The sequence below is a fragment of the Morganella sp. GD04133 genome (genome assembly GCF_029835375.1).
GTDB classification, from domain to species: Bacteria; Pseudomonadota; Gammaproteobacteria; order Enterobacterales; family Enterobacteriaceae; genus Morganella; species Morganella morganii_B.
The window spans coordinates 57,672-115,342 of record NZ_JAODZS010000011.1; the positions used below are offsets into that span (position 1 = coordinate 57,672).

General features: G+C 50.6%; 56 protein-coding genes and 2 pseudogenes (2 of these 58 cut by a window edge). 29 read left to right on the plus strand and 29 right to left on the minus strand.

The features are described 5' to 3' along the window. Both pip and N7387_RS06925 read left to right on the plus strand, forming a co-directional pair. A protein-coding gene (gene pip / locus N7387_RS06920) for a prolyl aminopeptidase (protein ID WP_279797937.1) crosses the window boundary here: on the plus strand, nt 1-38 show its 3' end. Its footprint begins 937 nt before the window's first position; only the last 38 of its 975 coding nucleotides appear in the window; its start codon lies off the left edge, out of view; the stop codon is at nt 36-38. Then, nucleotides 35-670 (plus strand): LysE family translocator, encoded by a 636-nt coding sequence (locus N7387_RS06925; protein ID WP_279797938.1) that lies wholly within the window; start codon nt 35-37, stop codon nt 668-670. Before pip ends, N7387_RS06925 begins: the two co-directional genes overlap by 4 nt. On the opposite strand, the gene N7387_RS06930 is transcribed toward N7387_RS06925, so the two are convergent. Then, nucleotides 667-1,464: a helix-turn-helix transcriptional regulator gene (locus N7387_RS06930; protein WP_262859134.1), complete on the minus strand. Its 798-nt coding sequence runs from the start codon at nt 1,462-1,464 to the stop codon at nt 667-669. The two genes, N7387_RS06925 and N7387_RS06930, sit on opposite strands and share 4 nt — an antisense overlap. Nucleotides 1,465-1,598: 134 nt before the next feature. On the opposite strand from N7387_RS06930, the gene N7387_RS06935 reads away from it, so the two are divergent. After that, on the plus strand, nt 1,599-3,020 hold the full coding sequence (locus N7387_RS06935; protein WP_279797940.1) for an MFS transporter: 1,422 nt from the start codon (nt 1,599-1,601) through the stop codon (nt 3,018-3,020). A gap of 111 nt (nt 3,021-3,131) precedes the next feature. Further along, on the plus strand, nt 3,132-3,527 hold the full coding sequence (locus N7387_RS06940) for a VOC family protein (protein ID WP_279798010.1): 396 nt from the start codon (nt 3,132-3,134) through the stop codon (nt 3,525-3,527). Here the strand turns inward: N7387_RS06940 and N7387_RS06945 are convergent. Continuing rightward, the gene (locus N7387_RS06945; RefSeq protein WP_279797941.1) at nt 3,480-4,700 is read right to left on the minus strand and encodes an MFS transporter; all 1,221 of its coding nucleotides are present in this window, start codon (nt 4,698-4,700) and stop codon (nt 3,480-3,482) included. The genes N7387_RS06940 and N7387_RS06945 overlap by 48 nt on opposite strands. Nucleotides 4,701-4,772: 72 nt before the next feature. On the opposite strand from N7387_RS06945, the gene N7387_RS06950 reads away from it, so the two are divergent. The 5 genes from N7387_RS06950 (at nt 4,773) to N7387_RS06970 (ending at nt 10,911) form a co-directional block, all read left to right on the plus strand. Beyond that, complete coding sequence (locus N7387_RS06950; RefSeq protein ID WP_262882869.1) at nt 4,773-5,744, plus strand: LysR family transcriptional regulator; 972 nt, start codon at nt 4,773-4,775, stop codon at nt 5,742-5,744. A gap of 3 nt (nt 5,745-5,747) precedes the next feature. Beyond that, the gene (locus N7387_RS06955; RefSeq protein ID WP_279797944.1) at nt 5,748-6,206 is read left to right on the plus strand and encodes a nucleoside deaminase; all 459 of its coding nucleotides are present in this window, start codon (nt 5,748-5,750) and stop codon (nt 6,204-6,206) included. A gap of 256 nt (nt 6,207-6,462) precedes the next feature. After that, nucleotides 6,463-7,611, plus strand: coding sequence for an MFS transporter (locus N7387_RS06960; RefSeq protein ID WP_279797945.1), 1,149 nt, complete (start codon nt 6,463-6,465; stop codon nt 7,609-7,611). Nucleotides 7,612-7,743: 132 nt separating this feature from the next. Beyond that, on the plus strand, nt 7,744-9,903 hold the full coding sequence (locus tag N7387_RS06965; RefSeq protein WP_279797946.1) for a TonB-dependent siderophore receptor: 2,160 nt from the start codon (nt 7,744-7,746) through the stop codon (nt 9,901-9,903). A gap of 15 nt (nt 9,904-9,918) precedes the next feature. Beyond that, on the plus strand, nt 9,919-10,911 hold the full coding sequence (locus tag N7387_RS06970) for an ABC transporter substrate-binding protein (protein WP_279797947.1): 993 nt from the start codon (nt 9,919-9,921) through the stop codon (nt 10,909-10,911). 46 nt (nt 10,912-10,957) lie between these two features. Here N7387_RS06970 and N7387_RS06975 read toward each other — a convergent pair whose 3' ends face one another. After that, nucleotides 10,958-12,175, minus strand: coding sequence for a hypothetical protein (locus N7387_RS06975; protein ID WP_279797948.1), 1,218 nt, complete (start codon nt 12,173-12,175; stop codon nt 10,958-10,960). 428 nt (nt 12,176-12,603) lie between these two features. Here N7387_RS06975 and N7387_RS06980 point away from each other — a divergent pair, with 428 nt between their 5' ends. Further along, nucleotides 12,604-13,194: a phosphatase PAP2 family protein gene (locus N7387_RS06980; protein WP_262859141.1), complete on the plus strand. Its 591-nt coding sequence runs from the start codon at nt 12,604-12,606 to the stop codon at nt 13,192-13,194. 128 nt (nt 13,195-13,322) lie between these two features. On the opposite strand, the gene metC is transcribed toward N7387_RS06980, so the two are convergent. Both metC and N7387_RS06990 read right to left on the minus strand, forming a co-directional pair. After that, on the minus strand, nt 13,323-14,498 hold the full coding sequence (gene metC / locus N7387_RS06985) for a cystathionine beta-lyase (protein WP_279797949.1): 1,176 nt from the start codon (nt 14,496-14,498) through the stop codon (nt 13,323-13,325). A 406-nt stretch (nt 14,499-14,904) separates the two neighbouring features. Next, nucleotides 14,905-15,555, minus strand: coding sequence for a GNAT family N-acetyltransferase (locus N7387_RS06990; RefSeq protein WP_279797950.1), 651 nt, complete (start codon nt 15,553-15,555; stop codon nt 14,905-14,907). 153 nt (nt 15,556-15,708) lie between these two features. Between N7387_RS06990 and N7387_RS06995 the strand changes: the two genes are divergently transcribed. From N7387_RS06995 to N7387_RS07005, 3 genes are all read left to right on the plus strand, one after another. Continuing rightward, a complete protein-coding gene (locus tag N7387_RS06995; RefSeq protein WP_279797951.1) occupies nt 15,709-16,299 on the plus strand; it encodes an NUDIX domain-containing protein in 591 nt (196 codons plus the stop codon). A gap of 2 nt (nt 16,300-16,301) precedes the next feature. Further along, entirely contained in the window at nt 16,302-16,817 is a 516-nt protein-coding gene (locus N7387_RS07000) for a DUF3828 domain-containing protein (protein ID WP_279797952.1), read from the plus strand. A gap of 113 nt (nt 16,818-16,930) precedes the next feature. Beyond that, entirely contained in the window at nt 16,931-17,836 is a 906-nt protein-coding gene (locus tag N7387_RS07005) for a DMT family transporter (protein ID WP_279798012.1), read from the plus strand. A gap of 45 nt (nt 17,837-17,881) precedes the next feature. On the opposite strand, the gene N7387_RS07010 is transcribed toward N7387_RS07005, so the two are convergent. Then, on the minus strand, nt 17,882-18,478 hold the full coding sequence (locus N7387_RS07010) for a TetR/AcrR family transcriptional regulator (protein ID WP_279797953.1): 597 nt from the start codon (nt 18,476-18,478) through the stop codon (nt 17,882-17,884). A 197-nt stretch (nt 18,479-18,675) separates the two neighbouring features. Between N7387_RS07010 and sugE the strand changes: the two genes are divergently transcribed. Next, nucleotides 18,676-18,996 carry a quaternary ammonium compound efflux SMR transporter SugE gene (sugE, locus tag N7387_RS07015; protein WP_004239315.1) on the plus strand — a complete coding sequence of 107 codons (321 nt, stop codon included), beginning with the start codon at nt 18,676-18,678 and terminating at the stop codon, nt 18,994-18,996. 209 nt (nt 18,997-19,205) lie between these two features. Here the strand turns inward: sugE and N7387_RS07020 are convergent, their stop codons facing one another. The 3 genes from N7387_RS07020 to N7387_RS07030 all read right to left on the minus strand — a co-directional run bounded on the left by N7387_RS07020 (nt 19,206) and on the right by N7387_RS07030 (nt 22,069). Then, nucleotides 19,206-19,661 (minus strand): Lrp/AsnC family transcriptional regulator, encoded by a 456-nt coding sequence (locus N7387_RS07020; RefSeq protein WP_004237600.1) that lies wholly within the window; start codon nt 19,659-19,661, stop codon nt 19,206-19,208. A 229-nt stretch (nt 19,662-19,890) separates the two neighbouring features. Next, the gene (locus N7387_RS07025; protein ID WP_279797961.1) at nt 19,891-21,498 is read right to left on the minus strand and encodes an ABC-F family ATPase; all 1,608 of its coding nucleotides are present in this window, start codon (nt 21,496-21,498) and stop codon (nt 19,891-19,893) included. A gap of 118 nt (nt 21,499-21,616) precedes the next feature. Then, a complete protein-coding gene (locus N7387_RS07030) occupies nt 21,617-22,069 on the minus strand; it encodes a hypothetical protein (protein WP_262859148.1) in 453 nt (150 codons plus the stop codon). 117 nt (nt 22,070-22,186) lie between these two features. Between N7387_RS07030 and N7387_RS07035 the strand changes: the two genes are divergently transcribed. From N7387_RS07035 to N7387_RS07050, 4 genes are all read left to right on the plus strand, one after another. Continuing rightward, entirely contained in the window at nt 22,187-22,930 is a 744-nt protein-coding gene (locus tag N7387_RS07035) for a DUF4184 family protein (RefSeq protein ID WP_279797963.1), read from the plus strand. Nucleotides 22,931-22,978: 48 nt separating this feature from the next. After that, entirely contained in the window at nt 22,979-23,443 is a 465-nt protein-coding gene (locus N7387_RS07040) for a YaiI/YqxD family protein (protein WP_262859150.1), read from the plus strand. A 364-nt stretch (nt 23,444-23,807) separates the two neighbouring features. Continuing rightward, nucleotides 23,808-25,232: an FAD-binding oxidoreductase gene (locus N7387_RS07045; RefSeq protein ID WP_279797964.1), complete on the plus strand. Its 1,425-nt coding sequence runs from the start codon at nt 23,808-23,810 to the stop codon at nt 25,230-25,232. Between the two features lie 40 nt (nt 25,233-25,272). Next, entirely contained in the window at nt 25,273-25,761 is a 489-nt protein-coding gene (locus tag N7387_RS07050) for a RidA family protein (protein WP_274369479.1), read from the plus strand. A gap of 119 nt (nt 25,762-25,880) precedes the next feature. Here the strand turns inward: N7387_RS07050 and N7387_RS07055 are convergent, their stop codons facing one another. The 3 genes and pseudogenes from N7387_RS07055 to N7387_RS07065 all read right to left on the minus strand — a co-directional run. Next, nucleotides 25,881-26,180, minus strand: coding sequence for a helix-turn-helix transcriptional regulator (locus N7387_RS07055; protein ID WP_279797965.1), 300 nt, complete (start codon nt 26,178-26,180; stop codon nt 25,881-25,883). A gap of 197 nt (nt 26,181-26,377) precedes the next feature. Then, on the minus strand, nt 26,378-26,791 hold the full coding sequence (locus N7387_RS07060) for a hypothetical protein (protein ID WP_279797966.1): 414 nt from the start codon (nt 26,789-26,791) through the stop codon (nt 26,378-26,380). A gap of 42 nt (nt 26,792-26,833) precedes the next feature. Next, nucleotides 26,834-27,001 (minus strand): annotated as a pseudogene (locus tag N7387_RS07065) (efflux RND transporter permease subunit); the annotation flags it as partial. 325 nt (nt 27,002-27,326) lie between these two features. Between N7387_RS07065 and N7387_RS07070 the strand changes: the two are divergent. Further along, on the plus strand, nt 27,327-27,971 hold the full coding sequence (locus tag N7387_RS07070; protein ID WP_279797967.1) for a LysE family transporter: 645 nt from the start codon (nt 27,327-27,329) through the stop codon (nt 27,969-27,971). Between the two features lie 174 nt (nt 27,972-28,145). On the opposite strand, the gene N7387_RS07075 is transcribed toward N7387_RS07070, so the two are convergent. After that, on the minus strand, nt 28,146-28,289 hold the full coding sequence (locus N7387_RS07075; protein WP_279797968.1) for a Hok/Gef family protein: 144 nt from the start codon (nt 28,287-28,289) through the stop codon (nt 28,146-28,148). Between the two features lie 853 nt (nt 28,290-29,142). On the opposite strand from N7387_RS07075, the gene N7387_RS07080 reads away from it, so the two are divergent. Then, complete coding sequence (locus N7387_RS07080) at nt 29,143-30,096, plus strand: site-specific integrase (RefSeq protein WP_279797969.1); 954 nt, start codon at nt 29,143-29,145, stop codon at nt 30,094-30,096. Nucleotides 30,097-30,290: 194 nt separating this feature from the next. Here the strand turns inward: N7387_RS07080 and N7387_RS07085 are convergent, their stop codons facing one another. From N7387_RS07085 to N7387_RS07095, 3 genes are read right to left on the minus strand one after another with little or no spacing between them, the layout of a single operon-like run. Beyond that, the gene (locus tag N7387_RS07085) at nt 30,291-31,376 is read right to left on the minus strand and encodes a hypothetical protein (RefSeq protein WP_279797970.1); all 1,086 of its coding nucleotides are present in this window, start codon (nt 31,374-31,376) and stop codon (nt 30,291-30,293) included. A gap of 17 nt (nt 31,377-31,393) precedes the next feature. Then, a complete protein-coding gene (locus N7387_RS07090) occupies nt 31,394-32,542 on the minus strand; it encodes an ABC transporter substrate-binding protein (RefSeq protein ID WP_279797972.1) in 1,149 nt (382 codons plus the stop codon). Nucleotides 32,543-32,555: 13 nt separating this feature from the next. Next, a complete protein-coding gene (locus N7387_RS07095) occupies nt 32,556-34,697 on the minus strand; it encodes a TonB-dependent siderophore receptor (RefSeq protein WP_279797973.1) in 2,142 nt (713 codons plus the stop codon). A 162-nt stretch (nt 34,698-34,859) separates the two neighbouring features. Between N7387_RS07095 and N7387_RS07100 the strand changes: the two genes are divergently transcribed. Next, the gene (locus N7387_RS07100; RefSeq protein ID WP_279797974.1) at nt 34,860-35,465 is read left to right on the plus strand and encodes a rhomboid family intramembrane serine protease; all 606 of its coding nucleotides are present in this window, start codon (nt 34,860-34,862) and stop codon (nt 35,463-35,465) included. A gap of 37 nt (nt 35,466-35,502) precedes the next feature. On the opposite strand, the gene N7387_RS07105 is transcribed toward N7387_RS07100, so the two are convergent. Then, nucleotides 35,503-35,964 (minus strand): DUF1456 family protein, encoded by a 462-nt coding sequence (locus N7387_RS07105; protein ID WP_004237586.1) that lies wholly within the window; start codon nt 35,962-35,964, stop codon nt 35,503-35,505. Nucleotides 35,965-36,104: 140 nt separating this feature from the next. Between N7387_RS07105 and N7387_RS07110 the strand changes: the two genes are divergently transcribed. The 6 genes from N7387_RS07110 to N7387_RS07135 all read left to right on the plus strand — a co-directional run bounded on the left by N7387_RS07110 (nt 36,105) and on the right by N7387_RS07135 (nt 42,707). Continuing rightward, nucleotides 36,105-37,502, plus strand: coding sequence for an amidohydrolase (locus tag N7387_RS07110; protein ID WP_279797977.1), 1,398 nt, complete (start codon nt 36,105-36,107; stop codon nt 37,500-37,502). Continuing rightward, on the plus strand, nt 37,499-38,329 hold the full coding sequence (locus N7387_RS07115; protein ID WP_279797978.1) for an HAD family hydrolase: 831 nt from the start codon (nt 37,499-37,501) through the stop codon (nt 38,327-38,329). The genes N7387_RS07110 and N7387_RS07115 overlap by 4 nt, the downstream gene beginning before the upstream one ends. A gap of 152 nt (nt 38,330-38,481) precedes the next feature. Next, nucleotides 38,482-39,411 carry a Dyp-type peroxidase gene (locus tag N7387_RS07120; protein WP_004237582.1) on the plus strand — a complete coding sequence of 310 codons (930 nt, stop codon included), beginning with the start codon at nt 38,482-38,484 and terminating at the stop codon, nt 39,409-39,411. A gap of 132 nt (nt 39,412-39,543) precedes the next feature. Continuing rightward, entirely contained in the window at nt 39,544-40,896 is a 1,353-nt protein-coding gene (gene yegD, locus N7387_RS07125; RefSeq protein ID WP_279797980.1) for a molecular chaperone, read from the plus strand. 37 nt (nt 40,897-40,933) lie between these two features. After that, nucleotides 40,934-41,530 (plus strand): TetR/AcrR family transcriptional regulator, encoded by a 597-nt coding sequence (locus N7387_RS07130; protein ID WP_046892117.1) that lies wholly within the window; start codon nt 40,934-40,936, stop codon nt 41,528-41,530. Nucleotides 41,531-41,606: 76 nt separating this feature from the next. Beyond that, entirely contained in the window at nt 41,607-42,707 is a 1,101-nt protein-coding gene (locus N7387_RS07135) for an alkene reductase (RefSeq protein ID WP_279798013.1), read from the plus strand. 42 nt (nt 42,708-42,749) lie between these two features. Here N7387_RS07135 and N7387_RS07140 read toward each other — a convergent pair whose 3' ends face one another. The 11 genes and pseudogenes from N7387_RS07140 to N7387_RS07190 all read right to left on the minus strand — a co-directional run bounded on the left by N7387_RS07140 (nt 42,750) and on the right by N7387_RS07190 (nt 54,581). Then, nucleotides 42,750-43,496, minus strand: a complete 747-nt coding sequence (locus N7387_RS07140) for an ABC transporter ATP-binding protein (protein ID WP_279797981.1) — start codon at nt 43,494-43,496, stop codon at nt 42,750-42,752. After that, nucleotides 43,493-44,476, minus strand: a complete 984-nt coding sequence (locus tag N7387_RS07145; RefSeq protein ID WP_279797983.1) for an iron ABC transporter permease — start codon at nt 44,474-44,476, stop codon at nt 43,493-43,495. The genes N7387_RS07140 and N7387_RS07145 overlap by 4 nt, the downstream gene beginning before the upstream one ends. After that, entirely contained in the window at nt 44,473-45,384 is a 912-nt protein-coding gene (locus N7387_RS07150) for an ABC transporter substrate-binding protein (RefSeq protein ID WP_279797988.1), read from the minus strand. The genes N7387_RS07145 and N7387_RS07150 overlap by 4 nt, the downstream gene beginning before the upstream one ends. A 9-nt stretch (nt 45,385-45,393) precedes the next feature. After that, nucleotides 45,394-46,233 (minus strand): annotated as a pseudogene (locus tag N7387_RS07155) (TonB-dependent receptor); the annotation flags it as partial. A gap of 12 nt (nt 46,234-46,245) precedes the next feature. After that, entirely contained in the window at nt 46,246-47,544 is a 1,299-nt protein-coding gene (locus tag N7387_RS07160) for a TonB-dependent receptor plug domain-containing protein (RefSeq protein ID WP_279797989.1), read from the minus strand. Between the two features lie 306 nt (nt 47,545-47,850). After that, complete coding sequence (locus N7387_RS07165) at nt 47,851-48,627, minus strand: SIS domain-containing protein (RefSeq protein WP_279797990.1); 777 nt, start codon at nt 48,625-48,627, stop codon at nt 47,851-47,853. Nucleotides 48,628-48,629: 2 nt separating this feature from the next. Further along, entirely contained in the window at nt 48,630-49,778 is a 1,149-nt protein-coding gene (locus N7387_RS07170) for an amidohydrolase family protein (protein ID WP_279797992.1), read from the minus strand. Then, a complete protein-coding gene (locus N7387_RS07175) occupies nt 49,772-50,548 on the minus strand; it encodes a glucosamine-6-phosphate deaminase (RefSeq protein ID WP_279797993.1) in 777 nt (258 codons plus the stop codon). Before N7387_RS07175 ends, N7387_RS07170 begins: the two co-directional genes overlap by 7 nt. Beyond that, the gene (locus N7387_RS07180; RefSeq protein ID WP_279797994.1) at nt 50,541-51,824 is read right to left on the minus strand and encodes a hypothetical protein; all 1,284 of its coding nucleotides are present in this window, start codon (nt 51,822-51,824) and stop codon (nt 50,541-50,543) included. The genes N7387_RS07175 and N7387_RS07180 overlap by 8 nt, the downstream gene beginning before the upstream one ends. Next, on the minus strand, nt 51,821-53,089 hold the full coding sequence (locus N7387_RS07185) for an AGE family epimerase/isomerase (protein WP_279797995.1): 1,269 nt from the start codon (nt 53,087-53,089) through the stop codon (nt 51,821-51,823). Before N7387_RS07185 ends, N7387_RS07180 begins: the two co-directional genes overlap by 4 nt. Nucleotide 53,090: 1 nt before the next feature. Continuing rightward, on the minus strand, nt 53,091-54,581 hold the full coding sequence (locus N7387_RS07190) for a Na+:solute symporter (RefSeq protein WP_279797996.1): 1,491 nt from the start codon (nt 54,579-54,581) through the stop codon (nt 53,091-53,093). Between the two features lie 333 nt (nt 54,582-54,914). On the opposite strand from N7387_RS07190, the gene N7387_RS07195 reads away from it, so the two are divergent. Further along, nucleotides 54,915-56,066 carry an ROK family protein gene (locus N7387_RS07195; protein WP_279797997.1) on the plus strand — a complete coding sequence of 384 codons (1,152 nt, stop codon included), beginning with the start codon at nt 54,915-54,917 and terminating at the stop codon, nt 56,064-56,066. Here the strand turns inward: N7387_RS07195 and N7387_RS07200 are convergent, their stop codons facing one another. Further along, entirely contained in the window at nt 56,067-56,591 is a 525-nt protein-coding gene (locus N7387_RS07200; protein WP_262882835.1) for a beta/gamma crystallin family protein, read from the minus strand. Nucleotides 56,592-56,766: 175 nt separating this feature from the next. Between N7387_RS07200 and N7387_RS07205 the strand changes: the two genes are divergently transcribed. Next, nucleotides 56,767-57,671, plus strand: the 5' portion of a protein-coding gene (locus N7387_RS07205; RefSeq protein ID WP_279797998.1) for a YeeE/YedE family protein. The gene runs 88 nt beyond the window's last position; only the first 905 of its 993 coding nucleotides appear in the window; the start codon lies at nt 56,767-56,769; its stop codon lies off the right edge, out of view.

The window sequence follows — 57,671 nt, forward strand, 5'->3', positions numbered from 1 at the left end:
TGCGGGCCACAGACTATTTTGCCGGTCAGGAGCCATGACCGGCAATTTGCAGGGTATTTTGGGGCTGGTGATCACCAGCTCCGTGCTGATTGCCATTCCGGGGCCGAGTATTCTGTTCCTGGTCGGTCAGGCGTTATCTGCCGGGAAGAAAAATGCCCTGAAAGGCGTGGCCGGAAATGCCATCGGTATGTACAGCATTGCGGTATTACTTTCTTTCGGCATTGGCGCGGTACTGATGTCTTCTCCGCAGATCCTGATGATTATTCGTCTGACCGGGGCATTTGTCCTGTTGCTGATTGGCTGGCAGTATGTCCGGGCATCCCGTATCAGTATGGCGATAGATGTACCGGCGAATAAAGGCAGTCAGTCATTTTTTGCCGGTATTATTGTTGGTGCCGCGAACCCGAAATCCGTGATTATGTTCGGTACGATTGTCCCCGGATTTACCGGTGAAATTCCGCCGGAGATGTCTGCGACCACTGTGTTACTGCTGATGTCGCTGATCCCGATAGTGCTGGGTATTGTTATCGATATTATCTGGGTTTATGCCGCACATGCCGTTAAATCCGCGTCATTTTTCCGGGGAAACAGTCTGCGCTGGTTTAATCTGTGCGGCGGTATCCTGATGATCCTTATGGCATTACTGCTGGCAGTGGCATCGGTGATTTAATCCTCACCGGTAACCGGGGTGTACACCAGTAGCCGGTTGGCTTTATCAATATCAAATGTCAGGGACGCATACTCGTAGGTTTCCCGTCTGCCGTTAAACTCAATTTCACGGATACCGTTACAGGGCTGATAGATTTCGTGTTTATTCCACAAGGTGTCAAAAGCTGCAGACTCCTGACATAACGCTGTGATCATCCGCTGAATATTGGGGTCATGTTTTGTTCTGGCATAATCCCGGCGGAAACTGGCCAGAAGACGCTGAGCATCGGTTTCCCAGTCAATAAAGCGGGTTTGATAGCGGGGATCGGTAAACAGTAAATACAGAAAGTTACACATCCCGGGCTGTGCCTCAGAGAAGTGCAGATAGCGATCCGCTTTTTCATTATACGCCAGCACATCCCAGTGCAGATTCAGCACATAGCAGAGATAATTATCCGGAAAATCATCCAGCATCCGGGTGATAACCGGCGGCACATGATGTTCCGTATCACCGGACGCTTCGGGTGCCCGCTGATGGGCCAGCAGGTACAGGTGCTGGCGTTCTGCCTCATTCAGACGCAGTGTCCGCGCAAGGTTGTCCAGAAAGCGGGTGGATACGCCGATTTCACGTCCCTGTTCCAGCCAGGTGTACCAGGTCAGACCCACACCGGCGAGTGCGGCGACTTCCTCACGGCGCAGACCGGGAGTACGGCGGCGTGAAGTAGGTGGCAGGCCCACACATTCCGGAGTCAGACTTTCGCGTTTTGTCCGTAAAAAATCAGCCAGCTCCGGCCGTGTGCGCGGATTTTCACTCATGTTCAGATGCCTTATGTTATGTTGCCTTTAGTGCCTGTTATTATTAGTAATAGTATAAACGGTTAAATTGTAACAGGATAACGGCATGATTATAGTCTCATTCCTGCTTTTAAAAATGGCAAAATGAGAAAAACATGAATCAGCAACAACGTATCGCACTGTTTGTATTAGTCCTCGCCGGGTTTGTCACCATTTTTGATCTGTTTGTCGTCAATGTGGCGATAGTCAGTATCGAACGCGGCTTACAGGCCAATTTTACTGAACTGACACTGATTATTGCCGGGTATGAATTGGCATTCGGCCTTCTGCTGATCACCGGCGGACGACTGGGCGATATTTACGGACGCCGCCGGTTATATCAGGCCGGAATGGCCTTTTTTACACTCGCGTCACTGTTGTGTGCTGCTGCACCAACAGCCTTATTACTGGTGATTGCCCGTTTTATCCAGGGGCTGGCAGCCGCATTGCTGTTCCCGCAGGTGTATGCGGGGATCCGCCTGAATTTCGATGAAACACAGGCAAGAAAAGCCTTCGGCTGGCTGGGTATGACACTGGGGCTGGCTGCGATTGCCGGTCAGGCACTGGGTGGGTGGCTTATTACCCTGAATCTGTTTGATATGAGCTGGCGGCTGATTTTTCTGGTTAATCTCCCTGTTGGTCTTCTGGCGCTGGTGTTGTCCCGCCATTTGCAGGAGGGATGCGCTGCTGACGGACTCACTACGGACTGGCCGGGCGTGCTGTTATCCGCCTCAGGTATCACCGCATTTCTGTTACCGCTTCTGATGTTACCAGTGTGGGGTCTGACACTTTTCAGTACCGGATTGCTGCTTACGGGTATCGTTCTGTTGCTCTGTTTTGTCCGTTATGAGCAATATTTATCACGCACCGGGCAAACGCCGCTGTTTGATATTGCTGTACTGAATAACCGGCAATTTGTCACCGGCACAGGTGTTGTACTGTGTGTTTATGCCACGTCATCGGCATTTCCGCTGATACTCTCTCTGCTGCTGCAAAACGGTATGGGTGCCACACCGCTGGAAGCAGGGCTGATTTTTGTGCCGTCCAGTATCGGTTTTGTGATTGCCTCCTTTATCACGCCGCGGTTGACTATCCGCCGGGGCGAACCGGTAATTTATTACGGTGCATTAGGGTATACCGTCAGTTATCTGGCATTAATCGCCGGGCTGAATTTCCTGCCGCAAAGCACCGCAAATACGATACTCAGCCTGTTTCTGTTTTTTGTCGGGTTCACACAAGGCATGATTATGACCCCGATGCTGAATATTGTGCTGTCCCGGGTTACACGGGCTCAGGCCGGGATGGCATCCGGACTGACGGCCACATTACAACAGATTGGTGCGGCAACAGGGGCAACCGCCGTATCTGTTATTTTACAGTTTTCACTCCGGCACAGCGGAGACACCGTGTTGTTATCTGCTCCCGCTGCGCTTTACAGTGTCAGTCTCGGGTTTAATGTGCTGATGGCACTGTGTGCCGCATATCTGATTTACCGGCTGACACACGCCCGGCAACCGGAAACACCATCCTGCCTGTAATTCATCATTACGGATGTATTAAAAAAAGAAAATACTCAAAATTGTGTATTTTCAGCCAATGTGATACCACGTAAGGTATGAACAACCGCAAATACAGGGAGTTGTCTGATGATTACAATTTCACACCTTGACCATCTGGTGCTGACCGTCGCCGATATAGAAAAAACCTGTGATTTTTACCGCCGTGTACTGGGATTTTCGGTCATTACATTTCGCGGGGATCGCAAGGCTTTGGTATTTGGCCGTCAGAAAATTAATTTGCATCAGGCAGGAAATGAATTTCTGCCGAATGCGGATAAACCGGTGCCCGGTTCAGCAGATCTCTGCTTTCTCACCGGGACCCCGGTTGAACAGACGCTGGCGCATCTGGCAAAAGAAAAAATTGTTACGGAAGAGGGGCCGGTGGAACGCACCGGTGCAACCGGCCCGATAATATCGGTCTATTTCCGTGACCCCGATTTAAACCTGATCGAGATTGGCCTGCCGGTCACATCCCGGGCGGTATAAACGGAGAACAAAACCGGAAATCAGTATCAGCACCATTGCAGTACAGATGAGAGCTGCAATGACATTTCCCTGTAAGGAGAACGCGGATACCATTATGCCCCCGGCAGCAGAACCGGCAGCAATACCGGTGTTAAAAAAGGCGATATAAAGTGATCCGGTGACTTCAATCGCTTGTGCACTGTAGCGGATCATCCAGTTCATCAGCGTCACAGATACACCGCCGTATGCCATTCCCCAGAGCGTGAGAATGATGATGTGTGATACAGGAACGGCAGGCAGCAGGAGTAACCCGGCCAGGCTCAGGGCAATACCACCGGTAATATAGAATACGGCACGGAACAGATGACGACCGGACAATAACCCCAGCACGAAATTACCGGCAATACCGGCAATACCGTACAGTGCCAGTAACCCGCTGAGTTCATGTGCCTGCAATTGCGGGTTCTGTTGCAGAAGCGGACGGACAAAGGTAAATGCCATAAAGTGGGCTGTCACCAGCAGCAATGTGATCAGCAACCCCGTACGGATCACCGGGCGGCGGAGTTGGGTCAGAAAATCGCGGACAACCGGTGCCTGAATCGATGGCAGAGAGGGAAGATTCAGCATCAGCAGCAACACTGCCAGGGAAAACAGGCTCATGATACCAAATACGCCACGCCAGCCGACCCATTCACCGAGGATCACCCCGGCGGGAATTCCCAGCACGGATGCGGCGGCAACACCGGCAAATATCAGAGAAGTGGCAAGTGCCACATGCCGGGAATCGACCAGCCTGACAGCTATTCCGCCGGCGATTGCCCAGATCCCGCCGATACTCAGCCCGATAATAATCCTGGCCGCGACCAGAACAGAGAAGTGGGTGGCTGTTGCCGCACAGATATTGGCCACCATTAATAACAGCATCAGTATCATCAGCAGATAACGACGGTTCAGGCGGCCGGTGAACAAAATAATCAGGGGGGAACAAAGCGCCGCCACCAGGGCTGGTATGGTTAGCATCAGGCTGACATACGCCTGCGGCACCCGGAATTCAGCGGCAACCGGCGTCAGTAACCCGACCGGCAGCATCTCAGTGGTGACCACAGCAAAGGTTGCGAGGGTCAGCGCAACAACAGAAAGCCACCCCCGGCGGGCAGGCGGCAATGAAAGTGATAAACAATGACTGTCTGACATACATTCCTCATGGTAATAACATTACTTGAGAAGAGAGTCTATCTGCGCCAGTATGGCAGATAAATATCACCTTTGGCCAAACACCGGGGACAAATCGTGGCAGATAAAAATGGTTTACTGCTGGATAACTTATTCGATGTGCTGGTTTTTGTGCGGGTCAGTGAAACCGGTAATTTCACATCGGCCGCTGAAAAATTACAGATTTCACGTTCCGCTGCCGGAAAGTGTCTTCAGCGCCTGGAAAACCGTGTCAGCACCCGTCTGCTTCACCGGACCACACGGCGGTTGCGTCTCACGGAGGAAGGTGAGCGCTTTTACCAGCATGCCAAACGGATATTATCCGAGGTGGATGATGCGGAAAATGCATTGTATGAAGGCAGACAAAAACCTTCCGGTACATTGCGGGTTGCTGTCCCTGTGGTTTTTGGCCGCAATTATGTGATGCCGGTAATACAACAGTATGCCGCACAATGGCCCGGTGTTGATATTGATGTCAGTTTTTCGGATGATTACTGTGATCTGGTTCAGGAAGGAATTGATGTGGCAGTGCGTATCGGTGGTAATGATGACAGCCGCCTGGTGCGCAAAGTTCTGGCACCTCATCGTCTGGTGACCTGTGCGTCACCGGGTTATCTGGCACTGCACGGTATACCGGAAACACCGGAACAGTTAGCAGCACATGAATGTCTTATCTTCCGCCACCGGGGACGGCATGTTCCCTGGCAGTTTATGCGGGATAAAAACGTTCAGTTGCATCCGGTCAGTGGCCGGTTCAGTCTGGGTGATACCGGCGCGGTGCTTGATGCTGCACTGGCTGATGGGGGGATCTGTCAGCTCGGTGCTTTTCTGGCCGGTCCTCAGATAGCGAAAGGGGTATTACAGCCGATACTGACTGTATTTACACCGCCGGGCGAACCCGTGTGTGCGGTATATCCGTCAAAACAATTTCTGGCACCGAAAGTCCGCGAATTTCTCAATACACTGGAAACACAATGGCAGGGGAAAGCCGTATGGGAATCCCCGCTAATCACCCATAAGGAATAACTGATGACAGATAGTGAATTTCTGGCTCAGGCGATAGCACTGGCCCGCCGGAATGTCGAAAAGGGCGGTCGCCCGTTTGGTGCCGTTGTGGTCAGCAACGGGGAAATTGTCGGTGAAGGGGTTAATCAGATGCTTGAACTGCATGATCCGACCGCCCATGCGGAGTTGCTGGCTCTGCGCCATGCCGGTAATCACCTTCAGCAGACCCGGCTGGAAAATTGCGTGGTGTATGCCAGCGGGCAACCTTGTCCGATGTGTCTTGCCGCAATGCGGATGGCGGGGGTGACCCGTGCCGTCTATGCGTATTCCAATGCGGATGCGGAACCTTACGGTTTATCAACAGCACCCATCGCACTGGCATTACGGGCAGACCCGCATGAACAACCCGGTTTTTCGTTTACGCAGCAAAAACCGGAAGATCAACCGTCTCTTTATGAGTTCTGGCAGCAACAACAAATCTAATCATTTCCCCCGGACGCCGCCGGGTTTCCGGCGGCAGATATTCCTGATATCATATTCACCGGTATCTTCTGCCGCTTTGCGTTTTCCTTCCTTCATTTGCGTCTGTTTTACATCCTCTTATTTATCCTCCGGAACATACTGCGTTCTATCAGCAGTACATCCTCTGTCTGCCTGTCATTTTGCCTGTTTTATCTTTCCCTGATATGTGAATTCAATCCATAACCCGTTTATTTTCATTCCGTTATACAGGATTTTTATGATTTCACCTTATACATTGCCGGTACTGGCATTCACGGTATTTTTTACCGGCATCACTGAATTTATGGTTTCACCGATGCTCACGCCGCTGGCGGCTGCATTTGATGTAACACCCGCACAAGCCTCATGGCTGATTGCGGTGTATACCTTATCGTATGCACTCGCCGCACCGGTGCTGGGACGGCTGTCCGATCGTATCGGCTGTTACCGGATGTTGCGTGCCGCATTATTACTGTTTGTGGCGGATGGTATCGCACTGGCACTGGCACCGTGTTTCAGTGTGGCTGTGGGCTTGCGTATTCTGGGCGGACTGGCGTCTGCCGCGCTGATCCCATCCATTTTTGCGCTGATTGCGGAACAATTTCCGTATGACAGACAGGCTTCTGCTATGGGGTTGGTGATGACAGGTATGACCGCCGGTATAATTTCCGGCCCGGTGATTGCCGGATGGCTTACGATCCGTTACGGCTGGTATGCGCCTTTTCTGCTGACCGCTGCCGGAAGCCTGATCATGTGGATTATCTGCTGCTTTTTGTTTCGCGGTATCAGCAGCGTTTCCGTTCAACCGGCAGCCCCGTTAACCGGAAAAGGCTATTCACCGGCATTATTGGGGTTGATCGCAGCAAAAGGTCTGTGGAACGGTATTGCGGTGGTTATGTTTGTTCTGAGCGGTGAATTATTGCGTCACCGGTTCGGGCTGAATACCGGAACGATAGGGCTTATCAGTGCAATATTTGGCGGCGGATTACTGACCGGGAATCTTTTGATGCCGCTGTACCGGCGTTTAAGCGGTACAGATACCCGGTTGCTGCTCATCAGCCTGATAGTGATGAGTGTGATGATTGCCGGTTTTATCAGCGGAACAGGCGGGCTTCCCGGGATGATGTTGTGGATGTTATTGCAGGGATGCGCCCTGGGGATTGCCGCTCCCGTCAGTACAGCCATCATTGCTGAGCATGCCGGAACATGTAAAGGAGAGGCACTGGCATTGTCAGAAAGCATGAATAATCTGAGTATCTTTATTTTATTGCCGGTGGCAGCGGCACAGCAGGATAGTCAGATATTATTACCCGCAGTTATCGCGCTATTGTGTTGCGCTACGGTACTGACGGGGTACATTCTCAGCCCGATATATTGCAAAAAGTAATAATAACGAGAGAAATTATCTCTTCCGGAAGTCATTGATACCGATCACGTTTATCTGAAGCGAAAATCAATATCATTTGCGCTGTATATATAAATATATAACGATAACAGTAAAACGATAACGGATGGTTCTATGACGACTCACTATATTTCGCGGGCACTGCTGCCTGCGCTGATTTCTGTTGCTTTTTTTCCGGCGCAGCAGGCACTGGCAGATACCATAATTGTTACGGATAAGCCTTCTCATATCACCCCGCAAACACAGACCGGTGCCGGTTTTGTGGCGACCGATATTGATATGGGGCCGCTCGGTACCCGCCAGTGGCTGGATATTCCCTACAGCAGTAATACCGTCAGTGAAGCGATGATCCGCAATCAGCAAAGTAAAAGTGTCAGTGAAATGCTGAAATATCTGCCGTCTTCCCAGATGCAGGCACGCGGCGGCATGGATGTGGGTCGTCCGCAGAGCCGGGGAATGCAGGGCAGCGTAGTGGAAAACAGCAGGCTGAACGGCCTGAATATTGTCTCCACCACCGCGTTTCCGGTGGAAATGCTGGAGCGGCTGGATGCCGTGAACAGCCTGACCGGCGCAATATACGGCCCGGCCAGCCCTTCCGGTCAGTTTAATTTTATCTCCAAACGGCCGACACAGGATCCGCTGCATCGTGTCACGGTAGGGTATCAGAACCGTAATGCTTACAGTGCGCATCTGGATCTCGGCGGACAGCTGAATGAAGAGAAGACTTTCGGCTACCGTCTGAATTTACTGGATGAAGAGGGGGAAGGTTATGTCCGGAACAGTAAAATCCGCCGTCAGCTGGCTGCGGTTGCTCTGGACTGGCAGATCCGGCCGGGAACACAGATACAGCTGGATGCCAGTCACTATCATTTTGTAACCAAAGGATTTCCCGGCAGCTTTGGTTACGGCCCGGATATTGATTTACCGAATGCACCGGACAGTTCTAACCCTGATCTTGCACTTAACACCGCCGGTAATGACCTGACGACAGATTCTGTCAGTACCCGTTTCACCCATTATATGAATGATGACTGGTCACTGAGCGGCGGTATCGGTTATCAGCAGGCTGATCGGGCAATGCGCTCCGTTTCGTCGCAAATTCTGGACAGTAAAGGGACTATCAGCCGCTCGATCACGGATTCTCCGGCAGCCGGCCGTTTCCGCGTGCTGAGCAATAATCTCGCTCTGAACGGCCAGTTTGATACCGGTTCGGTAAACCATGATGTGGCACTCGCCACCACCGGTTATACCTGGTCAATTTACAGTGCCAAAGAGCGGGGTAAAACCTTTCAGCTCGGCAATACCAATATGTATGACCCGTCTTCTATGACCGAACCTTCCGATGGCCGTATCAGAACCGGCGGGGAGCGCTACAAAGCCAGTGAAAACCAGCAGCAGAGCATTATCATTGGTGACACCGTCACTTTTAACCCGCAATGGTCTGCCATGGTGTATGTCAGTCAGAGTTGGATAACGACCCGTAACTTTGATAAGCAGGGACACAAAACTGACCGTGATCAGCAGACCGGCACCAGCCCGAATATGGCGCTGATGTACAAAATTACCCCGGATGTGATGACTTATATCAGTTATGCCGATTCTCTCCAGCCGGGTGATACCGCGCCGGATGATGATAAAGTCAAGAACCGGGGTGAAACACTCAGTCCGTACCGCAGTACACAATATGAATGGGGTATTAAAGCCAATACCGGCAATATGAACCTGAGTGCCGCAGTTTTCCGCCTGAAACGACCGTTTGCTTATACTGATAGCGACCAGATCTTTAAAAAACAGGGCGAACAGGTGAATGACGGGCTGGAACTGACCGCCACCGGTAATGTCTGGCAGGGGCTGAATATCTACAGCGGTGTTACGTTCCTGAAAGCAGAGCTGACGGATACGGGTAATAACGAAACTGAGGATAAACGGGTTGTCGGGGTGCCGAAAGTACAGGCAAACCTGCTGATGGAATACAGCCTGCCGTCTGTTCCGCAGTGGGTATACAGTGCCAACATTCATTACACCGGCAAACGGGCGGCAAATGATACCAACACCAGTTGGGCGGACAGCTATACCACGCTGGATCTCGGTGCCCGTTATACCACTCAGATAGAAAATGTGCCGGTCACACTGCGGATCTCTGCGGATAACGTTACTAACGAGCATTACTGGGCATCTATCTTCCCCGGCAACAGTAACGGTAAAAATGGCGGTGCCAATGCCTTTACCGGTGCAGGCCGTGAATTCCGGGCCACCGTATCATTTGATTTTTAACACGGAGACAGCGTGATGAGGCACTATTTATCAGCGTTATGCCTGTTATTTGTCAGTACCTGCGTCTTCAGTACCCCGGCGGAAACCCCGCCGGAACCGGCATTGCGGATAGCAACACCGTGGCCGGCGCAGAATGCAATTATTATGATGCTGGGTTACGGCAGTAATATTACCGGAACCTCGCGGGTTGCCAAACAGATCCCGCTGTTCCGTCAGATGCTGCCGCAGATTGATAATGTGCCGGTCATCGGCACCACCGGCGGTAATGAGCTGAATATTGAACAAATTCTGAGTCTGCGGACAGATATTTTATTTATTCATGACGGGATCCGCGTTCCGCAGCAGGAGGTACTGGCACAGGCCGGTGTCCGCGTGCTGGCTTTTAAAGCCAACAGTATGGATGCCCTGCGGGAGCGGGTAAAACTGACCGGCGAAGCGCTCGGTCCGGATGCGGCAGTGAAGGCGGCGCAATATGAGCGCTATTTCCGGGACAATATCCGCCGGGTGCAGGAACGGCTGAAAAACGTTCCGGCCTCTGCCCGTCTGCGGGTGTATCACAGCATGGGAAATCCGCTGTATACCTCCGGACGACCGTCTCTCAATCAGGACTGGATGGATCTGGGCGGCGCGGTCAATGTGGCGGAGAACTGGTTCCCTGCACACAGCAGTGCTAACGGAGAGGTATCATCAGAGCAGATTATCGCGGCTGATCCGCAGGTGATTATTGCAATGAACCGGCGGGATGCGGAATTTATTCAGCAGTCACCGCAATGGCAGTCAATTGATGCCGTGCGTAACAGGCGGGTATATACCAATCCGCGTGGTATGTTCTGGTGGTGCCGCGAAACGTCAGAGGAGGCATTGCAGTTTCTCTGGCTGGCCACAGTGCTGTACCCGGATGCCTTTGCGGATATTGATATGAGAAATGAAACAGCCGCGTTTTATCAGACGTTTTATGGCATTACGCTGACGCAGCAGCAGATCACGGACATTCTGCAACCGGCGTGATCCGGATATCCCGTCACCGGTTTTCCGGTGACGGTAATATCACCTTTTATACCTTCACAAATTCAATATGCTGCAGCAATCCGCCGCCGGACAATGAGCGGTCTTCATGGAATGTCAGCACAATATCGCCTTCCTCAAGATTTACCTGTGTCTCGCGGTAAATGACCGGACCGTAGTTTGAGCCGGATTTATACGGTGTCAGCACCGTTTTGGTTAAATCTGTCAGATGGGCATCGGTGATGACTTTTCCGGCCTGTTCAATCTTCAGCTGGGTTTCATAATCAAAACTGAGGGAGTTGGTCATATAGGCATAATACAGCCGGAGATGATACTGACCGGCACTTCTGACCGGCAGAGTGACCGGATCTCCGCCTCTCTCATAACTGCGGGGTTCGGTCGCGGATAAGTAATTATAACTGCCGTTGGCGGAAGAATTACCGGCGGTCAGGAACAGATTGCCGAGATAAACCGTATGGTTTTCAGCATTAACCGGATTGGCGGCAATATCAGTACGTTCAAGGCAGACCCTGGTGGATTTTTGCTGCGCGCCGTAAGTCAGATGATCCTGAATATTGGTGTACCCGGATGTCCAGTAAATAACGGAGCGTTTGGCCTGGCTTTCCGGATCATAAAAATCATCATTTTCCGTGTAATTATTAATTTCTGCGGTCAGCACGTCTTTAAACATAATATCCGCCTGTTCCGTCAGGGCTTTGCTGTACTTTTCCAGTACATCAGAGGCATATCCCCAGCTTTTGCCGAATACCAGGGTATCGCGCAGTGTAAAGAAATAGAGCAGGCAGGACAGGGCACACACGCCGCACAGCCGGACAATACCCCGGCTTTTTGCGGTATTAATGCTGAGAATACATAACCGGCGCATATCCGCGACAGCAATTTCATTGCGCACCACAATCAGCTGGCGCGCCTCTTCTGTCGGTGAACTCTGCCAGGAACTGATAGCATCCTGCAGGCTTTCGGCATCTTTGCGGACGGCCTGATATTCTGATTCCAGCCATTCAGAGGTATTTTTCATCAATGTTTCCTGAATAATACCAATGACATCCACTTCTTTTGGCTCTGTCATTTTTTTATAGACCAGTTTCAGCACCATGCTGAGAATGGTGGTGGCAATTCCCTGCGGTGAAGTGGCCGGTACAGCGTAAGATGCGGGCGGGATCATATTCAGTGCCAGCAACGTCAGCATATGTAACGGTGTCTGGGTGTTTTCTGCGGCAAGGTGAAGGGCAGAAGTCTGAGTCATAATGTTTCTCCGGCAGATAATAAACAGATAAGGGAAAATCAGTTTATTGCTGCTTATCTGCCGGTGACAGATGCATTTTTATCAGGTTTATAAGCAACGTTATTACGGGGATTACAGGAATCAGCAGCAGAGAGAATTGTGGCTTTGTAACGAACGGCAGGGAGCCGGTCACGGTCTGATAAAATTACACCGAAACCTGAAAAAATTATAAAATATTATCCGTCAAATCAACAGAAGGGTGCTATTTAACTGAAAATTTAGGAATTTTCCTTATTACGATAAGTTGCTGTAGTGTATTGATATTATTAATATTTTACAATCCAACATAAAATGACACGATAGTATTTCGTGCATCGGTATGCTAAAACACTGTGTGCTGAAAATCAGAAAAGCAGTTTAATTGATTTTTTTTAAAAGGAAATTTTCAGATGATGTTTATCGACAGGGTTATTCACCTGGTGCTCAGTGGTATTATTATCGTAGGTGTCTATCAGTTTTATTTCTTTACGCAGCGTCATATGGTCAGGCCGGTTAAAACATTTAACTCTGCACTGGATGAAAAAATTCCTTTCTGGCCCTGGTGGTCCTGGATCTACAGCTTTCTTTATTATCCGGCGATTCTCTATCTGAACTGGATTATTCAGGATTCACGTCAGTTTATCATCATCGTATTCAGCTATGTTATCCTGTTACTGATGCAGATGTTTTTCTTTGTGGTGTATCCGGTTGCCACGCCGCCGCACTGGCGTGAAATGAATACCGGAAAGAAAGCGTCCGAAAAATTCCTGCTGTTTGTGCAGAAATTCGACGATACATCCAACTGCTTCCCGAGCATGCATGTCTCTGTTGCCACATTAACTGCGCTGCTGGCTTATGCCTCACTCGGACCATGGGTATTCATGTTCCCGCTGTTAATCGCCTTATCCTGCATGTTCACCAAACAGCATTACATTATTGATTTACCGGCAGGTGCCGTACTCGGTTGGCTGGCTTATCAATGTTATGTCGTATTAATATAATACCCTCATGACGTAATTGCCGCATTCAGTGCGGCATTTTTTTGTCCGTATTCCGGTCAGAAAAAACCCCGGTAATGGGGTATCCAACTATCGGGGGTCACTCCGGATTCAGGTTTTCCGGCAGAGTATCAATGCGCCATACGTGCAAATCCGTCAGCCAGGTCACGCTTCAGATCATCAATATCTTCCAGCCCGATTTGCAGGCGCAGTGTCCGTCCGCCCGGATTCCACTGTGTGACGGTGCGGTATTCCGTGCAATCAAACGGCGTGATCAGGCTTTCAAAACCGCCCCAGGAGTAGCCCATGCTGAAGATGGAAAGCCCGTCCAGCAGCCTGCCGACATCATCCTGTGTAAATTTCGGGTCAAGCACTATTGAGAACAGGCCGGACGATCCGGTGAAGTCTCGTTTCCAGATCTCGTGCCCCGGGCAGTCCTCAAACGCCGGATGCAGCACCCGGATCACTTCCGGGCGAGATTTCAGCCAGTGTGCAATATCCAGTGCCCGTGACTGTGCTTCTTTCAGGCGGATTGACAGGGTACGCAGTCCGCGCAGCGCCAGGAAGCAATCTTCCGCACCCGGCAGCATTGCCATCAGGTCATAGGTTTGCCGCAGTTTCGGCCACCATTCGGCGTTGGCGGAGACCATCCCCATCAGCAGATCGGAATGACCGCCCAGATATTTGGTACCGGCCTCAAGGGAGAGGTCGCAGCCCATATCATGCGCCCGGAAAAACAGCGGAGTTGCCCAGGTATTATCAATAATCGTCGCGATATTGTATTTTTTAGCCACCGCCGTGATGGCCGGTACATCCTGAACCTCAAAGCTTTGCGATCCCGGGGACTCCAGGAAAATCGTGCTGGTGTTGCGTTTTATCAGAGATTCAATGTCACTGCCGATCATCGGGTCGTAATAGGTGATGGTGATCCCCATTTTTTCCAGCAGACCACGGCAAAAATTGCGGGTCGGACGATAAACACTGTCCGGCATCAGCAGGTTATCGCCGCTTTTCAGTGTGGTCAGCAGCGCCAGCACAATGGCGCCCAGCCCGGACGGTGACAGCACGGTTCCTTCGGCGCCCGCAAGGGCGCTCCAGGATTGCTCAAGATGTTTAATGGTCGGCGTACCGGCTGTGCCGTAGTTAAACTCAGCCCGGTTATTGAGCAGGGCATCCATGGTCGGGAAAACCACGGTAGATCCCCGGTAAACCGGGGCATTAACAAAACCGGATTGTGACGCAGGGTCGCGTCCCAGCTGTGTTATCTGTGTATCAATATGAAAATCTGAAACGGTTTTTTTAGTCATAACATCCTCACGCGTAATACGTCATTATTTATTTACGGCGTTATTCGGAAAACTTAAAAATAGGGGATACCGGACCCGATCACCATTCCGATACATAATACAACCCGTGCGGTATCATAAATGCTGCCTTGCATAGTTAATTCCTCAACGTTATAGATTTAATTATTGAAAAATTCAGGAACAACGCGAATATATTTATGCTGCATGCGTACAGTGTTATAAAACCATTATTATAGTAAGGGGTAACACTCTGGCTGAACAGGGCGCGGCTATACTAATAAATATGTGTTTAAAGCAAAAATTGACAGCACCGCTATTTTTCGTCCCCTTGCCAGAAAATCCGCACCTTTATTGATTTTCTGGCGGATAAGCTGCCGCTTGATCCGCCGTGGGACAGCCGGATGCATCAGGACAGAGCAGGGAGTTCCCCGGCATAAACATAATAGGTTTCAGTCACGTCATGACCGCCCCAGTCATAGGTTTGTGCGGCGATACGCTGTAATCCTTTGTGCTCATAAAAACCGAAATCGGAATCACTGTCTGTCCAGAGAAAATAACGGGCAGATTGTTTTTCCCGCAGATACGCCATCGCCCGCTGCCAGAGCTGGTTACCGATACCGAGCCCCCGGAAGCGCGCATCAATCATAAATAAATTCAGTGAGGCATCGAAATTCCCGTCACAGGAAGCCAGCAAATTTCCGTTGATAACCAGCGTATTCAGATACATATCAAACAGCGTTTCTTCCTGCGGGTCACGGGCGATAATATTTTTCAGGGCAGAATACTGACGGGTTTTGGCGCGGACTTTCTCCTGCAGATCGGCAGATGCTGTGACCGCCATAATACCGGCGATGGTATCGCCATCCCGCACCACAAAAATCCGTGATGAGCTCAGAATGACATCATCCAGCAAAAATTCCGCCATCGGCAGAACTTTCTCTTTCGGGATCCAGCTGCGGTAATCCCAGGTGGTAATAATTAATTCATTAATTTGTGCGATATCTGCATCAGATATTGTGTGTAATTCGCTGTAACTCAGTGCCTGAGTGTCACTCATGCAACCCGCCTTGTTTGTGGATTATCTGCGGCAGATTATATCGTCAGCATTAATATGCCTGCAAATAATGCTGCCGGTTTTGCCATTGCCGGAGACGGATAAAGCGATTAAAGTATTCTGTAAACCCGCAATTTCGCTGACATCCGGTGAACGATGACTTCCGAACAGAGCACAGTCCGTATTATTGATACCATCACGCTTTCCGATAACTGGTATATCCTCAAAAAATATGTCGTTGATTATCTGCGCCGCGACGGCACCCGTCAGCGTCTGGAACGGGAAGTCTATGACCGTGGTAACGGTGCGGTTATTCTGCTGTATAACCGTCAGAAAAACAGCGTCATTCTTATCCGTCAATTCCGTCTGCCGGTATATGTCAACGGTCATGACGGCTTTCTGATTGAAGCGGCCGCAGGTTTGCTGGAAGAGCGGGATCCGGTATCCCGCATCAAAGCGGAAGCAGAGGAAGAGACCGGTTTTCGCATTACCGATGTTGAAAACGTGTTTGAAGCCTTTATGAGCCCGGGATCAGTCACCGAGAAACTCTACTTTTTTATTGCCGAATACGAAGACAATAACCGGCAGACCGCCGGTGGTGGTCTGCCGGAAGAGGGCGAAGATGTGGAAGTACTGGAAATGCCGTTCCCGCAAGCCCTTGCCGCGATCCACAGCGGTCAAATTGTTGACGGTAAAACGATTATGCTGTTACAACACCTGGCGTTGTCGGGGAGAATGGGAAAATAATAATGAAAACAAAAAAATACCTCCCGCTGGTTTTGTCCCTGCTATTACCGTTGTCAGCTGTTGCCGCACAATTATCACCGGAAAATGTGGTATTGGATTTCTACCGCCTCAATTTGCAGGATCCGCCTTCTGATGGTTATACAAAAAGCCAGGATTTGTATGTCAGCCCGGCGTTGCAGGAAAGCATCAACGAATCCCTCAGTTGTAATTTTGATGGTCCGGACACCGACCAGGCGTTTTGTGACCAGCCGCGTCCCTGCAAAGAAACCGCGCATAGCTATATCTGTTTGTGGGGAGAACACTGGGTGGAAAATGATGTCAATTATTACACCAAGTCACAGGATTACCCTGATTCGTGGATAACAGAGCGGGCGGCACATACTGAATCACAAACTGCGGATGCGGCTACGGTGCGCATCACACTGGGTAAAGATCCGGAGCCGTTGCGGTCATTCCGGGTAAAACTGATTCAGCAAAACGGACAGTGGAAAATTGATAGTATTGTGATGCTTGAGTGAGACGCATGAGGTCATGCGGGCATCCGGTATATTATTTCGGTTATGATACTATAAAAACAGGAGCCGCACGCGGAGTACAGACGGGTACTGCCGTGAAGTGGTCACAGGATATTATGGCTTTACGGGAAAAAGACAATGCCATCGCCATTGCCGGCCTGGTCATTTTAACACTGATCTGGAGTTACAGCTGGATCGCCATGAAGCAGGTCACGCACTATATTGGTGCGTTTGACTTTACGGCGATGCGCTGTGTATTCAGCGCCATTATGCTATTACTGGTGCTGTATATCCGCGAACGCGCGATGGGGCGGAAAATCCGCTTTACACCATTCCGTTACACACTGGGGATAGCGGTTCTTCAGACCTGCGGTATGGTCGGGCTGGCACAATGGGCGCTGGTCAGCGGCGGTGCGGGAAAGGTGGCGATCCTCAGTTATACCATGCCGTTCTGGGTGGTGATTATGGCGGCAATGCTGTTAGGTGAACGGATGCGCCGCCTCCAGTATGCGGCTATTTCAGTTGCCGGTGCCGGGTTATTGTGTGTGATCCAGCCCTGGACCCTCGATTTTACCTCCATGAAAAGTGCTTTTCTGGCCGTGTCATCCGGGATCAGCTGGGGGGCGAGCGCGATTGTGGCGAAGAAACTCTACAGCCGCTATCCGCAGGTGGATTTACTCTCTCTCACCACCTGGCAGATGGTGTATGCCGCAATAATTATGACCGTCGTGGCATTGCTGGTGCCGCAGCGTGCAATTGACTGGCAGCCGTATGTTTTCTGGGCGCTGAGTTACAGTGCTATTCTGGCGACCGCCGTTGCCTGGAGTTTATGGCTGTTTGTGCTGAAAAAGTTACCGGCGGGTATTGCCAGCCTGAGCACACTGGCGGTGCCGGTCTGTGGTGTACTGTTTTCATGGTGGTTGCTGGGTGAGGAGCCGGGCAGTACAGAAACGGCCGGGATCGTGATGATTGTGCTGGCACTGGCGGTGATCAGTATCAAACGGACGAAAAAAACTGCCTGACATTTAGCGCACACTTCAGTTATCCGTCAGAAGAAGAACTGGTCATCAGCGGCCGGTGAACTGCTTAAGCTGGTCGGTCAGCAGCGTTTTGACCAGCCAGATGGCTTCTTCGCTGACTCTTGCTTTCAGTGCCGGGTCCGCAAACATCATCAGGCACAGTGACTCGGTTGCACCGAAAATCATCACGGATGTCCATTCCGGGATCCGGAAATTCTCCGGCAGCCAGCGCTGTAATGCACGTTGCAGGATCTGGCAGAAAAAATCCTGCACTTCGCGGCTGATCCCCGCATATTCAGGATAGGCTTTCAGTGCCGCCACGGTAGCATTGAAGGCTTCACCATCCTCTGCCATCACATCAAAATAAGTTGTGATAAAAACGGAAATGGCCTGATCGAGATCCGCTATCGGCTGCTCCATTCCGGCATTCATCCGTTCGGTCAGAACATCATCACTGTATTTGAACAATGCATGCAGCAGGGACTTGCGGTTGCCGAAATGTTTGTAGGTCACCGGCTTGGTCACGCCCGCCTTTTCCGCAAGGGTAATGAGGGTCAGGGCATCGGTGCCTTCCGCCAGGATAATACTGTTGGCGACATTGAGCAGCTGTATCTGGCGCTCGTCGCGCTGTAAACGTCCGGACAAATCTGCCTCCTCATTGATATTAACGTCGTTCTGTCTGCCGGAAAGTGTATCACAGAGTTCCCGGCTGCGGTCAGCTGACAGAAAAGATCGAAAAAAGGTCGGAAAGGTATTTACAAGTTACCAAAGGTAACATATAACTATACCAAAGGTAACTTACAACCGTTTCACCTGCAACCAGTAATCAGTGAGGATGTACCATGCCGTGGATTTTATTAATTACTGCCGGATTATTTGAAGTCGTCTGGGCATTTACCATGAAACAATCAGAAGGTTTCACCAAAGTGGGGCCGTCAGTGATCACCATTATTGCCATGCTGATAAGCTTCGGGCTGCTGGCAATGGCTATGCGGGCACTGCCGCTGGGGACGGCTTACACCATCTGGACCGGGATCGGCGCTATCGGTGCCTTTATCGTCGGGATTGTGGTGCTGGGCGAACCGGCAAACATGATGCGGATTATCGCCGGGGTATTAATTATCTCCGGGCTGGTGATGATGAAATTAGCCAGCCCGGCATAAAAAATTCAGTACTGTGTTTCCTGCCGGCAGATATTGCCGGCTGAGATTGCAGACAAAGCAGGATAAAACGTGGTTTTTCCTGCTTTGTGTTATCAGCCGAAAATCAATAAATTGATTTTCCTGGTTTATTTTTACAACCTCTGTCGGACGTCGCCAACCCCTGCGGGTTTGTCAACGGCCAGAGCCGGTCAGTGATGACCGGCTATTTATTACAGCAGGGGCAGTTCACGCGCCGGGATCACGTCTTTCATCACCAGGGTGGAAGTCAGGCGCTGAACCCCCGGCATGGCAGCCAGGCGGCTGTCATATAATTTCTGAAAGGCATCGATATCTTTGACCACAACCGTCAGCATATAGTCCGGATCGCCAAACAGCCGTTTGGCTTCGATAATCTGCGGGATATCCGCCACTGCTGTCTCAAATTTGCTCATACTTTCCTGGTTGCCGTCTTTCATCGTGACAAACACCAGTGCGGAGAAATTCAGCCCCAGCACGCGCGGATCAAGCTGTGCGCGGTAATCGCAGATAGCCCCGGATTGTTCCAGCGCTTTCAGCCGCCGGTGGCAGGGGGATAAACTCAGACCCACGCGATCTGCCAGTTCAGTGACAGTTAATCGCCCGTCGAGTTGTAATTCAGAAAGAATCTTCCTGTCAAAGCTGTCCATTGATGATTTTCTCCCTAAAATAAGGTAAATCAGGGTCTGATTAGCAAGCACATTCTACCCGAATACAGATATTCTTCCTATCAGTTTCCGGTACAGGACAGAGGTATGCGGGAACTGGTTTCTGAAAAATGTCAGATATGCCGGCAACCGCCCCCGCCGGGTCTGACGAAAACAAAAAGCCCCGTTTCATGGCTCTGAAACGGGGCTTTTCTTATTGGCAGAACGGGGATCAGTTGTTTTCTGATTCAATACCACGGCTGCGCAGGTATTCATCGTAACTGCCGGTAAAGTCAGTGACTTTCTCCGGTGTGATTTCGATGATGCGGGTCGCCAGGGAGCTGACGAACTCACGGTCATGGGAAACAAAGACTAACGTTCCCTGATATAACTCCAGTGCCATATTCAGGGATTCAATGGATTCCATGTCGAGGTGGTTGGTCGGCTCATCCATAATCAGAATGTTGGGTTTGGTCATCATTAACTTACCAAATAACATCCGGCCTTTTTCCCCCCCGGATAACACCTGTACGGATTTTTTAATGTCATCCTGGGAGAACAGCAGGCGGCCCAGCACACTGCGGACAGACTGCTCATCATCACCCGGCTGCATCCACAGACTCATCCAGTCAAAAACGGTCATATCAACGTCAAAATCGGTGGCGTGATCCTGCGCGTAATAACCGATATTGGCGTTTTCAGACCATTTATAACGGCCGGTATCCGGTGTCAGTTCGCCGACCAGGGTTTTCAGGAAGGTGGATTTACCCACACCGTTCATACCCAGTACCGCCACTTTTTCGCCCACTTCCATCATCATATTGACGTTTTTGAACAGCGGGGCGTTACCGTCGTAACCTTTGGACAGGTTTTCCATTTCCAGCGCATTGCGGAATAATTTTTTATCCTGCTCAAAGCGGATAAACGGGTTCTGACGGCTGGAGGCTTTAATCTCGGTCAGCTGAATTTTTTCAATCTGTTTGGCGCGGGAAGTCGCCTGGCGGGATTTGGAGGCATTTGCGCTGAAACGGCTGACAAATGACTGCAATTCACTGATTTGTGCTTTCTTCTTCGCGTTATCCGCTAACAGACGTTCACGCGCCTGGGTAGCGGCAAACATATATTCATCGTAGTTGCCCGGATGCACATTCAGACTGCCGTAGTCCAGATCAGCCATGTGCGTACACACCATATTCAGGAAGTGACGGTCATGGGAAATGATGATCATGGTGCTGTTGCGCGCATTCAGCGTCTGCTCCAGCCAGCGGATGGTGTCGATATCCAGGTTGTTGGTCGGTTCGTCAAGCAGCAGAATATCCGGATCCGCAAACAGGGCCTGCGCCAGCAGCACACGCAGTTTCCAGCCGGGAGCCACTTCACTCATCGGGCCGTTATGCTGTTCCAGCGGGATCCCCACACCCAGCAGTAATTCACCGGCGCGGGATTCCACGGTGTAGCCGTCCATTTCAGCAAACTGCACTTCGAGATCCGCCACGCGCATGCCGTCTTCTTCGCTCATTTCCGGCAGGTTGTAGATGCGGTCACGCTCCTGTTTGACTTCCCACAGTTCGGTGTGACCCATAATGACGGTGTCGAGAACAGAAAATTCTTCATAGGCGAACTGATCCTGTTTCAGTTTACCCAAACGTTCGTTCGGGTCGAGAAACACGTTGCCGCTGCTCGGTGCCAGATCACCGCCGAGAATTTTCATAAAGGTGGATTTACCGCTGCCGTTTGCGCCGATCAGGCCATAGCGGTTACCGCCGCCGAATTTGACAGAGATATTTTCAAACAGCGGCTTGGCGCCGAACTGCATCGTAATATTGTTGCTGATTAACAAGACGAATACTCATAAGTTAAAGGAGAAAAATAAACGGCGGGCATTATGCCACAGATGAGCGGCGAGGCACAGATGTATAAAAAAAGGGCGGTGACCCGGCAGGCCACCGCAGCACATATTATTGTGAGTTCGGATCCATAGCATAGATTTCACCGGATTCATCTTCCGGCAGGCCGTAATTCAGAACATCATAGATCCCCAAATCGGTTTTACAGACCTTTTTATTGATGACTTTATCGCCTTTGTAGACTGCCAGACCGGTAAATTCCCAACCGCGGCCCATTCCGCTGTATACCACATAGTTAAACGGACCATTTTCAAAGCGGATATACGCCGAACCACCGCCGATAAACATGGTTTGTCCGACATAAACACCATTTTTCGCATTACCTTTCACCGGCAGAGTGATCTCCGGTTTTGCCAGCGTCCCGTAGCGGTACACCGGTGTTTTGCCTTTTTCCACCACCACACTGACGTATTTATTATTTTCCAGCTGGCAGGTAAACTCCTGAGCCAGTGCCGGGGCTGACAGCAGCCCGGTGACGACCATCCCGATAAGATACTTTTTCATTTTTCTGCCTTTACAGGTTATTGTCCGGAGTCCGGTGTGTCATTACTGTTTATGACCGGCTATTTATTACCATAAAAATGAATTTATTTCCGGTTTTCCGGAACAGGATAAGCAGATATGCCATGGACTTTTGCACATCCGGCGGTTGTTTTTCCGCTGAAACACTCCCGTTTCGGGCGGTGGCTGAATCTGCCCGCATTGATTACGGGCAGTGTATCACCGGATTTGCTGTATTCTTTCGGGATGTACCGCGCAGCAGATAAGGCGCATCATTTTACCGGCTGGTTTTATACCGGATTACCGGTCTGTCTGGCAGTTTTGTTCATTTTTCACTGTTTATCCGCGCCGCTGAAAACCGTGTTGCCGTTTCCGGTGACAGACCCGCTGACCCGTTCCCTGCGGAAAAATACCATTATTGTGTTGTCTCTGTTTATTGGTGCGGCGACACATATTATCTGGGATGCATTTACCCATGAAACCGGCACGATGGTGCGGGCGCTGTCCGTTTTGCAGGTACCGTTGTTGCACGGTATGACGGACGGGCAGGAGATTGCGGTCTATAAAGTGTTGCAGCATCTGGGATCGCTGTTGGGCAGCGGTTATCTCTGCCTGAAATTCGCACAGTATCAGCGGGCACTGCCGGAGGCAGAAAAACGCGGGAATCTTATCCGGCTTATCCGTCTGATTGCGCTGGCTGTTCTGGCGGCGTTGTGTACTGCACCGCTGGCCTGTCGTCTGGCACAGACAACCGCCGGTGTTCATATAAATCGTTTTGTCTTTTATGAATTGTCGCTTTCTGTCTCCTTTTTTGCCGCTTTTGTTGTTTTGGCGGCACTTTTTCAGGTTATCAGAAAGCATTAATACGTTATGATCGCGGATTCAATTTTGCAGCACTGAGGAAAATAAACCGTGGCGATTTGGGTGGATGCGGACGCCTGTCCGAAAGTTATCAAAGAGATCCTTTACCGGGCAGCAGATCGGGAAAAAACAGACGTTACCTTTGTGGCTAATCAGCGGCTGGTGGTTCCGCCGTCACCGTTTTTAAAAACATTGCAGGTCTCTGCCGGGTTTGATGTCGCCGATAATGAAATTGTCCGTCGTGTACAGAAAGATGACCTTGTTGTCACCGCTGATATTCCGCTGGCTGCCGAAGTGCTGGAGAAGGGCGCGGTGGCACTGAACCCGCGCGGCGAACGTTACACCCCGGCGACGATTCGTGAACGCCTGACCATGCGTGATTTTATGGATACTATGCGGGCTTCCGGTATTCAGACCGGCGGTCCGGCGGCGCTGAATCAGCGGGATCGCCAGCTGTTTGCCAATGAACTGGATAAATGGTTTTTACAGCGCAAAAAACGCACACCATCCGCCTGAACGCCTCTCTGTTATTAATATCTTCATAAAGCGCGGGTTGCTGCTGTGGCATCCGGCGTTTTATTTACCCCTCATTGTAACAGTTTCTTAATCAACCCCGGATTACAGCCTTATTCACTATAATAACGATGGTTTACAATATTTACAGCTGGTTACACTACAGAATATCCGGTCTGCATTCTGCACATCACCTCGTTAAATCCGACACTTTGTATCGGGTATTCCTGATAAAGCTTATCTTAAGTCCCGTTATTATTAACATAACACTATATTCATTAACATTATAATGATAATTGTTATAATTAGCGTGCTATTTAATTAAAAAAATGCCACACAAATATTACAGATAATGATGAGGCTTTAGATGAAAATCTCACGCAGAAAGTTAATTTTAGGGGTTGGTGCTGCCGGCGTTCTGGCGGGTGGTGCTTCAGTATTAGTGCCTATGGTTCGCCGCGACGGCAAATTTGTTGAATCGACTTCACGCGCAAAACATGTTGACGGCACCGAAGGTGCATTACCGAAAGAGTCCGATGCCGTGATTATCGGCGGCGGTATGATGGGGATCATGACAGCGATTAACCTGGCGGAAAGAGGCATGAGCGTCACCGTCCTGGAAAAAGGGGAAATCGCAGGTGAGCAGGCAGGACGGGCTTACAGTCAGATCATCAGCTACAAAACATCCAAAGAAATCTTCCCGCTGCACCATTACGGTAAAATGTTATGGCGCGGTATGAACGAGAAAATCGGGGCAGATACCAGCTACCGCACTCAGGGCCGTGTTGAGGTACCGTCAGGCGCGGAAGATCTCGCAAACTCACAGGCCTGGGTTGAAAATGCCAAAGAGTGGGCGGCAGATTTTGAAGCGCCGCTCAATACTCGCTTTATTCAGGGTGACGAACTGAAAAAACGCCTGGTTGATGCCAAAACTGACTGGCCGATTGCCGGTTTTGAAGAAGATTCAGGCAGTGTTGACCCGGAAACAGGTGTACCGGTGCTGGCGCAGTATGCCAAATCCCTGGGCGTGAAAATTTACACCAACTGCGCGGTACGCGGTATTGAAACCGCCGGCGGTAAAGTCTCTGATGTGGTCACCGAGAAGGGCGCTATCAAAACCGCTCATGTGGTACTGACCGGCGGTATCTGGTCACGTTTGTTTATGGGTAATCTGGGCATTGATATCCCGACGCTCAACGTTTATCTGTCACAACAGCGTGTTTCCGGCGTTCCGGGGGCACCGCGCGGTAACGTGCATCTGCCGAGCGGCATTCACTTCCGCAAACAGGCGGACGGCACTTATGCCGTGGCACCACGTATCTTCACCAGTTCCGTGGTGAAAGACAGCTTCCTGCTGGGGCCGAAATTCCTGCATCTGCTGGGCGGTGGTGAACTGCCGCTGGAATTCTCTATCGGTGAAGATCTGTTTAACTCCTTCAAAATGGCGACATCCTGGAACCTGGATGAAGTCACGCCGTTCGAGACTTACCGCATCGCGACCGCCACACAGAATACCGAACACCTGGATGCGGTATTTGCCCGCATGAAAGCGGAATTCCCGGTATTTGAACAATCGAAAGTCGTTGAACGCTGGGGCGCGGTCGTCGCACCAACCTACGACGAACTGCCGATTATTTCTGAAGTGAAAGAGTATCCGGGTCTGGTGATCAACACCGCGACTGTCTGGGGTATGACAGAAGGTCCGGCATCCGGTGAGATCACCGCGGACATCGTGACTGGTAAAAAACCGGTTATTGACCCGGCTCCGTTTAGTCTTTCACGTTTTAGTTAATTTTCTGATTACTTACGTTGATACTATTAAGAGGCTTAATATGCGTTATAAAAGTTTACTGTTAGCTCTTCCGCTGGTCTGGGGCGTGGCTCATGCGTCAGAAGGTGTTGTTCATCATAAACTGAACGGTATGCCTATCTCTGAATCTGTGGAAATCAGCAGCAGCAAAGATATTATTTTCCTCAGCGGCAAAGTACCGACCAAAATGTCCAAAGACGCGCCGGAAGGTGTTCTGGCGTCATACGGTAATACTGAAGCACAGACCATCAATATCATGGAACAGATCAAAGCTCACCTGGCTGAGCTGGGCCTGGAAATGAAAGACGTGGTGAAAATGCAGGTCTTCCTGGTCGGTGGTGAAGAGACTAACGGTACGATGGATTTCGCTGGCTTTATGGCCGGTTATTCCAAATACTACAATGATAAAGATTCCGGTAATAAATTACCGGCGCGTACCACTGTTCAGGTTTCAAAATTAGCAAACCCGGCATGGCGTGTAGAGATCGAAGTGACCGCTGTCCGTCCGTAATCGTATCCGTGTGTTAACAGCGGGTTTGCCTCCGGAAGGAGCAAACCCGTTTTTTATTGAGGAATAAAGATATATAACAGGCCTTCGGATGATGGTTTTTTATGTCAGAGAGCCGGAAGTCAGACACGAAAAATCCGGTTATCACCGGTTGGCAGTTCAATCGTCAGACGGAGTGTTCCGCCCATGGCCTCAATATAGCGTTTCAGAGTTGCCAGTTTGACGTCATTACCGCGCTGCTCAATCTGAGTGACAGCAGGTTGTGATATACCAAGAGTAGTTGCCAGCATTTTCTGAGAGATATGAAGTTCTTCTCTGAGAAGTTGCAGCCCGGTTTCAAGAACCAGCTCATCAGTCAGTCGTTTTATCCGCTCACGGCTCTCCGGTGGTTGAGCGGCTATTACTTCCTGTAATGTTTTCATCGGTTTATTCCTTTGCTGTTGCAAGATATGAGGAAAATAAGACTGTCCACACAACTCACCATCCATAAGTTATGACTTATATAAGTTAATAAGCCCGGGCTTATATGTCAATGCTGTATTTTGATACAACATTTCTGAATAAGCCCGCATGAAAGATAAAAATGAGGACAGTAACTATATGACTTATAATGGTTAATTCAATACCCTGTCTCCGCCTCAATGTCCAGCACTGTGCCGTCTTGCTTTTCAGTGAAAAGATACCGGTATTCTTCAATGGCAACGCGGTGAGTGACAATCATTTCCAGTTTGTCCGGTGACAGCCAGTGGTAACGGATCTCTGCGTCCGCCGTCTGGTAGGTCATGTCTTTCCCGGGCAGGGATTTTTTCAGATCTTCAGGCTGATAAAAATCGTTCCGGTAACGGGAATAGACTCCGCGGATATTTTGTTTAATAAAGAAACAGCGGTATGTATTCAGACCGTCATAAACTTCGCCTTCATTAAGCTGGCGGCATGACGCATACAGATTATCTTGTGTTTTCTCCGCATAACCGGCGGAGGCGGGCAGCAATAAAAACAGTGCAAAAACAGAGAACAGCCGGTGTGTCATCATGATATTTCTCTCCCTGAATAACCGGCTGATCGTAACACAGGTTTACCATTCCTTCACATCCGGGTCGGCTTTGGTGACGGAGGTCAGTTTTGCCAGACGCGATAACAATGCTTTTTTCAGTTCATCGATAAAGGTGTACATCACCGGTACAAAAAACAGGCTGAGAACCGTGGATCTTATCAGCCCGCCGATAACCGCGACCGCCATCGGAGCGCGGAACCCTCCATATCACCGCACTCCGGTTGTGACGCTGTCACAGGAAGATTTTGATATTCCGGCAGAGTAATGACCGGTGCAGATCGGACTGTTTGCGGATGCGTTACACTGACCCGCTCATCATCCGCCCGGCTGGCAGGTGATACAGAAGATAAAAAGAGTGTGGCCACTATCAAAACGCGGTTTTTCATCATGGTACAATTTCCGTCCGGAAGCATTGCCCGCTAAAATAAGCTAAATAGTCTGGTTTTCCGTAAACACGCGTTAAGCCGCGATTTTTCGTTAAGCTGAATTACGTTTTACAGGGGAGAAACCCGTTATGGATCCGCTGCACAGCATTGCCGTCACGCTTTTTCTGTTTGTCCTGACCTTTTTCAATCCCGGAGCAAATCTGTTTATTGTGGTGCAGACCACATTGAGTTCCGGACAAAAAGCCGGGTTGACCTGCGGTTACGGCGTGGTGCTGGGTAATGCGATTTACTCGGGGCTGGGATTATTCGGGCTGGTCACGCTGATGCATGAGTTCGGGGCTTTTTTTTCGCTGATTAAAGCAGCGGGCGGCGCTTATCTGTTGTGGTATGCGGTAACGGTTTTCCGTAACCGGACGCAGCTGAATCTCAATACCGACAGTACATTACCGGCACAGCATGCGCTGCGTTATTTCCGGCGCGGGCTGATTTCTGATCTCTCTAATCCGCAGACCATCCTTTTTTTTATCAGTATTTTCTCGGTCACACTGACACCGCAAACGCCGTTGTGGGCAAAAATCACCCTGTGGTTTGGTATTATCACGGTATCACTTATCTGGCGTATTATTCTCTGCCGCACATTTTCCCTGATCTCCGTGCGCCGCACCTATTCCCGCATTCATCGTGTGGTCGGTAAAGTGGTGGGCGTGTTACTCGGCGCACTCGCGGCCCGTCTGATCTATCAGGGGGCTGCGGAGTTGTTCCAACAAAATTGATATCTGTATTGGCGATTATAAAAGATGACCCTGATTCACCCTTTATGGTGTACTTACATCCTCATATGTGTGTTTTGACATATCCTATTAGCTGAACGGTAATAGAAAAGGGTGCTTGCATCACCTGGCCCGTCAAAAAGAGAAAATGTGGGGGTTACCCTCCACAAAGCCACACTATCTATCACACGATAGTGTAGCCTGAACTACTGTACCCCCATTGCTAAAATTTAGTGAACATAAACGATCACGCATTAACAACGAAAAGCACAGAACTGTGATACACACAGCAATCAGCCCCATAAGGGCAAATTTGCTCATTCCTCTTGACTCCTTGGGTAAAAGGAGACATCATCTAATTGATGGTTAGTAGACTGCCTCGGATTGAGATTAACATCGCAATTCGGGGCTTTCGTCTTTCTGGTTCAAGGCTATGCCTGAACCGAAATGATTCAAGCACCCGAGCCAATACTAGCAGCTTATTATTAAGATACATACTGTTAATTCATAATGGAAACATCATATCTTAACTCTGTTGCTAACTTTTTCTGAGATAAAAACATCACAATGTAAAATGTTCAATGCAAATTACGAACAAATCCATAAAGATTATCTAAATACACATCACAAACATTATTAAAAAATAATCAATAAAGCAATCAATTACTCCGTAACTAACTGATTACTAGTTGCTATTTTCATTTTCCGCCTTGGTTATTTTCTTGTGGAATAAAAAGCGATAATTAAAAGATTATTTTATAACTTAACTAAAGTCACTTTAATAAATAATTTTAAAAAATTAATTTACTCATTGGGTTTGTTAAATATATCGTTCACTATTTCGTAATGGTTATTATCTATTTAAAATCAGACTTAGTTATGCAGGCTAATAGCTTTACAAGAACAACGTATTTCCAAAATGTATAAATCATTCCTACTTTTACCGCGTATCAAGCTGAAATAATTTTGCAACAAAAAAGCCGGATCTATCATGAGTATAAATACGCGCACAAGTGTTTTCTGATGATAAATACCTGTGCTACCCTTTACTCGGTTAAATATACATTTAATGTAGTAACTTAAAATCTTTTCCGGTTTGTGGGAATGTATACAGTCCGAGGCACCAGAATCGACCTTAAATTTTTTTAGAATTTTTGCCGTAATGGAGGCTCTGATGGGGGAGTTAGTTTCGCGTGACACCGTAATAAGTGTTCCCGATGTCAATAACATCACGAAAAATACCAGTAATCCAGCCACGAGCTACTTGTTAAGATTGCGATCCAAACAAAGCCAAAAAACAATGCGTTCATGCCTGAGCTCGGTGGTGAAAATGTTTCGTGCTGTGGACCCGTTTACTTTTGATTGGTCTGTCATGGATCGGGATTCAGTCCAGTTGGTGCTTCAGAAGTTAATACTGGAGAAAAAGACTCCTAATAGTATCAACCTGATCCTGAGTGCGATTAAAGGGGTGGCTGAAGAAGCCAGAGCATCACGAGTCATAGACAGTGATACCTATCAGGATATTAGAAGCATACGGCGTATTCGGGGCAATCGGGTTGGTCGGGGGCGCTCACTGAATCGTAGCGAAATAATTGCTATTTATCAGTACCTTGATAGCCTAAACACCGCAGCCTCTATACGTGATGCGGCGATAGTTTCGATAATGCTGGGCTGTGGTTTACGGCGTGCAGAAGTGACTTTATTAGATATTGAAGATATTAATTTCGATAATTATGCCGTGAAAATCATGGGGAAGGGGAATAAAGAAAGAACCAATTTTATGCCAAATGACACTCTGCGGCGTACCCGCTTATGGATAGAAACCGTCAGAGGTGATCATGCTGGTGCAGTTTTCACCCGTATACGTAAAAATGAAGATGTGACATGCGATAGAATAACCACTGATGGTTTGCGCTATATTATTGAAAAATTGGTAAAAGATTCAAATTCAGCGTCATTTACACCCCACGACTGCCGCCGAACCTATGGAACGAAACTATTAGAGCTCGGCGAGGACCTGTTAACTGTCAGGGAAGCTATGGGGCACAGTAGTGTTGCTACTACACAGCGATATGATAAACGAGGTGTAACACGCTTAGAAGCTGCTGCACGTAATCTTCAATACTGAACGATGATTCTCTATGGCAACTCGAGTTGTACAACATGTGATATTAAACGTTTTAGAAAAATACAAAGAGCAAATAATCCATATATCCGCTGATGAAAAACCGCGTTAAAGGAAACAATGACTGCTTCTGGTACATCAGCTCATTTTGCCGCTTTATTTCAGGCGCGTTACTGGCTGCCGGAGCCTGGTTTTAATCAGCCGCGCGGCGCTATCCACGCTGTGCGCGCGCCGACAGTGGCACTGCGGTGCAGTGCGGTGTGGCTCAGACAAAAAGCACTGACCCCGGCAAATTCCTGCGAATACCAGGCACCGCCACGCATCAGTGCCCGCTCCCCGTAATTACGCAGGTAAATCTGGTCAGTCTGCGGTTTTTCTCCGTACGGCGCGAGTCCGTTCAGTTGTAACAGATGCGGTACCGGCAGATTACCGGCTGTTTTCATGCTGAAGAACGGGCCGTCGAGCAGTCCCGGCGGATAGCTGTTGTCAGCCGGGGAGCCGTTATAATGTGTCATATTTTCTGACAGCACTGGTGTGCCGCCGTTGCCGGTCAGACAGGCAGACGGCGAATCATATTTTGCCGTCCTGGGGCTGCCGGGCTCACAATATTTCCCGCTCTGCATATTGACTGCCTGCCATAACAGCGGCGCATCTGCCGGCAATTCACTGATATCATTATCACGGATAAGCTGAATCTCACCTGCTATCAGCCGGACGCCGGTCTGCCATTCCCACAGATTTCCGCACAGGTCGCTGATCCCGGTCAATTGCTGATTATGATACCAGTCCGGATGGGGTGAACCGGTCAGTGTGTTGGCTTCCCCGCAGAGGTCACCGGCGGGTTTGCCGTCAATCCGTACCGCGCTTTGCTCCGGATGACGCAGGCTGCGGCCATAATCGGTATTACCGTCCGGAATAACATTCTGCTGATCAATACAATGCATCAGTGCCGCCCATTCCGCATTACTGCTGAGATGAAATCCCGTTCCGGTCTGCTGCGCCAGTTGCCGGAATGTCGCCAGATCCAGGTGACAGGCCGGTGCTTTTCCCGGCTGACTGATAAGCTCGTCGTCATGCAGGCTGCCCGGGTAGCAGGCATAGAAAAAGGCATCAATTATCCGTCCGTTCACACGAAATGCCGGATGCAGAGCAGGAAGATCATCACGACAAATCTGATACATAAAATTCGGCTGACCTTTGGCGGAATAAATCACGGTCCGCCGTCCCTGACTCTCTTTCTCTGTTTTGACCCGCAGTGCATCGGGTGAAAAAATTGTTGTCATCAATATTATCCTTATCGTTATGATTCCGGGCGCAGTGATACCCAGTAACCCGGCTGCCACGGCACCGGCAGAAACTGCTGATAAAATTTACGGAATACCGCGTCAGCATCAATATCCGCAAACAGTGCCGGATGCAGCCAGGCGGCGAATTTCAGGACTGCGATAAAGCCGAAAGGGCTGTCATAGAAAGCGTGCCAGATGGCATAACACGCCCGTTGTTGTACGGCGGCGAGGGTTTTAAAGGCGGGGCGTTTCATCAGAACAGCCAGCTGTTTTTCCGCCACTGCAAGATCAGCCCCCGGGCCGAGCCCCACCCAGTCACCGCCGGGGTTATAGCTCTGCCATTGCCCGCCGGTGACAATCACTTTCTCCGGCCGGGTATGGATGATGGTTTCCTGATTCAGCGTCCCGTAGGTGCCGTCAATATAATCCGCACCAATATTCTTACCGCCCGCACAGGTCAGAAATTCCGCGAAATTGCCGTTACCGTAGGCATAACAGCACTCCGCACTGAATCCGGCGGCGCGTTCCAGCAGAACCGGTACCGGGCGGTAAGGTGCGGCAGCCAGCCGCGATGTCACGAGAGCAAGATGTGAGTGAATAAAGGCGATCATCTCAGCGGATCTGTCCGGCACACCAAGAACAGTACCCATAATGGCGATACTGCGCGGCGTGTTTTTCAGCGGACTGATACTCATATCCAGTACAACAATCTGTATCCCGGCGCGTTCCAGTAATGCGCTGATCCCGCCGGTTTCCATGGCGGAAAATGTACCGGTGGTGACAAAAATAATATCAGGGTGCAGATCAACAATGGTTTCTGTGTTTGCCTGTGCTCCGGTCAGTGGTGCAAGGTGAGGCAGGGCAGTCAGTGCCGGAAACGCCCGGCAGTATTGCTGATAGCTCAGTCCGTCCGCATGGCGGAATGCTGCCGGGATCGCCGTCAGTTTTTCTGTCAGCTGTTTTCCGGTCAGTGAGGCGTACAGAAACATCAGGGAGGCATCTGCCACATAGATCCGCTGTGGTGTGATCCGGCAGTTAATCTGTCGTCCGCGTATATCGGTAATGAACGGCTGTTCCGGTGCGGCGGATAGTCCGCCCGGCAGTGCAGCCAGTGCGGAAAACAGCAGGCTGTGTTTCAGCAGATTTCGTTTCAGATGATCCATAGTGTCACCGCTCTCAGAAGAAATAATTGAGGGTGGCGACAACGGTGCGGTCATTGCCGATACTGCAATAAGTGGAACTGGTACAGCCCGCCACATAAGACGTATTGGCGATATTGCTGATGGTGACACCCAGCTCCATCCCACTCAGTTCCGGTGTCAGCGCGTCCATCTGATAACGCAGGCTGAGATCCCCCAGCCAGACAGCAGGCACAGTAAAGCTGTTGGTGTTATCCCCCTGCGTCGCACCGAGATAGCGGACACCGGCACCGATCAGCGCGCCGTCAAGATAACGTCCGTGAAAGCGGTAATCCGCCCAGAGTGAGCCGCTGTGACGCGGCACCTGAACTGGGCGTTTATTCAGTACGGATTTGTCATCCGATTCGGTGATCACATTATCGGTAAAAGCATAACCCAGCATAACATTAAGTGACGGTGTCACGGACATGTGACTCTCAAACTCCAGCCCGCGGGAGCGGACTTTGCCGGTCTGGTTATAGTAATCCGGGTTTTTCGGGTTATGGGTGGTGACATTTTTCTGTGTCAGCTCATACACCGCGAGGCTTGCCATAATATCGCCGTTATCACTCAGGTATTTTACCCCGGCTTCTTTCTGGTCAGATTCTGTCGGCACAAATGCCTTGCCGTCTGCGTCTGTTCCCAATACCGGATCAAAGCTGTCGGAGAGACTTATCCAGGGAGAAAAACCGTTGCCGAACGTGTAGGTCAGCCCGGCACGGTGACTATAAGCCGAAGTATCATTTTTCTCTGTTGTTCCGCTGAAGTTGTTAGTGGTTTTCAGTGAAGAATCATCATAACGACCGCTTAAAATCAGGCTCCATTGCTGCCAGCGCAGATGATCCTGTACATAAACACCATAGCGCCGGTAAGTCTGTCCGGTGGAGGTGGATGAGGTCATGTGCGGCGTAAACTGCGGGCGGTAGTGAGAACCGTACGGATCAAATGTTACCGTTTGTGAGCCTGACCAGTCCTTATCCAGCTTGCCGGTCTGAAGATCGAAACCGGTCAGAATTTCATGGGATACCGGGCCGGTGAGGGTTTTGTAAATCAGCTGATTATCCGCCGCCAGGGTTCTGGCCCGGGACGGGGAATCCTGATATACCGCGGTCAGCAAACGTCCGTCCTGCACAAATCCGCGCGTAAAATCACGGCGGATATGGGTTTTCACATCCGCATAGCGGAGGTTCTGCTTCAGTGTCAGTGAATCCGATACCTGCCAGCTGATCAGTGAAGTGACAGATTGCTGTGTCCGGGCCGATTTTTCATGATCCGGATTACTGTAGTTGCGGTGCCTGTCCGGAGAGCCATAAGGCGACGGCAACAGGCCGAGGGCAGCGGCGGGAAGGGTGTTGTAGTAACCGACATAAGGATCATGCTGATAGACACCGGCCCCTGTCCAGCTCAGGTTATTCAGAGGCTGCCAGGTGACGGACGGTGCTATCAGGTAACGGGACTGTTTAGTATTTTCAATCTGTGAACCGGATGATGCCGCCGAGCCGGTCATCCGGTAAAGCCAGGTTTCATCCTCATTCAGTGCGCCGGTGCTGTCAAAACGCAGTGCATTGTTATCATAATTCCCGCTCTGAAACTGAATCTGATGGGATTCTTCCGCCCGGGGCAGCCGCGACTGCATGTTGATCACACCACCGGCACCACCCTGACCATACAGGGCAGACGACGGGCCGTGAACCACCTCTACGCTATCCAGCACCCAGGAATCAACCTGTGCGCCCCAGATCCCGCTGTTACCCGCGACCCGCAGGCCGTCGAGATAATAATCCGCATCAAACCCGCGCATTTTGGAAAAATCAATACCGTTGCCGAAGGCACCGTATTTTTCACTGGTTACCCCGGCACTGTAGCGCAGTGCTTTGCTGAGCGATTCACCTGGCAGGGTATCGAGCTGATCACGGCGGATCACTGAGACAAATTGCGGCGTTTCCACCAGCGAGGCAGTGCCTTTTGTTGCCGAGGACTGGCGCAGGGCACCATAGCCGCGCGGTTCATAATGAACATCATCCGCAGCGGTGACATACACCACATCCTCCTGTTCCGCTGAAGCAAGCGGGGCAGACAGCAAAGAGGCAGAAAAAACAGATGTCATAACGACAGGGTAAGAGCGTAGTAATCGGTGCATGAGGATTGTCTCAGTTGATCAGAACAGCGGCAGCATATACGTTGACTGACCGACAGTCAATAATGATGGTAATTATTTTCATTTGCATTTGAAAAATCAGGATTGAAGGGACACAGAATTTCGCTATAGTGGGGCGGGCTCCATCACCCAACGGATCGGGAAATGACAAAAAATACACTGAATAACACAGAACTGCCCGCACAGGGCGGTATAAAAATCTATCTGAGAAACGGGCTGTATTTTGTGCTGTTTTTAATGGCAGTACAGTTACTGACCACACTGACCGGCGGGAGATTAACCGCATTGGGCATTGAGCCGCGTACGGTTAACGGACTGTTCGGTATTTTCCTTGCACCTTTTATTCACAGCAGTTGGGGGCATTTATTCAGTAATCTGCCGCCGCTGTTAATTCTCAGTGTGCTACTGATGATCCCGTCGGTGAAACATTATATTAAGGCATCCCTGTTTATTATTATTGTCGGCGGGTTGCTGGTCTGGCTATTCGGGCGGACGGCGGTGCATGTCGGGGCGAGCGGCTGGATCTTCGGCTTGTGGGCATTACTGATTTATCAGGGAATTTTTCGCCGTAAACCACTGGATATTATTATCGGCATTCTGGTGCTGATTTATTACGGCGGCATGATCAGCGGACTGTTTCCGGGACAGCAATTCGTCTCTGTTGAGTCCCATCTGAGCGGCGCAGTGGCAGGGGTTTTATTTGGCTGGCTGCAATACCGCAAACGGAAACAGAACAACAAACCGGCATAACACTCTGCCGGGTGTTATCACCCGGCATCATTATCTGTCAGCCCCGGATGCGGGATGTCAGACCTTTCAGGAAATAACGCAGCAGCTGATCACCGCAGTCGCGGTAATTTTTATGATCCGGATTGCGGAACAGGGCGCTGATTTCCGGTTTTGACACCCGGAAGTCGGCACGCTGAAAAATATCAGCCATATCTGTATCCTTCAGTTCAAACGCAACGCGCAATTTTTTCAGGATAATATTGTTGGTCAGACGGGCATCCACCGCCGGTACCGGACGGCTCTCATCTTTGCCGCGGCGGAAAATAATCAGTCCGTTGAGAAAATGACCGGTCACATTATCATCACAAAGCTGATAATCCGCTTCGTCTTCTTTTTTCAGCCAGTCGCTCATCTGCGCTTTGGTGACAGTTAATCCGGCAAGTCCGGTGATTTCGGCCATTTTTGCGTCACTCAGATCCAGCATGTAGCGGACACTGCGCAGAACATAGTTATTCAGCATAAACAGGGGTTATCCATGGAGGGAGTTATAAACCCTGCAATACTAGTGATTATCCGTCCGCATTTCAATGAAATCCGCTGGTTGGAAGTGGATTAATGGCGGTGATATAGTAGGTTTTTCCGTTCAGTCATGAGGTTACTATGTCATTGTCCCGCGCATTTGCCACCACACTGCTTGCCGCTGCCTGCTCCGCTTATGCTGCCGACCCGGCAGATCTGATGATAACAGACGGCACTGTGCTGACCATGAACCCGGACAATACGGTGTTTGAGCACGGTACCGTGGTGGTCAGTGACGGCAAAATTGTCGCCGTCGGCGGCCCTGAGCTGACAGCGAAATATCAGGCAAAAAAAGTGCTGGATGTAAACGGTGATATTGTGATGCCGGGGCTGATAAACACCCACACTCATGGCTCGATGACGGTTTTCCGCTCTCTCGGGGATGATGTGCCGGATCGCCTGCACCGCTATATTTTCCCGCTGGAAAATAAACTGGTTTCCCGCGATATGGTGCGCACCGGCGCCAATCTGGCCAATATCGAAATGATTAAAGGCGGTGTGACTACCTATGCCGATATGTATTATTTCGAAGATGAAGTTGCGAAGACCGTGGATAAGGCGGGTTTACGCGCCGTGCTGGGGGAAACCATTATTAATTTCCCGGTTGCGGATGCACAGACCCCGGAAGAAGGGATCGCGTATGCGGTGCGCTTTATCAATGAATACAAAGATCATCCGCGCATCACACCGGCATTTGCCCCGCATGGCCCGTATACCAATACCACTGAAAACTTACAGAAAATCGCGGCATTGTCTGAAGAACTGAATGTGCCGGTGATGATCCATCTGGCAGAAACTGACCGCGAAAAAGACGAGATCGCCAAACGCACCGGCGGGAAAAGCCCGGTGCAGTATATGGCGGATATCGGCGTGCTGAATAACCGCCTGTTGGCGGCACATGTGATTATGGCCGATGATAATGACCTGAATCTGCTGAAGAAATATGATGTCGGGGTGGCACACAATATCAGTGCCAACACCAAATCCGCCAAAGGCGTGGCACCGGTCACGCAAATGCTGGAAAAAGGGATCCGCACCGGGCTCGGTACCGATGGCCCGATGTCCTCCAATACACTGACCACCATGAATGAACTCAATCTGGTCGGTAAAATCCATAAACTGGAAACCAAAAACCGGGCAGCCATGCCGCCGCTGACCGTGGTTGAAATGGCGACCATGGGATCGGCCCGTGCGCTGCATATGGAAGATAAAATCGGCTCGCTGGAAACCGGAAAACGGGCAGATATCATTGTGGTGGATACCAAAGCGCCGAATATGGTACCGGTGTACAGTCCGTATGCCGCCCTGGTTTATGGTGCAAACGGTGCCAATGTCCGTCATACCATTGTGGACGGTGTGATCCTGATGGAAGACCGGCAGTTACTGACCGTCAATGAAAATGAAATTATTCAGGATGCACAGCGTTTTGCGGAGAAAGTCCGTGAAACTGTGCGCGCTTCAGGGGAAGAGGTGAAATGACAAAAAAACTTAAATGTGCGCTGATTTATGACTTTGACGGCACACTGGCAGAAGGTGATTGTCCGGAGCACGGACTGATGCCTGCACTGGGGATCACTGATACTCAGGCATTCTGGCGGGAAGTGAAGCGGTTTGCCAAAGCCGATGACGGTGACGAAATTCTGTCCTATATGGGGTTACTGGCTGCGAAAGCCAATATCCGGCAGTCATCTGAATTGAGTGTTGAGAATCTGAAGAAACACGGAAAAACCATTCCGCTGTTTCCCGGCGTCACCGAATGGTTTAACCGTATCAATGCCTGGGCGCATGAACAGGGACTTGACCCGGAACACTACATTTTATCCAGCGGGCTGGACGGCATGATCCGCGGCACCGCTATCGGCCATGAATTCCGCGATATTTTTGCCTGTAAATATCACTATTCCGCTGACGGAAAAACAGCGTTATGGCCGGCACAGGCCATCAATTACACCACCAAAACCCAGTTTTTATTCCGGATAAACAAAGGAATACATAACTCCTGGGATAACGTTGCGGTGAATCAGTTTATCGAGCAGGAAGAGCGTGCAGTGCAGTTCCGCCATATGATCTATTTCGGGGATGGTGATACCGATATCCCGGCCATGAAAATGGTGCGCTATCAGGGCGGTTTCTCGCTGGCGGTATTTGATCAGAAGAAATGGGGCAACCCGGAAACTCAGAACAAGGTCGGCAAGCTGATTGCGGAAGAGCGGGCAAATTATGTAGTACCCGCAAACTACGAAGAAGGCAGCCAGCTGGATGTGACCGTGAAAGGGCTGTTACAGTTGTTCAGCCGTAAGCGCTGAGATCTGCAAACCCGCACTAATGACACTGTCACATATAATGCGGGTGTTACATGTCCGTTCAGAATATTTTTGCCCGGTCACCGTCCGCAACCAGTCAATTGGTGTACCATAACGACAGAAACTATTCAGAATAAGAAATGCATGGAGAAAGTATGAAATACCAAAATGTGACTGACACGCCCGGTGAGAATTCCTATTTCCTCGTTTTTAATCTGACAGATACCCCGCAAACGCGGGAGACGGTTGTTACGCTGTGTAATAACCTGTCCGGTATTCTGCGCAGCATCCGTAACCGCTTTCCGAAACTGGAGGTCAGTTGTGTGATGGGCTTCGGGGCGGATGCGTGGCAAAAACTGTTTCCGGATGCGGGTAAACCCCGTGAACTGAATACCTTTGAAGCAATTAAAGGGCCACGTTTTACCGCCGTATCCACCCCCGGTGATATCTTCTTTCATATCCGCGCCCTGAATGTGTCCGCCTGTTACGAGCTGGGTTCCATCATCAGCCGTGCTCTGAGCGGTGCAGTGACCTGTGAGGATGAAGTTCACGGCTTCCGTTATATGGACGGACGCGCGATTATCGGCTTTGTCGATGGAACAGAAAATCCGGAATTTGAGGATGAGCGCAAAGAGTATGCGGTTATCGGCGACGAAGATCCGGGATTTGCCGGCGGCAGCTATGCCTTTGTGCAGAAATACATTCACGATATGGATGCCTGGCAGAGCCTGAGCACCGAAGATCAGGAAAAAGTCATCGGCCGTCATAAATTCAATGATGTCGAACTGACCGATGAGCAGAAAATCCCGGGATCCCACAATGTGGTGACCAATATTCAGGACGAAGAGGGTAATGACCTGAAAATTGTCCGCGCCAATATGCCGTTCTCCAATCCGGCCAAAAATGAGCACGGTACCTATTTTATCGGCTACGCCCGTTATTTCTCCACCACCCGCAGAATGCTGGAAAATATGTTCGCGGGGAAAGAAACCGGTGCCACCGATGAATTACTGAAATTCAGTACCGCCGTGACCGGTACTCTGTTCTTTATTCCGTCCCCGGCCATGCTGGATGATGTTGAATAACTGACCGGATCCGGGAGATAACGCCCGGATCTGCTTTCCCGCCTGTTGTTTCCGCGTTTTTTATTGGTATTTCCCCGTTGTCTGCGGTAAAGTTTCCGGCTTTTTTCCGGCATGGCAAACAGCGGAGGCATTATGTTTATTGGTTTTGATTACGGAACATCCAACTGCTCAGTGGCAGTAATGAAAAAGGGCACTCCGGTGTTATTACCGCTGGAGGGGGATAATGTCTATATTCCGTCCACCTTGTGTGCACCGACACGCGAATCCGTATCTGAACACCTGTTCCGTCACCGTAATATTGCGCCGTCAGATAATACCGGCGAACAACTATTACGCCGTTCTGTTGCCTTTAACCGTGAGGAAGGGATTGAACTGGTGCCGGAAGATATTCTGTTCGGTCAGTCGGCGCTGGAACTGTATCTCAGTGATCCGCGTGATGTCTATTACGTCAAATCCCCGAAATCCTTTCTCGGTGCATCCGGGCTGCACGATGTGCAAATCAGCTTCTTTGAGGATCTGGTCTGCGCCATGATGGCGAATATCAAATCTCAGGCTGAAGTTTCCACACAGGAAATGATCACCGAAACCGTGATCGGCAGACCGGTCAACTTCCACGGTTTGGGCGGTGAAAACGCGAATAAGCAGGCGGAAGCCATTCTTCTGCGCGCCGCAAAACGGGCCGGTTTTCAGAACGTGACCTTTCAGTTTGAACCGGTGGCTGCCGGGCTGGAATATGAATCCGTGCTGAATAATGATCAGACGGTGCTGGTGGTCGATATCGGCGGCGGTACCACCGACTGTTCACTTATCCGCATGGGACCGGGTTACCGGGGACAGGCAGATCGCACTGACAGTCTGCTGGCGCACAGCGGACAGCGGGTCGGCGGAAACGACCTTGATATCTATCTGGCTTTTAAACAGCTGATGCCGCTGTTCGGAATGAACAGCCGCGCGGCTTCCGGCATCGAAATGCCGCTGATGCAATTCTGGAACCCGATCGCCATTAATAATGTCGAAGCACAAAAAGAGTTCTATTCGCGTCAGAATCTCACACTGTTACAGCAGCTGAAACGGGATGCGGCAGAACCGGCAAAACTACAGCGTTTGCTGGACGTATATAACCAAAGCCTGGGTTACAGCATTGTCCGCCGGGCGGAAGAGGCAAAAATCGCACTTTCCGCCTCACCGGCGTATCGTGCGGCAATCCGCCTGCTCAGCGAAACGCTGGAAACGGAGATCAGCGCGGCGGAGATGGAAGAATCGATTTCCTCCCCGAAAGATAAAATGATTTCCTTGGTGAATGATGCAGTGCAGCAGGGCGGCACAACACCGGATGCTATCTTCATCACCGGCGGCTCAGGGCGTTCACCGGTATTATGCCGTGCCATTGAAGCTCAGCTGCCGGGAATACCGGTGGTCAGAGGAAACGATTTCGGCTCAGTAACTGCCGGTCTGGCGCGCTGGGGCGAAATTTGTTTTAAATAAACTTGCAACAGACCGGTCGGTCTATTAGAGTATCGCCATGAACAAACATACTGAACACGATACCCGCGAACATCTTCTGGCCACCGGCGAACGCCTGTGTCTTCAGCACGGCTTTACCGGCATGGGGCTCAGCGAACTGCTGAAAACAGCCGGGGTGCCAAAGGGATCGTTTTATCATTACTTCCGCTCCAAGGAGTTATTCGGCGTTGTCATGCTGGAACGCTATTATGAAGATTACCTGGAGCGCCTGACCGGGCATTTTGAGCACGGAGCAGGGAATTACCGCGATCGGTTTCTCGCGTATTATGGTGATATTCTGAAAAATGCCTGTCAGCACAGCCATATTCAGGGCTGTCTGACGGTTAAATTATCTGCTGAAGTGTGTGATTTATCGGAAGATATGAATGCTGCAATGGATAAAGGCGTCAGTAAAGTGATCGCGCTGCTGGCGCAGAGTCTGGAAAACGGAAAGAAAGAGAAATCACTGACGTTTGAGAGGGATGCACAGCACACCGCACAGGTACTTTATTCGTTATGGCTGGGGGCAAATCTGCAGGCAAAAATTTCCCGCAGTACCGCGCCGCTGGAAAGTGCGCTGGCCCATGTTGAAACACTGATTACCGCGCCTGAGTAATTTTCCCGCAGGCGTTTTTATTTACCTGAAAACTAGTCGACTGGTCTAATCCGGAGTTGCTATGTCACAACAACCATTGTCACAGAAAAAACTGTTTACCCCGCTGAAAGTGGGTGCCTTTACCGCACTGAACCGTGTCTTTATGGCACCGTTGACCCGGCTGCGCAGTATCGAACCCGGCGATATCCCGACCCCGCTGATGGGAGAATATTACCGTCAGCGCGCCGGGGCCGGGCTGATCATCTCGGAAGCCACTCAAATTTCGGCACAGGCCAAAGGCTATGCCGGTGCGCCGGGGCTGCACAGTCCGGAACAGATTGCGGCCTGGAAAAAAATCACAGCCGGTGTGCATGACGCAGGCGGACACATTGCTGTCCAGTTGTGGCATACAGGGCGGATTTCCCATAACAGCATTCAGCCGGGGCAACAGGCACCGGTGGCACCGTCTGCGATCAGTGCCGGAACCCGCACGTCACTGCGTGATGAGAATGGTCACGCTATCCGCGTTGATACTTCCATGCCGCGTGCGCTGGAAACCAGTGAAATCCCGGGCATTGTAAATGATTTCCGTCAGGCGGTCGCCAATGCGCGTGAGGCAGGGTTTGATATGGCAGAGCTGCATTCCGCTCACGGTTATCTGCTGCATCAGTTCTTATCGCCGGATGCCAACCACCGCACCGATCAGTACGGCGGCAGCCGCGAAAACCGTGCTCGTCTGGTACTGGAAGTTGTGGATGCCGTCTGTGCGGAGTGGGGACCGGAACGCATCGGGATCCGTGTATCACCAATCGGTTCATTCCAGAATATGAGCAACGGCCCGGATGAAGAGGCGGATGCGCTGTATCTGATTGAAGAACTGAATAAACGTAATATCGCCTATCTGCATATGTCTGAGCCGGATTGGGCAGGCGGTCAGCCGTACAGCGACGATTTCCGTCGTAAGGTGCGTTCTCTGTTCCGTGGTGTGATTATCGGTGCCGGTGCGTATACCCCGGAAAAAGCCGAAGATCTGATTGAAAAAGGGCTGATTGATGCGGTGGCATTTGGCCGTGATTATATCGCCAACCCGGATCTGGCGGCACGTCTGGCGAAAAAAGCGCCGCTGAACCCGCAGCGTCCGGAATCCTTCTACGGCGGTGGTGCCGAAGGGTATACCGATTATCCGTTTATGGCATAACAGACATTAATCCGGCGGCAGAAAACAGCCGCCGGGTTATTTTTACGGACGGATAATCGTATGTGCATACACTGTGCTGTAGCCATCCATCTCTATTTTGCGGAATTCCACATCAAAAACCGCATTTAATAAAGAGGATCCCAGCAGTGCCGCGGATGAGCCGAAATAACGTAATTTCCCCTGTGATAACACAATAACCGATTCAAAATAGCGGAATACCATATCCAGTTCGTGCAGACACACTACCACCAGTTTTTCTTTTCCCTGTGCCGTTAAATCCTCAATCAGCTGCATCCGGTGTTTTATATCCAGTGCTGCACTCGGTTCATCGGCAAATATCACCGGCGGATCACACATCAGCGCCATTGCGGTAAGAACACGGCTTTTTTCCCCGCCCGATAATATATGCCAGTGTTTATCCAGTAACGGCTGTAATTCATATTTCCGGCAGGCAGATGCTTTTGCGGCTTTCGGGTCAGCTGCCCGTTCTGCGGCCAGCGAAATTAATTCCTCTGTGCGCTGATCCCAGCAGGGATTAAAACTCTGTGGAATAAGACCGATTTTCTGCATCCGCGCCGCGCCTTTATAACGGCTGACATTTTTTCCGTCCAGAGTAACGGCACTGAATACCTCCCGGTCAAGCCCGGATAAGGCTTTTATCAGCGTGGATTTACCGGAGCCGTTCGGGCCGATAAGGGCAATGCTGCCTCTGGCGGGTAAATGCAGGGAATCAACCGTCAGTATTGTTTTATCCTGTTTACGGACGTTCAGGTTATTCACTGTGATCATGATTTTCTCACCCGTTTCGCCAGCAGATAAATAAAGAAAGGGCCGCCGATAAAGGCGGTGATCAGCCCGAGCGGTATTTCCCCCGGCGGCAGCAGGCTGCGCGATAATGCATCGGAGAACATCACCAGTGCAGCACCAATAACAGCGGAGGCGGGCAGAACATATTTATGACGGGCACCAACCTGCCAGCGGGCAATATGCGGGGCAATCAATCCGATAAACCCGACAACGCCGCCGAGTGAAACGGCAATTGCGACAATGGCAGATCCGGCAATTAAGGCCAGCACGGTAAACCGTTCAACCGATAAGCCGAAACTCATTGCCATTGTTCTGTCCAGTCCCATTAAATCCAGCCCGTCAGATAACAGATAAACGGATAATAAAATGGCGGCCAGGGTTAATATCAGGCTGATGAGCAGACCTTCTCCGGACGGGGTTTGTATTCCGCCCAGAATCCAGCTTAATACCACCTGAAGACTGGTACTTTCATCGGATAATGCCATCATCATAAACGAACGGGCGGCATTTAATACCGCACTGACCGCCACCCCGGTTAATAACAGTGTGGCGGTATCCAGTGACCCGGCAATCCGCGAGACGGATAACACAATAAATATCGCCGCCAGTGCGCCGCTGAACGCAAATAACGGCAGTGATACCGCCAGCGGTAATCCGAGCGGGACTAATAATGCCACTGTTCCGCCGATCGCCGCACCGCCGGAAGATCCTAATAACCAGGGTTCTGCCAGCGGATTACGGAATACCCCCTGAAAAATGGCACCGCTTAATCCCAGTAATGCGCCGGTAAACCCGGCGGTAATCACACGCGGTAAACGCCATTCAGTTAATAAGCGGGATATCAGATCATCACTGTAAAACAAGGCGCTGAGCACTTTCAGCGGACTTTCCCAAGTGTGACCCGCACAGGCTGAAAAAATAAATGCAGCGAAAAGGATGAATAACAGGCTGACAATTTTCACTGTTTCAGACTCCATTTTTCAAATATGTCAGACATATATTCAATGCCGTCAATAATCCGCGGGCCGGGAATAAGCACATACGCACTTTTGACCGGATAAATATCGTTGTTTTTTACCGCTTTCATTTGTGACCAGCCGGGAAGTATCAGTAAATCCCGGATTTTGTCTCCGGAAATGGTGTACAAAATAATATCCGGGTCGGCGGCGATAATCGCTTCCGGGGATACCTGTTTCAGCGCCGGTCCGGCCTGCTTATATTCCTCCAGCGCCAGTGTTCCTCCCGCCTTTAAAATGGAATCGGCGGTATATCCCGGTGTTTTTTTATACGCCTGCGGCCTGGCAACCAGTAATAACCCGTTACTGACCTGACCGGTGATCATAATGACCCTTGGTGCGCGGTAACCGGCGGGTTTTTGCTGAACAGTATGCAGCCGCTGTTCCATTTCCGCCGCCACCTGTTCGCCTTTTTCCGTTGTTTTGGTGACCTGCGCCACCAGACGGATATTACGGATAATTTCCTCAATACTGTTACCCTCCAGCACCAGTACAGGAATGCCGAATTTGCGCAGCGGTGTTAATAACTGATGCGTGGCCTGGCGGGCAGGGATCATAATCACCAGATCCGGTTTCTGCTCAATGATCCGCTCAAGGGAAAACCCGAGGCGGCCGCCGATTAACGGTTTATTTTTGATTTCATCCGGGAAATAGGTGTAGGCATCAATACCGGCGATATTGTCAGCCAGTCCGAGGATCGCCACAATTTCGGTATTTGATGAAAAGATAGTCACAATGCACTGCGGTTTTTCGTTCAGTGTGACCGGCGCAGATAATTGCGCCATCATACTGAAAGCAGGCAGAGCATGGCACAGGGCCATGCTCAGAGTGATAATTATAATCAGGACTTTCATTATTGCCGGTTAAAAACGGTATGTCACACCGGCAATAAATGACCGGCCCGGCATAGAGGTTCCGAGACTACCGTTCGATTTCGACGGCAGCATAATATACGGGTCTTCATCCAGGGCAAAAAAGACCGGATGCTCGTTTTTATCCAGAATATTGTCTATCCGTCCGTACAGCGTCAGTGACTGGCTGATATCCACATCCGCCTGAAGATTCCAGACCATAAACGGCGCTTTTCGCATGACATACGAGGAGTAAGGGCGGACCTCCGGGATAATACCTTCCTCTGTTTTATACCACATCGGCCCGCGCAGAATGCCCTGTAACTGAAGACTCCACGGATAACGGGCATTGGTAAAATAAAGCTCGTTAATAAACGCCGCCTGATACTGATACATGCGCTGAACTTTATTACTGTTATTGGTTGCGGTTATTTTGGCACCTTTATCTTCCATATCGAAATTCCAGCTGCCGTTTAAACGCATGACCCAATCCCAGTCTGTCTGCCAGTCAAATACACGGTTAACGGTGGCACGGCTGTTAATTTCCAGTCCGCGTACCACAATATCATCGTCGCTGTTGGCGTACTGGTAGACATTCGGTGCCAGAACGTTGGTCTGTATTCTGTTCTGAATCGTATTCTGAAAGAGGGCAATATCCACGGAGTTCAAAGAGTCACCGAGTGTCGCACCCACTTCAAACTGACGGTTACTTTCTGCTTTCAGTGAACTGTTGCCCAGATATTGCGTGCCGGACAGCGTAATATAATCCGCGCCCAGTTGTGTGGCGGTCGGCGCACGGTAACCGGTGGCAACAGAGGATTTCAGATTCAGCCAGTCATTGACCTGATAGTTGGTACCGAGACTCTAGGTTAACTGATTATAAGAGGCACTGCCGGTGAACTGATTATCCAGGTTCGGTGTTTTATCAAAATTGGTTTTCCCGTAGGTATAACGCATCCCGCCGCGGATTATCCAGCTGTCGTCAAATAAACTCTGCCGGTCATCAAAATAGACGGCATACTGGTTTTCAGTCTGGTTATTATCATACGGCGCGGATTGTTTCAGCGGGTTGCCGCTGACACTGACCTGATTACGTTCTGAACGCAGACGGCTGTATTCATAATCCACCCCTAATAACAGATCATTCTGCTCATGGAGTTTAATCACCGGCTGGAATTTCACGCCGTAAATATCCAGCTGACGGCGGTTATGATCACTGCGGGTTTTTGCGGTTAACGGTGATGCCCAGCGGAAATTATCCACGTCCTGCACAAAATAGGCGTGGCTGTTCATTCTGAAAATACTGTCATCGGTGCCGTTTTTCCAGACCACATCCGCTGAGCGGTTATAACGGGTATCTTTAGCGTAAATATTCCCGGTTGACCCACGGAAACCGCCATCATAAATACCGTCAGTCCGCAAAGAGACATCGAGCAGGTTACTTTCGTTGATCTGCCAGCCTAAATTACCGCTTAAACCAAAACGTTCCCAGTTGGTATTTTCCTGTTTGTGGCCGCCTTTCCCGGAATGGTAATCATCACGGCGACCGGCTTCAAACCCGACATAGCCGTAAATATCGCCGTCATCATTCTGAAAACCATAGCCGCCGTAAGTCTGTGCCAGCCCCCAGGATCCGGTTTCTGCTGAGATTTTGCCGCCTTCGTCGGTTAATCCGTTTTTCAGGAAAATATTAATCACGCCGCCCATCGCCTGAGAGCCGTAAATAACCGAAGAAGGGCCCCGGATCACTTCAATCCGGCTGACATCTTTCGGTGATAATTTGGATAAGTTCGCGGTTCCCGCACGGCGGCCGTTAACTAATACCAGCACCTGTCCGGCAAAATCTTTCCCCTGACCATCCGTTGCGGCACCGCGGATATTAATGGATGTCTGCCCGGGACTCCATTCACTGAAAAAACCGACACTGTTTTGTGCCAGTAATTCGGTCAGACTTTCCGCCCGTGAGCGTTCAATCTGGTCGCTGTCGATAACCTGGGTGGTAACGGTGGATTTTCGCTGCTGTTCTTCACGCCCTGACGCGGTGACAATTAAAGTATCACCGTTTTCTGTATCCTGTTTTACGGTATTTTCCGCCCCGGCGGATAATTGTGAATATGACAGGATCAGTGAAACCAGCGCCAGTTTCCTGCTGTTTATTTTCATTTTTTAAAACTCATTTTTATATAATGCCTGACCAAGACACCGGTTATATCCGGTGTATTCCCTGAAATAATTTTTCTGACACAAATAACATCAAGTGTTAATGAGATCCGTTTTCATCTTAAGAAAACAGGGCAGGCTAAGTCACTAAAAAATATGACTAATCGTCTGAAACGGGAAAGTGGTCAAGATAATTGAAAACAAACCGTTACAATCACGCAGGGAGATAATAAGAAAGGTGAGCAGATGTTGAAAATATGCTGCATTGTTAAAAACCCGGCGGCACCGGAACGATGCCGCCGGATAAGGCTACAATAAGCGGATGCGGTGCCGGAAGCGATCAATAAACTGCTGATTCCAGTCATCGCCGCCGGTGGCGTTGCCGCTTTTCCAGATTGGCGGTTCAATACCTTGCTGTGCCAGCAGATTTACCGTTTCGGTTATCAGGGCATTGAGCAGAAATGCATTGGCAAAGGTGGACATGGCTGCCACCTGCTGGGTTATTCCCTGGATCTGCATAACCGCATCACCGACCTGCACATGAGAATCCAGCACCAGGTCGGCGATATCACACAGATTTTGTCCGGTAGGGTGGCGCGCGGGGTGATCTGCCGGTGTTTCCCCGGCGTGGGCAACCGACGTTACTGCTATCACCGTCACCCCGCGCTTTTTCGCTTCAAGGGCAATATCAATGACCGAGGCATTAATACCGTAAGCATTGATAAGTACCATCACTTCCCCAGCCTGTACCGGGTTGTTATTCATGACAATGCTGCCGAATCCCGGCAGACGCTCAATCGCCATTGAGCGCAATGCGCCGTTTGTCAGCAGCGTACCTTCATCAAGGATCGGATTAATATGCATCAATCCCCCGGCACGGAAAAAAACCTCCTGCGGACCGAGATTGGAATGCCCGCCGGAGGCCGCCACGTGGATCAGGTTATCGCGGGCTATTTGTTCTGCGAGCAGGGCGGCGGCCTGCGGTAACGTATCGCGGTTACTGTCCAGCACGGTGTGCAGATGTGCGGTAATTTTGCTGAGATATTCCACAGATAACGCCAGCGGATCTGTTGTTGTATTTATCATCGTTATGCGCGGTAAACCGCCTCCCCCTGAAGATAGGTTTCCAGCACCTGCAATGTGCTGCCCTGTATATCCAGTACCACTATATCCGCCCGTTTTCCGGCGGCGAGTGTTCCTCTGTCTGTCAACCCGAGGAACACAGCCGGATTTTCAGCGGCATAACGCCAGGCGTGTTCTGCATCACTCAGTCCGCTGCGGATCAGAAAACTGACACAATCCAGAGCGGATTGCGCCGAGCCTGCCAGCAGTTCTTCATTCGCAGCCAGATGCAGACGGCCTTGCTCTGTCAGCACCACATCACCGCCGATATGGGTGTGATAACGGCCCGGAGACATACCGCCGAATGCCGTGGTATCGCTGGTCAGCAGAATTTTTCCCTGTTTGGCACGCAGGATCACTTTGATCAATGACGGCGGCAGATGAAAACCATCGGTAATAATGCCGCTCCACAGATTGTCTTCCGCCAGTTGCGCCCAGATGGGGTTATGGTGACGGTGCATCTGTAATTCACAGCCGTTGCCGAGGTGAGTGGACATGGTTGCGCCCAGTTCTGCGGCGCGGCGGATTTGCTCCGGTGTTGCTGCGGTATGGCCGATGGAGACACGGATATTGTTCTTCGTACAAAAACGGATGGTGTCTGCCAGCCCGTCTTCCTGTTCAGGAGAGAGTGTCAGTATCCGCAGCAATCCCTGTGATAAATCATGCCACTGCAGGACTTTTTCAGCATCGCAGTGCTGCACACAGGCTTTATCGTGCGCACCGCGCGGACCGCTGACCGGTGAGATAAACGGACCTTCCAGATGAATACCTGCTGTGGAGGCCCGAATCCGGGGATCAGCGGCACAAAAGGCCGCAAAATCAGACATCAGTTGAGAAATCGCCTCATCACTGTTGGTGATAACGGTCGGGCACAGGCTGGTTACGCCTTTCTGATACAGTCTTTCGTAACTGTGGCGGACATCATCCCGGTGCAGCGGCAGGGTGTTGTAATCGGTTTCCGCATAGCCGTTGACCTGTAAATCCACCAGTCCGGCGGCGACATACGGCAGATTTTCCGGGGTATCGGTATTCAGCGGCTCAATACCGGTAATAACACCATTGTCTGTTGTGATGGTGACCGGCGTGCCGTTCAGTGTTTTAGCGCGGATCAGCATAAGTCTGCTCCTGAATCTTTATCCAGATAAAGGAAAGCACTGTTATGACGGCGCAGAATGGTGGCCGGCAGATCTTCACTGATCGGATCGCGGATCATCCGGGTGACAGCCTGCCGTTTGGTGGTGGCTGGCACCACACATACCATATGACGGGCGCTGACCAGCGCAGGAATTGTCAGGGTCAGAGCATACATCGGAACATCATCCGTCCGCGCAAAACAGCCGTCGTTAACCTGTTGCTGACGGCACTGTTCGTCCAGTTGCACCCGTTTGACAACCGCGCTGTCACTGAAATCCGCCACCCACGGGTCATTAAAAGCAATGTGCCCGTTTTCACCCACCCCCAGACACACCAGATCCACCTGTGCGGCGGAAAGCAGTTCCGCATAGCGGCGGCATTCGGCGTCACTGTCCGTGGCATGTGCCCGGATAAAATGCGTTGCAGCCGGTTTCACCGCATCAAACAGATGTTCCTGAATATAGTGGCTGAAGGCCTGCGGTGCGCCGGGTGGCAGGCCGATATATTCATCCATATGAAATGCAGTGACTTTTGACCAATCGATTTCCGGGAATGTTTGCAGATGCTGCAAAAATTCGTTCTGAGACGGCGCAGAGGCAAAAATAATACGGACTTCCGGCTGTGATGCCTGACACTGAACAATAATATCGCGGGCTTTTTCAGCCGCCGCGCGTCCCATCGCATCACGGTTTGCATAAACAGCATAGTGCAGCAGGTCCTTCTGACCGGCAGTGACAAGAGAATCAGTCATGACTATGTTCCTCTGACAGGCGGAATAACGCCTCTGTAAAAAGGTGCTCCGCCTGTGGTGCAAACGGGGCATCAAGATAAAAGTAGTATGCTGAATCGTGCGGCTCATAGCCGCCTTCGGCAATCTGGCGGGCTGACGGCAGGTAACCGGCCATGCCGTTGCTGTAGCCGATCCCCAGGAAATATTGCCCTTTGGCGCGTAATAATTGCTGGTAGTGATTCACAACTTCCGCACTGACGGTCAGTAGTTTCAGCTGTAGTGAAAGGTGCAGGCAGGTCAGGGTGATGGTTTGTTCAGCACGCAGAGGAATTCCGCGTTCTGTCTGCTTCAGTTTGTAAACCGCCCATTCATGTTCAATCGTGTCCGGCGCATGTTCATCACGGAACTGAATCAGTTGTTCATTGTTCATCACCGGCTGTAAGGGCAGTGAAATCTGACGCTGCCGGAAATACGGCGGTGTGGTCAGCGGAAGAAGCGGCAAATCAGGCTGTTCCAGCGCATCGAGAAAAAGAGCGGACAGCTGTTTTCCGCAGATTTCCATCTGTGCATAATCCGCACGGTAAAACTGCCCGTCACGGCTCAGATCAGGGCGCAGATCGCCGCAGAATCCCTGCAACAGCAGACAGACAGCCTCCGGGAAGGCCGTTTCAATTTCATCACAAACCACACCCGGATATTCACCGGAAAGAATATTGTCGCCGGTAATGGTCGGGTGGCACTGGTTATGCACCAGCACCGCACATACCTGTTGCTTCTCATCCGTAAACCGTACCAGTGTGGCGATAGTATCCGCCGGTTCATCCGGGTTCGGTGCCATGGTGATTTCACCGTTGACCATCAGCCGCCGGTGAACCGCCAGAGGGCAGTCTGACACCGCAACCTGTGCTGTCACCGGTTTCCCGGCGGCGAGCGCTGTCTGCAAACCGGTAATAACCTGTTGTGTGATAAACGCAGTATAGTGCGGGTCACATTCACCCAGCTGCGGCGAGTGGTTATCTGCTGTCTGCGGCGCACAGTGGCTGTGGGTGGCGGTCAGGATCAGATCCAGTCCGGCCAGTTCCGGGATGTCTGCCAGAGCCGTGCGGATCTGCCGGTCAAGGTTATCCCCGGCAAACAGCAGTTCAAGACTGACAACGGCATACTGCCGGTTCCAGATAAAGCAGCGTGCATACAGCGGCATGCCAATTTGTGTACAGGGCTGATGCCGGAACGCAAATCCGCCTAATTTCACCGGCAGTGACGGTGTGATATACGTTTTACTGACGCCGAGTATCATGATGATGACCCGCACAGTGAGACAATTAGTTGCAGATTGCGCATGATATGGAACGGATCTTTCACCGGCAGCGCAACCACCTTGTTCAGCGGCGCACCTTCACGATCACGGATCTGTGTCCATTCCCCCTGTTCCCGGTTCGGGAAGGTGTTCAGTACATAGTCTGCCGTCTGCTGATAGAGGCTGAAAAATTGCGGATCGTCATGCTGTTCCGCCATCAGCAGCAGGGTATACAGTGCTTCCGAATGCACCCACCAGATTTTACTGCTCCAGGTGTCCGCTATCAGGGTTTCATACGGATCATCCCCAAGCAGACGTCCGGCAGGCGGAGAGCCGTCTGCCAGGGTATAACGGAACAGCCCGCCGTATTGATCATCCCAGCCCATATGCCACATCAGTGAGGTAATTTTCGCAATGGCGGGAAGATACGTTTCTGTCTCACCAAGCAGTTGCGCGGCGTGGAAGCAGAACCACATATTTTCCAGCGTATGTCCCGGTGTTTTATGACGGGCGAGCAGGGTATCGCGGTACTCAGGAATAACCTTCATCTCCAGCGGGATCAGGGTTTCCGGATCGTGAAACTCAGTAAAAATCCGCCCGAGGCTTTGCCGTGTCTGGGTCGTCAGCCGGGAAAGCGCCGGGTGCTGATAACGGAGTGCATAGCGCAGCAGTTCCGTTACCGTTCCCAGCATAATCATTTCATAGGCATAAGGTTCAAACCCCGGCGGAGCGGGATACGGTTCACTCCGCACCCGGCCGGATGTCAGCCGCTGACTGACATTGTCATACAGCGCCAGCGCATGCTCAAAATACCCGCTTTCTCCGGAGACAAAGGCATATTCACACAGACCAATCACCACAAAGCAATCCGCGTAAAACGAGGTGTCATATCCCTCGCCCGGCTTCATTTCCATCTTGTTGCCATGGCGATCCAGTAAAAAGGCGCAATGGCCGTTATCGAGGAAAGCATAGTTCAGCAGGAAATCCGCGGTCTGTTTTGCATGCGCCAGCAGGGGGGCAGCATCCCCCTGACATAACCCGCTGCGGATGAGTGCCGCCTGACGACTCTCATTCCACAAAAAACGCCCCTGGGACCAGGTAAATTTGTTTTCACTCAGCAGGGTGCCGCCGTCATTACTGAAGCAGGTAAATACGCCGCCGGACTCCGTATCAACCGCCCGCATCCAGAACGGCAGGATGTTTTGTTCCAGCTCCTGCTGCCATAAGGCGCGGCATTGTGCTTTCTGTTGTGCGGTTAATCCCATATCAGTGACCTCCGTCACGGCTCAGTTTGTGCATCAGGGCATCCACTTCCGGTTTTACCGGGTTTTTGCGCGCCACAATGGCTGCCAGGGTAAAGAACACCAGGGAGCAGAAGACAGGGCCACCGACCGATAACGCCATTGACGGTGCGGTAACAAACAGTTTGGTACCGGCAAAGACCGCCAGACCAATCAGCATAGAGGTAATGGCAATCTTCGGACCACAATGCTTATAGAACGGCAGCAGACCCAGAACCATCGGAATAGACGCCGGTCCGATTAACCCGCCGAACCACACCACAATCAGTCCGATAATGCCGCCGAAATGCTCCTGATTCAGTGCCAGAACAATAGTGCAGAGGGTAAAAGTGAAGGTAACGGTACGTGCCATCCACAACGGGGTTTCGCCGTTGGCTCTTTTCACTTTTTTCGAGATCAGCGGCAGGATATCCCGCGACAGTACAGAGCTGATGGCGTTGGCATCAGAGGCCACCATCGACAGTGTGGCGGCAAACATCGACGCGAGGATCACCCCGACAAACCCGGCCGGCAGATATTTCAGTGTCAGCATGGAGTAGATTTGTGTCTGCTGATCAGCAGGGACATCCGGGATCAGCAACGGAGCGGCCCACATCGGTGCAAACAGGATCAGCGGCCAGACCAGATAGAGAGACGCGGACAGGATCATCGCGCGGCGTGCCTGTTTACCGTCCGGTGAGGCGATAAAGCGGGATGCGAGGTTCCAGGTGCCGCCGTTATAACTGAGGAAACAGACAAACGCGAAGCTGGCAAAGAACAGCGGGCTGTACTGACCATTAAACCAGTCACTGTTACCGGCGGGTAATCTGTCCCACATATCCAGATAGTTGGTACCGATATCCCCGAGCTGAGACTGCACCACGAAGAACATAATGATCCCCGCAGCAATCCCGACCAGGAACTGGAAAAAGTCATTCATGGTATCGGCCCACAACCCGCCGACGGTGACATAAACCATGGCCACCACGCCGGAAATCAGCACACCGTAAATCACCGGAATACCGGTAAAGCCATAGAACAGCACGCCGATCGCCGCGTATTTCCCGGCAGTATCCAGCAGTTTCAGCAGCACGCCCAGCCAGGCGATCACCTGCTGGGTTTTAATATCGTAACGAATTTTCAGGTATTCGGTCGGTGACTGTACCTGCAACGCATCACGCAGCCGCGCCCAGCGGGGAACAATCAGCCACGCACCGAGCAGACAGGCGATAGTCACGTTCAGCGCCCACCAGACATACAGGTTAAACCCGGTCGCATAGGCAAGGGCGGCATAACCGGTAAACACCACGCCGGAATAACCGGACACATGATGGGAAATCCCGGCCAGCCACCAGGGCAGACCACCGCCCGCGACATAAAAATCGTTAGTACCTTTAACACGACGGTAAGCATTTAAACCGATACCTATCATGATAATGAAGAAAAGTGAGAGTGTTATCCAGTCCGGCGTTTGCATCTTATTGATTCCTTATAATTATTTTGTCATCAACATCTACAGTAAAACGGGGAATTGCGGGTACTGACATAAAATGGATAATCGGCAGCAGAGAACTGCTGATCCTGACTGTACATTAATTACACACACTGTAAATATATTTAATTCCACTGTGTGTTATTAATTCGATCTGACTCACAATTCAACAACACACGCAGGGCGCATCAACATCGATTTATCCGGCAGATAATGTGTGATACATATAGGGTAATCACACCACCCACTATTGACTTATCAGATAAACAGTTGAAAATCAGTCTGTTCCTCACTCACTGAACCGGAAAGCAGATCATTATGGTGAAACCGTCTCTTTCGTCAGAACGTAAACAGCATCTGTTCCGGCAAATTCTGGACGGATACAAAATGCAGGCCGTGATCACCCGTAAAGGGCTCGCGATCACTAACAAGCTGCGCCCGGCGACGGTGACACAGCTGATCGGCGAAATGATCCAGAGCGGCATTATTGCTGAGGACACCATTAATCACCAGCCCGGACCGGGGCGCCCGGAAGTCGGTATTATTCCGGATTTCCGGTTACTGACGGCTATTTTTATCTGCATTGATGCCCGCAATATCACCGCGTCGCTGGTGGATATCCGGGGTGTGGTTCTCGCCGGTGTACATCAGCCGGTTCATGATGATAATGCTGACAGCGCTACACTCCTGAACTGCTTCCGGACACTGATCAGCCGTCTGCTGCAAAATTGCCGGGCGGACACCCGTGTACAAGGGATTATTATCTCGCTGCCGGGGGTTATGGATGCGGAACATTGTCACTGGCTCTACACCAACCGCTGGCCGAAAGCCCGCCATATAGATTTATCGCAACTGGCCGCGGAGTTTTCCATTCCGGTCTGCCTGGTGAAAAACTTACAGGCGGAGCTGAATGCCTTTATCCTCGAAAATAATGATCTGTCCGCCAGACGTGTGCTGTATGTCCACTGGGGGGAAGGAATTGGTGCGGCAAGTTATTCAAAACAGCAAATAAATGCCAACCAGCAGGGGCTGTTCGGCGAGCTCGGGCAGCTCACGTTCGGCAATTCGCAGACGATTGAGCAGATGTTTTCCCTGTCCGCATTGCGCAGTGTGCTGAGTGAGGCGCTGCCCGGCGATTTAAGTAATGAGCGGGCAGCGGCAAAAACATTACAGCATGCGGATATTACCGTTATTCCGTGCCTGAAAACGGCGGCGGATATCTGGGGGCGGGTGCTGGCAAATATCTATTTTATTCTGTTTCCGGATGTCATTATTTTCTCCGGCCCGTTCACGCACAATGAGGCATTATTCCGGGAAATCACCACCGGGTTCAGTCAGCATGTACCGGAATATTTTGAGCAGAATGTCACATTCACCATCAACCACAAATCCTATATGAATGAAATGCACGGTGCATTATCCCCGTTCTTTGATGCGCTGGTGGCAAAATATTGCCACCAGGGGAGTTAATCAGCGAATAATCTGAACAGAGCGGATTTTTTTACCGTAATTAGTCACATTCTTTTTTCCGCTTACTTCAATATGAGATTCACCGGTGAAATTTTCACCTTCATAAAAACGAACCTTCCAGCCGGGCGGAATAACCACCGAAGAAAGGGTACCACTGAAATCGGTGCGGGATAAATCCGGAATATCGTCACTGATCTCAACATAATTTCCCTTCTGCCAGCTTTCCGCATAAAGGACAATGGCTTTGCGCAAATCTGACTCTCTGGTAATTAATTTACTCACCGAACATTTTGCATCGGCTTCTTTGCAGAAAATACTGCCGTTGCCCTGTGTCAACTGACAGCGGCGTGCGGTATTTTTCCGCGCCAGATCTTCCGTAATACCGGCCTCAATATGAAAATCAGAAAAGGGCGTTAACCTGCAGATATAAATAGTCTCAGGTTGATGGCGATAATTTCCGTGCCCTCCGCTGCGGGCGGAGACAACCGCAGAAAATAATATCAGTAACAATGTCAGCTTTTTCATCGTATTCCTTACCGCTTAATATCTGAACAGAGTAAGAGAGTGTTCACCACCGTGACAGCAGATATATCTGATAAGAGGTTAACTATCCTTAACTTGATTTTGCGCCATAACGGCGAATAATGGGGCGGGTAAAATTCACAGATACACGCAGTTGTTTATTCCCCGGGGTTTCTTTATGGTCAGTGGTTTATTTATCGGCATCCTGTTCGGCGGGTTGCTCCAGTCAGGTCAATTCTGTTTTGTTTCCGGATTCAGGAACATTCTTTACCAGCGAAATACCCGGTTTCTCACCGCACTGCTGATTGCAGTCACTATTCAGTCCGTTGGTTTCTTTGCCCTGGAATCTGCCGGATTATTACACATACCGGAAGGAAATCTGCCGATCACCGCCACACTTGCCGGTGGTTTTGTATTTGGTGCCGGTATGGTACTTGCCGGTTGCTGCGGCAGCGGCGCATGGTTCCGTTCCGGTGAAGGATTAACCGGCACCTGGATTGCCTTATTTGCCTTTGTTGTCACTATAGCCGCGGCTCAGAAAGGCAGCCTGAAACATTGGTTTGAACCCTTACTACAGCATCCCGCACAACCGGATACAATTTATAAAACACTGGATATTTCCCCGTGGTTTCTGGTCGCGTTTTTAATTATTCTCACCGCCGGATTACTGATTTATCAGCATTATCATCCCCGCTATACACCGCCGTCACAGAGCCGGTTTAATTATCTGCCGCTGAATATCACCGGTCTTCTGATCGGTATTCTCGGGATTATTGCCTGGGTTTTCAGCGCTGAAGCAGGTCGTAATTTCGGCTATGGTGTAGCCGTTCCTTCCGGTAATGTTATTCAGTATCTGATCACCGGACAGCAGCGTTATTTTAACTGGGGAACCTTATTTGTTATCGGTATTTTCGCCGGTTCAATGATAAGTGCGATTATCCGCAAAGAATTCAGATTAACACTTCCGCCTGATGGTATTACGGTGGTCAAACGGCTGATCGGCGGGATTGTGATGGGAGCAGGGGCAACACTGGCAGGCGGCTGTACCGTCACGAACTCCCTTGTGGCAACCGCTTATTTCTC

Bases quoted from the DNA above. Each gene is read 5' to 3' on its own strand.
- N7387_RS06965 (WP_279797946.1), top strand. From the start codon at position 7,744: ATGACGACTCACTATATTTCGCGGGCACTGCTGCCTGCGCTGATTTCT.
- N7387_RS07070 (WP_279797967.1), top strand. From the start codon at position 27,327: ATGGATCCGCTGCACAGCATTGCCGTCACGCTTTTTCTGTTTGTCCTG.
- N7387_RS06980 (WP_262859141.1), top strand. From the start codon at position 12,604: ATGATGTTTATCGACAGGGTTATTCACCTGGTGCTCAGTGGTATTATT.
- N7387_RS07050 (WP_274369479.1), top strand. From the start codon at position 25,273: ATGCGTTATAAAAGTTTACTGTTAGCTCTTCCGCTGGTCTGGGGCGTG.
- sugE (WP_004239315.1), top strand. From the start codon at position 18,676: ATGCCGTGGATTTTATTAATTACTGCCGGATTATTTGAAGTCGTCTGG.
- N7387_RS07055 (WP_279797965.1), bottom strand. From the start codon at position 26,180: ATGAAAACATTACAGGAAGTAATAGCCGCTCAACCACCGGAGAGCCGT.
- N7387_RS07005 (WP_279798012.1), top strand. From the start codon at position 16,931: ATGGCTTTACGGGAAAAAGACAATGCCATCGCCATTGCCGGCCTGGTC.
- N7387_RS07035 (WP_279797963.1), top strand. From the start codon at position 22,187: ATGCCATGGACTTTTGCACATCCGGCGGTTGTTTTTCCGCTGAAACAC.
- N7387_RS07000 (WP_279797952.1), top strand. From the start codon at position 16,302: ATGAAAACAAAAAAATACCTCCCGCTGGTTTTGTCCCTGCTATTACCG.
- N7387_RS07170 (WP_279797992.1), bottom strand. From the start codon at position 49,778: ATGCTGATCCGCGCTAAAACACTGAACGGCACGCCGGTCACCATCACA.
- N7387_RS07175 (WP_279797993.1), bottom strand. From the start codon at position 50,548: ATGACTGATTCTCTTGTCACTGCCGGTCAGAAGGACCTGCTGCACTAT.
- N7387_RS07090 (WP_279797972.1), bottom strand. From the start codon at position 32,542: ATGGATCATCTGAAACGAAATCTGCTGAAACACAGCCTGCTGTTTTCC.
- N7387_RS06970 (WP_279797947.1), top strand. From the start codon at position 9,919: ATGAGGCACTATTTATCAGCGTTATGCCTGTTATTTGTCAGTACCTGC.
- metC (WP_279797949.1), bottom strand. From the start codon at position 14,498: ATGACTAAAAAAACCGTTTCAGATTTTCATATTGATACACAGATAACA.
- N7387_RS06995 (WP_279797951.1), top strand. From the start codon at position 15,709: ATGACTTCCGAACAGAGCACAGTCCGTATTATTGATACCATCACGCTT.
- N7387_RS07060 (WP_279797966.1), bottom strand. From the start codon at position 26,791: ATGATGACACACCGGCTGTTCTCTGTTTTTGCACTGTTTTTATTGCTG.
- N7387_RS07045 (WP_279797964.1), top strand. From the start codon at position 23,808: ATGAAAATCTCACGCAGAAAGTTAATTTTAGGGGTTGGTGCTGCCGGC.
- N7387_RS07095 (WP_279797973.1), bottom strand. From the start codon at position 34,697: ATGCACCGATTACTACGCTCTTACCCTGTCGTTATGACATCTGTTTTT.
- N7387_RS07180 (WP_279797994.1), bottom strand. From the start codon at position 51,824: ATGATACTCGGCGTCAGTAAAACGTATATCACACCGTCACTGCCGGTG.
- N7387_RS06930 (WP_262859134.1), bottom strand. From the start codon at position 1,464: ATGAGTGAAAATCCGCGCACACGGCCGGAGCTGGCTGATTTTTTACGG.
- N7387_RS07030 (WP_262859148.1), bottom strand. From the start codon at position 22,069: ATGAAAAAGTATCTTATCGGGATGGTCGTCACCGGGCTGCTGTCAGCC.
- N7387_RS06960 (WP_279797945.1), top strand. From the start codon at position 6,463: ATGATTTCACCTTATACATTGCCGGTACTGGCATTCACGGTATTTTTT.
- N7387_RS06935 (WP_279797940.1), top strand. From the start codon at position 1,599: ATGAATCAGCAACAACGTATCGCACTGTTTGTATTAGTCCTCGCCGGG.
- N7387_RS06925 (WP_279797938.1), top strand. From the start codon at position 35: ATGACCGGCAATTTGCAGGGTATTTTGGGGCTGGTGATCACCAGCTCC.
- N7387_RS07120 (WP_004237582.1), top strand. From the start codon at position 38,482: ATGAAATACCAAAATGTGACTGACACGCCCGGTGAGAATTCCTATTTC.
- N7387_RS07160 (WP_279797989.1), bottom strand. From the start codon at position 47,544: ATGAAAATAAACAGCAGGAAACTGGCGCTGGTTTCACTGATCCTGTCA.
- N7387_RS07115 (WP_279797978.1), top strand. From the start codon at position 37,499: ATGACAAAAAAACTTAAATGTGCGCTGATTTATGACTTTGACGGCACA.
- N7387_RS07165 (WP_279797990.1), bottom strand. From the start codon at position 48,627: ATGATAAATACAACAACAGATCCGCTGGCGTTATCTGTGGAATATCTC.
- N7387_RS07020 (WP_004237600.1), bottom strand. From the start codon at position 19,661: ATGGACAGCTTTGACAGGAAGATTCTTTCTGAATTACAACTCGACGGG.
- N7387_RS07190 (WP_279797996.1), bottom strand. From the start codon at position 54,581: ATGCAAACGCCGGACTGGATAACACTCTCACTTTTCTTCATTATCATG.
- N7387_RS06945 (WP_279797941.1), bottom strand. From the start codon at position 4,700: ATGTCAGACAGTCATTGTTTATCACTTTCATTGCCGCCTGCCCGCCGG.
- N7387_RS07140 (WP_279797981.1), bottom strand. From the start codon at position 43,496: ATGATCACAGTGAATAACCTGAACGTCCGTAAACAGGATAAAACAATA.
- N7387_RS06955 (WP_279797944.1), top strand. From the start codon at position 5,748: ATGACAGATAGTGAATTTCTGGCTCAGGCGATAGCACTGGCCCGCCGG.
- yegD (WP_279797980.1), top strand. From the start codon at position 39,544: ATGTTTATTGGTTTTGATTACGGAACATCCAACTGCTCAGTGGCAGTA.
- N7387_RS06990 (WP_279797950.1), bottom strand. From the start codon at position 15,555: ATGAGTGACACTCAGGCACTGAGTTACAGCGAATTACACACAATATCT.
- N7387_RS07100 (WP_279797974.1), top strand. From the start codon at position 34,860: ATGACAAAAAATACACTGAATAACACAGAACTGCCCGCACAGGGCGGT.
- N7387_RS07105 (WP_004237586.1), bottom strand. From the start codon at position 35,964: ATGCTGAATAACTATGTTCTGCGCAGTGTCCGCTACATGCTGGATCTG.
- N7387_RS07075 (WP_279797968.1), bottom strand. From the start codon at position 28,289: ATGAGCAAATTTGCCCTTATGGGGCTGATTGCTGTGTGTATCACAGTT.
- N7387_RS07195 (WP_279797997.1), top strand. From the start codon at position 54,915: ATGGTGAAACCGTCTCTTTCGTCAGAACGTAAACAGCATCTGTTCCGG.
- N7387_RS07080 (WP_279797969.1), top strand. From the start codon at position 29,143: ATGGGGGAGTTAGTTTCGCGTGACACCGTAATAAGTGTTCCCGATGTC.
- N7387_RS07185 (WP_279797995.1), bottom strand. From the start codon at position 53,089: ATGGGATTAACCGCACAACAGAAAGCACAATGCCGCGCCTTATGGCAG.
- N7387_RS06975 (WP_279797948.1), bottom strand. From the start codon at position 12,175: ATGACTCAGACTTCTGCCCTTCACCTTGCCGCAGAAAACACCCAGACA.
- N7387_RS07130 (WP_046892117.1), top strand. From the start codon at position 40,934: ATGAACAAACATACTGAACACGATACCCGCGAACATCTTCTGGCCACC.
- N7387_RS07150 (WP_279797988.1), bottom strand. From the start codon at position 45,384: ATGAAAGTCCTGATTATAATTATCACTCTGAGCATGGCCCTGTGCCAT.
- N7387_RS07110 (WP_279797977.1), top strand. From the start codon at position 36,105: ATGTCATTGTCCCGCGCATTTGCCACCACACTGCTTGCCGCTGCCTGC.
- N7387_RS07200 (WP_262882835.1), bottom strand. From the start codon at position 56,591: ATGAAAAAGCTGACATTGTTACTGATATTATTTTCTGCGGTTGTCTCC.
- N7387_RS07085 (WP_279797970.1), bottom strand. From the start codon at position 31,376: ATGACAACAATTTTTTCACCCGATGCACTGCGGGTCAAAACAGAGAAA.